Raw genomic sequence first — 57671 nt, 5'->3', positions numbered from 1 at the left:
ACATTTAGGACAACATTTTATACTAAATAAGACAATATATATATAGGAAACAAGCATCACTTTTATTATTCAGAATACCCTAAAAAATGGACCATAAATTTTAAAATTGATAAAAAAGGTAACTATAATTTAATTTTTTACTTTAATAGGCTGAAGTGATCCTAATTGAGAATCATCGATACCTTGAATTGGAATGTTTTCTTTTTCATCGGCTGGAGAAAACTTAATAGCTAAGGCTACAATTCCTGTAAGAATCACAACAAAACCAATAACCATATACCCTTGTGAGACTGCCATCGATGCTGCTGCAGATTGCGCTGCTTTTAAAGCTTCTTCTCCCATACCTTGATTTTCTAGAATGGCTGTTTTTTCTGCTAAAGCCGATTTGGATTTTAATAAGAATGCCGCTAAAAAGGCCCCTACATTTCCGCCTGCGCCTACAATACCCGACACCGAGCCTATAGCTTTTTTATTGATAAAAGGTACCACTGAAAATGTAGCGCCTTCCGCCATTTGGACACTTAAACTAAATAGGATTAAAAAGATGAATCCTACAACCAAACTCGTGGTTAAAGAAAACGTAACCAGCATAACACCTTGTAGTGTTAATATAAACGATAAGAATAACACACGACCTCTAAGCCCTTTTAATTTACCGAATCTATCACCAAAAAAGCCTCCTAAAGTTCTCGCAAATAGGTTCATTAATGCAAATGATAAAACAATGTTACCCGCAGTAAGTCTTTCTAATTGAAACGTATTTTGAAGGTAATCGTCCATAGTACCATATACGGTTAACTCAATACCGAAACTAGCGGCATACACTATAAACAAAATCCAAATTCTATAATCTTTAAGAACTGCTAGAAAACCCACTTCATCTTTTTTCTTTTCAATAGCAACGCCAGATGCTTTTAAATCTTTAAAATTACCTTCTGGTGTATCTTGAGTAAAAAAGTAATACACTATACCCATTAAAAAACAAGCCATTCCTACAATAACCATAGAGTATCTCCAAGCTTCGGCTTCTGCAACGCCAAAAGCCACAACGGTTGCGGCTATTAATGGCATCCCTAAACGGTTTGCACCACCACCAAGATTTCCCCAACCAGCTGAAGTTGCGTTTGCAGTACCAACAATATTTGGCGCAAACATTAAAGAAGTGTGTACTTGTGTAATAACGAAAGAAGCTCCAATAAACCCAATAAATAATCTACATACCAAAAACTGAGTTGGTGTTTGTACCAGTCCGCTTAGAATAACCGGAATAGCGCCTAACATTAATAACCATGTGTAGCATAATCGCGGTCCATATTTATCGCATAATTTACCTATAAGTAAACGCGCAAAAACAGTTCCTGAAACCGCTAAAATAATAGAGTTCCATTTTTGGTCTGGTGTTAAACCCAAATCTCTTACAACATCTGGCATAAACGGCACGATACCAAACCATGCGAAGAAGCACATAAAGAATGATATAGAGCTTATCCAAAACGTACGAATTGGCACTGATTTTAAATTCAATAAGTTAAGTTTTGTTGCTTTTAAAGATTGAAGATTATCCATAATTACGTATTTTGTTTATATAAAACTAAGTATTTATACTTAATTTAATATCAATAATTACGTAATTCAAAAATTTATATAAGATTGATAAATATGATATATGGATTTTGAGGATTTGGTAAAAATGATGGAAAATAATAAAAGTTATTTATTAGAATTAATCAAAGCTCCAATATGTCTCATTGATTTTAACATAAAGAATCTATTAGATTTGTAAGTATTTAACTATATTTGTGATTAAATATAAAAGGGATAAACACACTGGTGTGTTTATCTAGTTGTTGCCATTCATTACGGAACTCACTCGGAAACGGAAAATCGGAATTTAAAAAAACTGCTTTTTACCGAGTATAAGGCTGAATGAATTGCGCTGATTTCTCACTCAAATGCGGAATACAAATCACAGCGGATTTTTTAGCAAGTTTGCGGAATCAAAATCTGAATTGAAAACCAAAAACCGAACTGTATGCGGAATTTAGCAAGTTGCGGAATTTCTTACTCGAACGTGGAATTAAAACCAAATCGGGTTTATTTACTTAATCCCAAGTATTTTATTAAAGGTTTTTAATTCACATTGATAAAATTGAATAAGTTTTTGTTTCAAGGATTTTAAAAAATTGCGCATATAGTAAAGTATTTAACGTTTAATTATAAGACGGAAAAGCATTGAATTTGTTACAAATCTTATAAAGATTAAATCATATTATCTGAATTATAATCAAAACTAAACTGAAGGCAGAATTTAGCTAGTTGCGAAATTGCTAACTCAAACGGAATTGAAAAATATAGCGGAATATAACGCTGACGGAATTCACTCAAACGTGGATAAACGGAAAACGGAATTTAACTGCATAATTTGAACTCTGAAAAAATAACGAAATGGCAACATTTATAAATAATGCTTAATTTAGTGCTTAATCAAAGTGTAGTGCGTTTTTGTTACGTCTGATTTTCCTGTGGATAATCCTCGCACACAAAACCGCACTATTCATACACAAGCACGTTGTAAAACAATATGAGAAAAACTCTAATATTATTAATAATAGTTCTGACTTCAAATTTAGTTGAAGCACAGTTTATAAAGGAAAAATCAATAAATGCTCTAATAGGATATGGAATTAGTGTCCCATTTAACAGCGTTGACGAAATAGCTGATAGTGGTTTTTTTGCTCAAGGAGAGCTAGTGTTAAAAGTTGCTTCTTGGGTTGAATTTAGACCTTATGTAGGTTTTGTTTTGACAAGTTCAAATGGAAAAGACCTAAATGACAATCCAACCAATGAGAAAGCTGAATCAAAAGCTTTTTTATTAGGAGGAAAAGCAAGAGTTAGAGCACCAATACCTTGGGTAGCGCCATATGTAGAAATTGGAATAGGAACTTCCATTGGAAAATTTGAAACATTTACAGCTTTTGACAATATAGATAAAAGTGGAATGATTTATCATATACCTTTCTCTCTAGGATTAGAATTAGGACGAAATAATAATGTTGACATAGGGTTCACTTATTTCTTTCAACCTTCTGTTGAACAGTTCGTTGGTGCATTTGCGATTGGATTGACATTTCCTTTGAATGATAAATAACGTGTTACAACAAATATCTAAGTAAAAACCACCCCTAAACCAACCCAAACTCCTTAGCCTTATTATTCAGTTCCATAAGGTTTTTAACATCCAGTTTTTTCATCAAATTAAAACGATGCACTTCGGCTGTACGTTTACTGATTTCTAATTCTTCAGCAATGTCTTTGTTATTTTTTAACTGTAAAACCAAACTAAGTATTTGTTTTTCGCGTTTGGTTAGTTTAAACGGTGTTTCAACAGGGGTTTGCTTTCCAGTTACAGCAGTTGTTGTGCCGTTTACAAAATTCTTCATAATAATTGCAGACACATCACCTGTAAAATATTTACCTCCAGAAGCGACTTTATTCAAAGCTTTTATAAATTCTTCTTTACTGGCTCCTTTCAATAAATAGCCATCGGCTCCTGCTTGAATAGCTTGCACTACGTATTCTTCGGAATCGTGCATAGAAAGCACTAAGGTCTTTACATCCATCTGACTTGTATTGATTTGACGAACCACCTCAATACCGTTCATTTCTGGCATACGGATATCAACAATTAGTATATCTGGTTTATTACGACTTATAACCTCAAGAGCTTCTTTACCGTTTGACGCTTCATCAATTACGATAATACCGCCTTGATCTTCTAAAAGTGCCTTAATTCCATCTCTTACTAAAACATGGTCATCTGCAAGAACTACGTTAATCATATTTGATATCTAAAGTTATTGGTACAAAAGTAATAAAATTAAGTAATACTACGTATTTCAACTCTTTAATGCTGTCACTTGAATTTCAATCTTCATGTTATCATCGGCAAGTCCAGCAGAAATCATGGTAGCAGCAGGTTTAACCTTACCGAAGTATTTTTTTAGTACAGGCCAGCATTTTTCGAATGCTTTAGCATCCGTAAGAATATAAGTTACACAAACAACATCTGATAAACTTGCCTCAGCTTTTTCTAATGTATTTTTGATATTGATAAAACATTGTTCAGTTTGTTCAACAATATCATCACTAATGGTCATGTTATCATAATCATATCCAGTTGTACCAGAAACAAATACCCAATCGCCTTGAACTACAGCTCTTGAATAGCCTATACTTTCTTCAAAGGTGGAACCTGAACTTATCAATTTTCTTTTCATAGTTTTATATATTAACTCAAAGGAATATTTAAAGTAACACGTGTACCAACTCCTAGTTCAGAATTTAAAAATAGTCTTCCATCAATGTATTTTATCCGCTCTCGCATGAAAGTCATTCCCATACCGCCATCGGCATTCTTAACGGTTTTTATTTTTTCAGGTTCAAAACCTTTACCGTCATCATCAATCACAATACTTAGTATGTTTTCACTATGCGATAAAGACACCAAGATATGTGTAGAATCTGCATATTTAATCGCATTATTAATTGCTTCTTGCGTAATTCTATAAATATTAATTTCAGTAAGCGAATCCAAACGAAGACTAAAATCGGTTTTATTAAAAAAGACAATATTTTTTCCTGTAAGTCTTGCTAATTCTTGCGTAAGCTTTGTAATTGCGGGCACTATACCATGGTCTGCTAACTCAGGCGGAGTAAGGTTAAAAGTGGCCGTTCTTACGCCTTTAATAATATCAGTCGTTAATTTTTTAAGGTGTTCAATTTTAGCAGTCGCTTTTTTTACATCTTTAGTATCAATACTCTCTAAATTATACTTTAAACCTGTAAGCATCTGCCCAATACCATCGTGTACATCCTTTGCTATACGGTTTTGCTCTTTTTCCTGATTCTCAATAATCTTACTTGAGATGATTTTTTGTTGATTCATCTTCTCCTCAAAACTTTGCGCAGTCAACCTATGAATTTCTAATTGACCCGTTTTTCGTTCCGTAATTTCAGATGCGATTATTAACAATTCAGACTTTTCATCTGTAGGGCTATATGGAATAATCGCCATTTCTAACCAAATATCCTTATTATCTTTTGTAGTGGCTTTTACTTCGCCTTGCCAACCCGTTTTTTTGAATTTTGAAATGAGGCTTTCTAGAGCTAATTGCTCGCTTTCTACACTCGAGAGGATATTCCAAAACATCCCAGATTCGTTAAATTTTGGAACCTTGAATAAACGTGAAAACTTACTGCCTATATGCACCACATTACCACTTGGCAAAATACGCGCAAACAAAAGTGTATCATCCAAAGCGCGACTTAAAGCACGCAATTCTTTAATAGATTTTTCTTTGGAATTGCTCAATTCATCGGCATCAAATGCCATTTTTTTGGCTTGTTTCTCTGCTAGCAATAAATTAGTTAAAGTAGATTTTACAGATTTTGCAGCTGGCCAAAATATAAACAAAAATTCTCCTAATAAAATAAGTAAAGTGAGTGCTGTTAACCACAATTCTAACTGACCTAACCATTCAACTTTTTCATCAGCTTCTATATCATATTCATTTACAATATCATCCATCATAACCAAAAAATCATTTTCATTGGTTTTTACCTTTTCTATATCAGACGCATATAAAGTTATAGGTAAAAGAGGTGTGTTTTCAATCTTATCAATAATAGATTTTGATGCAGTATTTATGGTATCAAAAACAGGATTTAACAATTTAAATTTTGCAATAACTTTTGGGCTATTTTTTTTTGGCAACCCCAAACTATCATTTCCATTTTGTAAGGCATAATGCGACAATTCCCAAAGATGAAGGGTTGCTTTTATTTTATCTTTTAGAAGTCTTTTGTTTTCTAAGTTAGTTTCAGAAGCTAACGAAACAATATCCTTAGTTAGTTTCTGACTCAACATACGCTGCCTTCCAGCAACGTTAATTACTGTAGAATCGCTTTCTTGTCCGCTAAGATGAATACGAATTAAAATCTGACTAACTATTACCGAAACCGCAATAGTACCTAAAGCAATAATATATAAACGGCGTAATTTATCAAACGTTCTTTGGTCTAATGAATTACTTGGTTTAGTCATCAGTTTATATTTAAGAAATAGCCTGTTTAACTAAGGCCAGACTCTTCTCAGAAAAAGGTAATTTTAAAGCGGTCTCATGCCCTTTATCAGACATTTTTACCCAGGTTTTCTTAAGAATATCAATAATCTTTTCGTCACTATGCTTTGCTGCAAATTCCTCAAAATAATAATCTAAAAACACCAAGCAAATAGTGTCTTCTAAAGTTTGAGATTCTTCGTTTTTCTTTATGAGTTTTTTAATAATTATGGCTTTAACCCTATCAGCAAATTGGTCATCATAACCAACTTGTTTTAAAATATCAGCAGTTAAATCACCATGCATTTTCTTTAAGGTTTCGCGCCATTTTAAATAGCCCACGCGATCCATTGGATACTCATCTCTAGCAATTTTCCAACGGCAAATATGTTGTGCACGCGCCGCTATTTGAAGCGCTTTTGATGCATTAGGCTCAAACTGTAACAACTTCCTGGTCATACGTTGTGAGTACAGTAATTCTTTAGAGTAGTCTATACCAGCAACCTCGAAAGTATTTATGTCTTCAGAGTTGGCTTTATCAATTAATGCAATAGCAGTTTCAAAACGTGTTGGCTTCATTTTCGTAAGGTATTAATCCGTAAAGCCAATATACACATTTCCGTTTTCAATTTTAACAGGATAGGTTGCAATTTTTAAATCTTCACCAGCTAAATTACTACCATCTTCTAAAGAAAAATTCTTTTTGTGCATTGGGCAAGCCACCTTCGGAATATCTTCCTTATTACCTATCATACCCAAAGACAATACCATTTCCATTTTATGTGGACACAAATTCTGAGTTGCATACCACTTACCAGTTCGTGTAAAATTATACACCGCAATTTGTTTGGTTTTGTATTTTATGCATGCCCCACTATTTTCAGGAAAATTTGTAGTTGCTCCTACATCAAACCAAGTAGAAACCTCATTTTCGACAACCGATTTATACTGCTCTAATATATTTTCCATCCTTTAAAAGTATTATTTAAAATCAATTTATTTTGTCATTTCGAGTGATTCCGAAACTTTCTCGGAATTATATCGAGAAGTTGGGCGTTACCACAAGGGTCGGGCTTTACATTCCAAGTCCTCGCTCGTCCCGATAGCTATCGGGACTCGCTGTGGGCTTTCCACTGCAATCCCTAACGCGGGCTAGTCCGCAGTAGTCAGTATTTAGTAAGCAGTCCATACTTTATCCACAAACTTTAAAACTTCAAGCTTCCAACTTCCATCTTCAAACTTATCAACTAACTCCAAGCCTTTGGCATTTTTTGTTCACGCATGGGTACAAATTCTAAATTATCATCTGTATCATCAGAATTTACAAAATGTTTAAAACGCTTCATTATTTCAGGACTTTCAATAGCTTGTTTCCACTCACATTCATATTTGTTAATCAAGCCTTTCATCTCCTGTTCTAATTCTTCAGCAATCCCTAAAGAATCTTCAATTACTACTTGCTTTAAGTAATCAATACCTCCATCAAGTTTATCCAACCAAGGTGCTGTTCTTACCAAAGGTCCCGCAGTTCTGATGTAGTACATCAAGAATCTGTCTAAGTATTTCACAACCGTGTCATCATCCAATTGTTCAGCAAGTAATACCGCATGTTTTGGTGTAGCGCCACCGTTTCCACAAACGTATAAGTTCCATCCACCCTCAACAGCAATCAATCCAAAATCCTTTCCTCGTGCTTCCGCACATTCCCTAATACATCCTGAAACGCCACCTTTTAATTTATGAGGCGAACGTAAACCTCTATATCTGTTTTCAATATCAATCGCAAAGGTTACACTTTCATGCATCCCGTATCGACACCAGGTAGAACCAACACAACTTTTTACAGTTCTTAATGACTTTCCGTAAGCATGACCACTTTCAAAACCAGCATCAATTAATTCTTTCCAAATAAGTGGCAACTCATGAATTTGAGCCCCGAATAAATCAATCCGTTGTCCACCAGTAATCTTGGTGTATAAATCGTATTTTTTTGCTACTTGACCAATCACAATCAGTTGGTCTGGTGTTATTTCGCCGCCCGCAACTCTTGGCACCACAGAATATGTCCCGTTACGCTGAATATTTGCTAAAAATCTGTCATTTGTATCTTGAATAACAGGTTGACGATTTGGTGTCTCCATAGTTATAGTAGCAAAGATAGATCCTAATAAAGGTTTACAAACCTCGCAACCATGACCTTCACCAAACAAATTAAGCGCTTCTTCGTAATCAGCTATTTTATTAATTTTTATCAAATCATAAAGTTCCTGTCTACTAAAATCAAAGTGTTCACAAATGGTTTCTTTAACTTCTTTACCTAACGATTTCAGTGTTTCATTTACCAAATCGGTCACCATAGGCTTACAACCACCACAACCCGAAGTAGCTTTCGTTTTTGTAACCACGTCACCAAAATTAGAGCAATCACCTTCCGTAATAGAACAACAAATATCTCCTTTAGTTACGCTTTCACAAGAACAAACTTGCGCCGCATCCGGAATATCTAAAACACTTCCAAAAGATGAACTACCTCCTCCTCTACTTCCTAAAATTAATTCTTCGGCATCCTCAGGAATTGGCAATCCGTTTAAATAGATTTGATGAAACATATTATAATCAGAAGCATCTCCTACCAAAATACCCCCTAATAAGCTTTTACCATCATGACTCACATTAACACGTTTATATAAGTTTTTTGTTTTATTTTCATAAATAATAGAGTATCCTTTTTCTACAGGCATAAATGGTTCACCATAGCTCGCAACATCTACTCCAATGAGTTTTAATTTAGTAGACATATCTATATCTTCAGCCATCAAAACATCTCGATTACCTAGAATTTGGTTAACCGCTACATCGGCCATATCATAACCTGGAGCAACCAAGCCGTAAATCATTTGGTTGTAAAGCGCCACTTCTCCAATAGCATAAATTTCTGGATCGGAAGTTTGCATTCTGTTGTTAACAACAATACCACCTCGTGTTCCCATTTCTAGGTTACAGGTCTTAGCCAATTCATCTCTGGGTCTTATACCCGCTGAAACAACTAACATTTCAACGTCTATCTTATCATATTCGCCAAACTCCATTCCCGTAATAGCGGCTTCCCCTAAAATTTTATTAGTGGCTTTAGATAAATGCACATTAATTCCAATGGATTCTATTTTTTCTTGTAAAACCTTACTCGCTCTAGTATCTAGTTGCCTAGGCATCAACTTAGGAGCAAACTCAACAACATGTGGCTCTAAACCCATGTCCATAATAGCCTTTGCCGCTTCTAAGCCTAAAAGTCCGCCACCAAGCACAGCTGCTTTTACTGTTTCTGTTCTATTTGCTTGTATTTTATGGGCATAGGCAAGCATAGCTTCCAAGTCTTCAATAGTCCTATAAACAAAAACCCCTTTCTTTTCAATACCCTTAATATTTGGAACAAAAGGCGAAGAACCTGTTGCCAAAACCAAATAATCGTATTTATAATGTAAGTCTTTGGTGGTTGTTATTTTTTTTGAAGCACGATGAATATTGGTAATACGCTCATCCGAAATTAATTCTATACCATTTTCTTCATACCAGTCTCTAGGTGCCATTTCTAAAGCTTTAGCATCTTGATTCTCGAAGAATTCACTTAAATGCACCCTATCATAAGCAGGTCTTGATTCTTCACCAAATACAGTGATTTTAAAATGCTTGCCATCTTCTTGTTCTACAAATTTTTCACAAAATTTGTAACCTACCATCCCATTTCCAACAACAATAATATGTTTCATCTGTATACTTTTAATTTGTTAAATCGGTCAGATGCAATTCGCAATGTCAAGTCCATTTATAATTTGGACTTAAACGTATGCTCATTTCATAATTACGTATTTAAATACAAAACTAAGTATTTATACGTATTTTAAAATGTTCTTATTTAAGAAATTTACGTAGAACACTCATTATTGTCAATTTCTCAAATTGCAATAAGAATAATTGATTATTAGGAAAATAAAGGGTTTAGATTTTATTGAAATCCTAAAGATTCTCAATAGTAATTTTAACGCTTTTAGAAGCTGGTGTTTTAGCTGTATGCGCAAAACTATCTAATGGTACTAACACATTCGTTTCTGGAAAATACGTAGCACAACAATTTTTAGGAATATCATAACCAACAACTTTAAATTTGTTAGCTTCTCGAATGACACCATTATACTCTGATTTCAAATTAACGACTTGTTGTTCTTGTAAATTCCGTGTTTTCATATCTTCACGATTCATAAAAATGATTCGTCTTTCATTAAAAACACCTCTATACCTATCGTCTAGCCCGTAAATGGTGGTGTTAAATTGGTCATGACTTCGAATGGTCATCATGATTAGTTCATCGCTTTTTAATTCCCATTCAGGCAGTTTATTGATTGAAAAATTAGCTTTACCTGTTTTAGTTTTAAACTGTCTAATTCTGGCGCCGTTGGGTAAATAAAAACCTGCAGGTTGTTTTAATCGCTTGTTAAAATCATCAAATCCCTCAACAACCTCAGCAATATCATCACGTACCAGTTTGTAGTCATCTTTATACGCTAACCAATTGATTTTTGAACGCGCTTTTAATGTGGCATTTGCAATGCCACAAACCACGGCAACTTCACTCAACAAATCCTTAGAACAAGGTTCTAAAATACCTTTTGTGGAAGATACTATGCCCATTGAATTTTCAACACTTTGCACTTGAACTCCTGTTTTCTGATAGTCTTTCTCCGTACGTCCTAAACATGGTAAAATCAATGCTTCCTTCCCCGTAACCAAGTGCGAACGATTCAGTTTTGTACTAACATGAACTGTTAGTGAACAATTTGCTAAAGCTTTTGCAGAATATGAAGTATCAGGTACTGCAGAGATAAAATTTCCACCCAATCCAAAAAACACTTTAGCCTTTTTGTCATGCATGGCTTTAATAGCATCTATAACTGAATAGCCATGTTTTGTTGTTGGTTTAAAGCCGTATTTGTCTTCTATTTTATCAAGAAATGCTTGTGGAGCAGATTCCCAAATACCAACCGTTCTATCGCCTTGTACGTTGGAATGTCCACGAACAGGACAAGTGCCTGCGCCTTCTTTTCCTATGCTTCCTTTTAGCAATAATAAGTTAACTAATTCTCTGATATTATCAACGGCATTCTCATGTTGTGTTAAGCCCATGGCCCAACAAATAATAATTTTATTGTTATTAAGAATGAGGTCAAAAACATGATTAAAGATATCTAAAGATACCCCAGAAGCTTTCAAACATTCATTAAAATTATAGCGTTTTAAATCTGAAATAAAAGCATCATAACCCTGCATAAATTCATTGATAAATGCTTTATCAAAAACATCACCTTGAGCCTCATCTTTCTCCAACAATTTTAGAAGTATCGCTTTAAAAAATGCAACATCACCATTAATAGTAATCGGAACAAACACATCTGCTATTTGGGTGCCTCCTGTTAGTAGTTTTAAAGGGTTTTGTGGATTGGTAAACTTTATCAATCCTGCCTCAGGAAGTGGATTAACAGCAATTATTTTACCGCCATTGTTTTTACACTTTTCTAAAGCAGTCAACATTCTAGGGTGATTTGTTCCTGGGTTTTGCCCAACAACCATAACCACCTCAGCTTTATATAAATCGTCTAGAGTTACCGAGCCTTTTCCGATACCCAAAGTTTCAGACAAAGCACTACCACTTGCTTCATGACACATGTTTGAGCAATCTGGAAGATTAGCTGTCCCAAATTCCCTTACGAATAATTGATATAAAAATGCTGCTTCGTTTGTCGTTCTACCAGAAGTATAAAATACCGCTTCATCAGGATGGTTTAAATCATTTAAATGCTGACCAACTTTTTTAAAAGCATCTTCCCAAGACATGGGTTGATAATGTGTAGCACCTTCAGAAAGAAACATAGGTTCTGCTAAACGTCCAGATTTTCCAATTTCAAAATCAGACCAACCCGCTAATTCATCAACAGAATACTTATCAAAAAAATCAGTTCCAATGGTTTTATTTTGCGCTTCTTCAGCAATGGCTTTGATTCCATTTTCACAAAATTCTCCAAGAGAAGAACGTTCATCATCAGGATCTGGCCATGCACAACCAGGACAATCAAAACCATCTTTTTGATTCATTTTTACTGCTAACTTAAACGCATCAACAGGATTCATATACTTAGAAACCTGACCAATAGCTTTTTTTATAGAAGTGAACCCAACACTATTTTTTTGTGGTTCTTGGGTTTTTAAATTTGTAAAATGCTCTGGTGTTTTTGCTTTGTCTTCAGCTTTCAAACTCATCCTTATTCAAAATTCTCATTATATAATCTTACATAATCTTCTTTAAAATCTAAATCTACATTTTTTACAGGAGGTATTAAAGCTTTCACAAAAATTTCGTTTTTCTTCAAAATATATTTTGCGCCAAAATCGTCTTTCAAATGGCATAAAGAGTATAAAAAATAGTTATCGAAAAGTGCTGGAACACCAAATTTTCTATTTTGATATGATGATGCAACGATTTGGTTTTTTTGAGGTGAAAAACTTGAAACTATTTTATTTAAATAATCACTAGTAATAAAGGGTTGATCTGCCAATATAAAAAGTACCGCATCAATTTTTAACTTTTGGTTTAGAATATGTTTTGAAGCACAAGCAATGGATGTCCCTAAACCTTGTTCCCAATTTTCATTATTCAAAATAGTAATAGGAAAATGATTTATTGTTTTTTCAATTAATTGAAAATTAGCACCTAAAACAACATAAAATTCATGAGTGTTTAACTTCAATGCTGTTTGTATGGTATGGGTGATTAAAGTTTCATTGCCCCATTTAAGCAACTGTTTTGGCTTTCCCATGCGCTTTGAAGATCCCGCAGCTAAAACAACAACAGCAATTTTATTTGACATGAATACGCCCTGTTTTACTACTCAACGAAACAGAGTTTTGTTTCCTTGAGAATGCTAAAATTTCGGCCATTATAGAAATAGCAATTTCTTGAGGTGTTTCTGAACCAATATTTAAACCAGCTGGACCATGAATACCATCTAAAAATTCTAAGTTAATATCTGGACAATATTCCATAAACTGGGATAATAAATCTTCTCTTCGTTTTGTAGGACCCAAAAGTCCAATATAAGTTGGATTTGTATCTTTCAGCGCCACTAAATAGCGCAAATCGTTTGCGAAATTATGCGTCATTAAAACTATCGCTGTTTGGTTATCAATTAATGAAGTATCCTTAGCTTCAGCAGTTGTTGACGTAAACGCATTAGCTCCTGGAAAATTTTTAATAGATTTTGATTCGGATACTCCAGCCACAATAGTCACTTCCCAACCAGTAAACGATGCATATTTACATAATTGTACCGCATCATGTTCTGCACCGATAATTATCAACTTAAAACATGGTGACATGTCCTGTTTAAATACAGAAAGATTTGAAGGTTTTTTTTGCGCGTCCGTATTTGAAAGCGAAAAAAGGTTATTATCAATACTCACAAAAGTTCCTAATCCGGTAAGTTCTCCTTCTTCCTTTCTAAAATGGGAATGAATTTCAAAAGAACTTCTATTTCTCAAACATTCAAAAAAAGAATCTATAAACGAATTTGAAAGCTCCAAAACTTCCAAAAGAATATATAATATGCCTTCACAACCTAAACGGTATCTCCCATCATAAGTTATTATTTTAGAGACACCAGTATTAAAAACAGTTTCAGACTGTAATAAAATTTCCTTTTCAACACATCCGCCACTAACAGCACCTATCATTATTTTATTTTCCAAAATGAGCATTCTCACCCCTGGTCTGCGATATGATGAGCCATCTAATGCTACGACTGAAGCCAAAACTGTTTTTAAACCTTTTTGTTCAGCTAAAACAGCTTCTTCAATTATTTTTTTAAATTCGTGTGTCATTCATAAAAAATTCTAAACCATTTTATTAATAATGTTCTGAACCAAAGTATATATAAAAAAGTAAACGATTACGCCGTTTAACCTATAATGGGTTGACTTAAAGCAAAAGGTTGATGATAATAACGTTGTCCTTTTAACTGATATAATGCATTTGCTAAGGCTCCAACAGCTGGAGGAAGTCCTGGTTCTCCTAATCCCGTTGGTGCAATTTCATTTTCAACAAAGAAAACCTCTATATTTTCAGGTGCTTGTGAATGACGAATCATTTGGTATGTATCAAAATTCCTTTCATTAGACCCTCCATTGTCAAACGTTAATTGGCTATACATGGCATGTCCAATTCCATCTATAACACCTCCTTCAATCTGATGTTTAGCACCATCAGGATTTACTACAATTCCACAATCAACCGCACACCATACATTTTTAATTTTTGGCTGTCCGTTTTCCAAAATCATATCAACAACTTCTGCAACGTAACTAGAATGACAAAAATATGCTGCCACTCCACGATAAACACCCGATTTTGTTTCACCCCAATTAGATTTTTCTTTAACTAATTTCAATACGCCTGCGTAGCGATCAGCTTCATATTCGTGCTTTTCACCTACTGGATTTTTAATGGCACGTTCAAACAATTCTAGTCGAAAATCTATCGGATCTTTCCCTGCTAATTCCGCAACCTCATCAAGAAATGCTTGTTCCGCCCCTGCTGTAAAGTGAGACATTGGTGCTCTCCAAGCTCCTGTAGTAATATTTGTTTCACCTGATATTTGTTCAGCAGCATAATTCTCTACTGTACCCGCTGGAAAACGATTTGGAAATACAGGCCCTTCTGGTAATCCAGCACCTTTAACAGTAAAAGCTATAAGATTATTATTTTCATCTAAACCAGCCTTATATCTTGACCTATATGCTGGTCGATAAGTTCCTTGGGTCATATCATCCTCTCTCGAATAAATAAGTTTAACTGGAGCTCCAATTTTCTTTGAAATGGCAGCGGCTTCAACTCCAAAATGCACATAGAGTCTACGTCCAAACCCTCCGCCCATACGAGTCATATTTACAGTCACATTCTCTAAATCAAGATTTAGCAATTTAGAAACAGATTTTTCAAGAGCTTCTGGAGTTTGTGTAGGCCCAATGAGTTCTGCAGAGGAATCGGTAACATTAGCAAAGAAATTCATAGGCTCCATAGTATTATGAGCCATAAAAGGAGCACTATAGGTGCGTTCGATAACTTTCGCCGCTTTTTTAAATGCCGCTTCAGGGTTACCATCTCTTCTACTTTGTCCAACTTTCCCAGACAGTAGTGCTTCTTCCAAACTCGCTAAATGAGATTCTGTACTTTCTAATGGTCTTATAGTTTCCCAATTCGCTTTAATTGCTTTTTTAGCCTTCATTAATTGCCATGTTGTATCACCAACAATTGCTATGAGTTGAAGAAACCCTTTTTCATCAGCCCAAGATGGATCTTTAATCGTAGTGTCAATAATGAAAGCATCATTTACTCCCGGCATACTTTTAATCTCTTCTGCATTAAAATCTTTTACTTTCATTCCAAAAGCAGGCGGATGTTGAATCATAGCAAGTTTCATCCCTTCTCTTTTGAAATCTAATCCAAATAAAGATTTTCCAGTAACAATTTTTTTACCATCAACATTTTTGATGCTTGTGCCTATTAATTTAAAATCTGAAATTTCTTTTAGTTCAACTTCTTCAGGGATTTCAATACCAGCAGCTTTTGAAGCTATTTCTCCATAAGTAATGGATCGCTCTCCATTTTTCTCCTTAATTACGCCTTGGGAAACTGATAAATCTGAAACCGCCAACTGCCATTCTTTTGCAGCAGCCTCTAATAACATTCTTCTTCCAGTAGCCCCTGCCATTCTTAGCGCATTCCAACTTAACTTAATAGATAGACTCCCACCTGCAAATTGATTTTGATAAAAGCCTGTATTTAAAGGTGCTTGCTCAACAACAACATGCTTCCAATCTACATCCAATTCATCAGCAACAATCATTGGCATAGAGGTTTTTATATTCTGACCAATTTCTGGATTTGGAGAATAAATAGTAACCATACCCGTATCGCCAATTTTTATGTAACCATTAAAATCAAACCATTCATTAGGAACAGCTAATTGTTCAATTTTTTTATCTGAAGTACAGCCTGTTAACCAACTAAACCCGATAAGCATACCTCCACCAGCTGCAGCAGATACCTTCAAAAATGACCGACGATTATATTGTGTTTTTATTTTTGTCATGATTTCTGGATTTATAGCTGAGCTGCTGTTTTGATTGCCTTTTTAATTCTAGTGTATGTTCCACATCTGCAAATATTACCTTGCATCGCTGCATCTATTTCCTTGTCTGAGGGATTAGAATTGTTTTCTAATAATGCGGCTGCGGTCATTATTTGTCCAGCTTGACAATAACCACATTGCGGTACATCATGCTCCAACCATGCTTTTTGAACTGCGTGATCGCCATCTTTGGAAAGACCTTCGATAGTTGTAATATTCATTCCTTCAGCCTGCGATACCTGAAGTAAACAACTACGCATTGCTTTACCGTTTACATGCACTGTACAGGCACCGCATTGCCCAATCCCACAACCATATTTAGTTCCGACTAAATTTACATGATCTCTTAAAATCCATAATAATGGCGTGTCCATATCTGCCTCAACAGTATGTTTTTCGTTGTTAATTTTTAATTTGAAAGTTGGCATAATGTTAGAAGTGAATTATTTATGTTGTTATTAAAAATACAAAAAATAAAAGCTACTTTTAAAGAATATTATTGTTTTTAATTTAAAATTAGAAAGTAGAATTAAAATTTTTGAAAATAATTTGATGATAAATTCAAAACGAATTGGTTTATTTCTAGGCCCTTTATTATATATTTTAATTCGACTTTTCTTTAGTCCAGAAGGTTTATCAGATGAAGCGAATGGTGTTTTAGCATCTACTGCTTGGATTGCCATTTGGTGGATTACTGAAGCTATTCCAATTGCTGCTACTGCTTTGCTTCCCATTGTATTATTTCCGCTTACAGGAAGTTTAGATATTGGGGCAACAACCGCATCCTTTGGGCATAAGTTTGTGTTTTTATATTTAGGCGGATTTATTATTGCCATAGCGATTGAAAAGTGGAATTTACACAAACGTATTGCTCTCAACATTATTAACATTATTGGATCTGACGTTAAGAAAATCATATTAGGTTTTATGGTGGCCACAGCGTTTCTATCGATGTGGATTTCTAATACAGCCACTTCTGTGATGATGCTTCCTATTGGCATCGCCATCATTAAACAATTAAAAGACAACCCAAAAACAGATAAAGATGAAAATTTAATTTTCGGAAAAGCTCTAATGCTTGCCATAGCATATAGTGCATCCATTGGTGGTATTGCCACTTTAATTGGAACACCTCCAAATTTGGTATTGGCAGGTGTGGTATCAGAAACTTATGGTTATGAAATTACGTTTTCACAATGGTTCATTTTTGGATTTCCTATTTCGGTTATTCTACTAATTATATGTTGGAAATATTTAACAGCATTCGCGTTTTCATTTAAACAAAAAGAATTTCCAGGAGGAAAGCAAGAAATAAAACGCTTATTGAAATCTCTAGGAAAAATGGCTTATGAAGAAAAAGCGGTAGCTTTTGTTTTTGCCGCTACTGCATTTTGTTGGATTACGCGTTCTTTTCTGCTTAAAAAAATATTGCCGCACATTGATGATACGATTATTGCTATTGTATTTGCTTTAGTGCTGTTTTTAATTCCTTCCAAAACCAAGCATAAAAAATTAATATCATGGAAAGACACTAAGAATTTACCTTGGGGAATCATATTATTATTTGGTGGCGGTATGGCTTTAGCAAAAGGTTTTGAAACTAGTGGACTAGCGTTATGGATAGGAAACCAAATGACGACTCTAATTGGGGTAAGCACTATTATATTAATTTTATTTTTAATAGCAGCAGTCAATTTTCTAACTGAAATTACGTCGAACCTTGCTACTACAGCAATGCTTCTACCTGTATTGGCACCAATGGCCTTAGTGATAGATATTCACCCATTTGTTTTGATGGTTGGAGCCGCAGTAGCTGCTTCATGTGCTTTTATGCTTCCTGTTGCTACACCTCCAAATGCAGTGGTTTTTGGATCTGGTTATTTACGGATTCCTGATATGGTAAGTAAAGGCATTGTAATGAATATCATTTCAATTATTATCCTGACACTATTTGTATATTTTGTGCTTCCCGAATTATGGGATATTGTTATAGAAGGATTTCCTGATGGTCTCAAAAATTAGCATTTATAAACTCCAAAGCGCGTTTTTCATTATAATACACATTTTTTTTGTCAACAAATCCAGCATGACCACCATAATTTGGCATTTCTAGATACAAATTTGGGTTACGTTTTGCTTCTTTTACTGGATAACATTCAGATGATAAAAACGAATCATTTAATGCATTAATTATCAATGTTGGTGTTTTTATATTATGGAGAAATTGGAGGCTGCTAGATTTTTTATAATAATCTAATGCATCCCTAAAACCATGGGCTTTGGAGGTATAAATAGTATCGAATTCTATTAATGTTTTTATAGTATTTATCAATTCTATACTCAATTCTTCAGGAAATAGTTTTTGTTTTTCTTTTAGATGTTTTACTAAATCTCTCAAAAACCTATCATGAAACAATTTATTCTTTAACTTATGCAGTTCCTTACAGGAACCATATAAATCACAAGGTATGGAAACTGCAATACTAGCCTTTACTTGATCGGGAATAGCATGGTGTTCTCCTAAATATTTTAAAATAATATTACCTCCCAAACTAAAACCTTTTAAATAAATTTCAGAATAGTTTTTTGACAAAATAGCATGTTGAATAACAGCATGTAAATCTTCCGTTTCACCAGAATGGTAGCTATAATATTTTAAATTATTCTCGCCACGGCAACCTCTAAAATTAATACAAACCGCATCTAAACCATTATTATTGAAATGATTTGCAGTCCCTGTCATGTAAGGTCGTTGGCCGTTTCCTTCTAGTCCATGTAATAATATAATAAGTTTATTTGATTTTGAGTTAGAAAAACTCCAATCCAAATCTAGAAAATCACCATCTTTTAAAGTGATACGTTCACGTTCTTGCTTTAAAGACACACGTCTTACTAAGCCAGAATAAACTGTTGAAATAAATCCGTTTTTAAAGTAAAATGATGGTTTGTAAGTTGACTCTATTATTGGCATGTTTTTCAGTTTTCAGTCGCAGTACTCAGTCTTCAGTCGTAGTCGTGGTTTTCAGTTGTTTACGTTTATATTAATATTCTTTACTCCTTTTTCACTTGCGTCTTAGCGCCTTTGCGAGATAAAATAAGTTGACAGTCTCAGTCTCAGTTTTCGTTTGTTTTCGTTTAAGATTATAGTTCTCTATTTACTATTTAGCATGCGACTTTGCGCAAAAAAAAAATCGTAATTTTAATTAAATTCTAGTGGCACAAATTTAAAATCAGTTCCATTAAACAAGCCTTTATCGCTCAACTTAAGCGATGGTATAACCAATAGTGCCATAAAAGATAACGTCATGTAAGGCGCATTCAAATTACTACCTAAACGCTTAGCCATTTTATCTAAATCAGCATATTGTTTTCCTATGGTTTCACCATCTTTATCGCTCATAATTCCTGCAACTGGAAGTGATACTATTTTTTCTTCGTCCAGATAGTTATCAGGATTGGAAACTGCACAAATTCCTCCTGTATTTTCAACAATTAAATTCACTGCTTTACAAATAGCTTCATCAGAAACACCTACAGCAATAATGTTATGAGAATCATGACCAACCGAACTTGCAATGGCGCCTTCTTTTAAACCAAAATTTTTAATGAACGCTATAGCTGGTTTTTGATCCCGATAGCTATCGGGATGGTAACGATTCACGACTACTATTTTTAATATATCCTTTTCTGTATTTGAAACTAAATTTCCGTTTTCAATTAAAGCATCTTCTACTATTTCATTAGTTACTAATTGCCCTTCCAAAGCTTCAATAACTCTAATTTGTTTTGCAGAAGATTCTATTCTAAAATCTGAAACTTCTTTTTTGCTACAGTTGAAATTATTTAAATTTTCAAAAGCTATTTGCTTTATAAAAGATTGTCCTTGATTGAACACTAAATCTCCATTAATATACGTTTGAAGTGTTTTAAAACTCGTTAAATTTTCAACAACAATAAAATCAGCGTCATCACCAACTTTTAATAAACCAACATCCAAATTATAGTGCTTAACAGGATTAATACAAGCTGCTTTCAGTACTTTAAAAACATCAATTCCTTTAGTCACAGCTCTAGCACAAAGCTGATTTATGTGTCCGACTATTAAATCATCCGGATGTTTATCATCACTACAAAACATCATGTTTTCAAAATGTTCTGGTAGCAAGTCAATTAGAGCTTCAAAGTTCTTTGCAGCACTTCCTTCACGAATTAAAATCTTCATCCCTTTTTGGAGTTTCTCCAAAGCTTCATCATAAGTAAAACATTCATGATCTGTTGAGATTCCTGCGCTTATATATTTTAGAACATCTTTTCCTCTTAGTCCTGGTGCATGACCGTCTACAGGTTTGTTATAATGTTTTGCCCATGCTATTTTTTTCATGACTTCTTCATCATCAAAAAGAACGCCTGGATAATTCATCATTTCTGCTAAATACTTAATATCTGGGTTTTCAAGTAATGTTTTAATACCATCTGAATCTATCTCTGCTCCGGCTGATTCAAAATTGGTTGCTGGCACACAAGATGGCGCACCGAAATTAAATTTAAAAGGTACTTGTTTTCCGTTTTTAATCATAAATTCCACACCTTCTACCCCGAGAACATTTGCTATTTCGTGCGGGTCTGAAACGGTAGAAACTGTGCCATGTTTTACTGCCAATTTAGCAAACTCACTGGGTACCAACATAGAGCTTTCAATATGAATATGGGCATCCACAAAACCAGGCATGATATATTTATTCACATCATGGTCTTTTTCTTCAACACTTACAATTTTGCCATTTTCAACGGATATTTCGCCTTTAAAAATTCGTCTGTTTGGTATGTCTACTATTTGTCCTTGTAATTTCAAATTTTAAGTATATAAGATGCTTCAACTGCGCTCAGCATGACAGCCTATTGCAATTCTATTTTTAAAATACGTTTTGTGTTTTCGGTTACTCTAAATCGGTTATCGGCTCTTCTATTAATAACCCAAACAATATCGTCTCCAGAGCACAACAACCATGTATTCTCTTTATCTAAAAGTGATAATTTTTCGTCTTTAAAGTATTTACTAACTTTCTTTTTACCTGTCATTCCTAAGGGATGAAAAACATCGCCTGCTTTATATTTTCTTATGGTTAACGGAAAATTCAAGGCATCCTTATCAGCAAATATAATATTGGTACGCTCACCAAAAATAGCCTCTGCTTCATCGAAGAATAAAATTCCAAATGGTGTTTCAACCTGACTTACGTTGTCTGAAATAGAAATAGATATGCTTTCTTCTAAATTAATTTCACTTAAAAGTAAATACTCTCTGTTCTTTATTAAACGATGAGTTGGCGAAAACACTTGCTTTCCCGTTTCAGCATCCAATAAACCTACAACGTCGTTCCATTCGTTAAACCCAAATTCTTTTAATGATTCAAACAAATATGGTTTTGGATTATTTAATTTTTTAAACTCAGAAATTTTAAATCTAACTTCCTTATCACCAATACTTTCAATAGCCTTTTTCAGAAAAACATCAATGCTTTCTTCTACTATCTCAGAAGACTCATTTAAATTATTTAAAGTAGTCTGAAAGCTTTGTAATAAACCAGGATTAATCTCCTTTAAAATTGGGACAACTTCATGTCGTAGTTTATTCCTTAAATATTTAACTGATTTATTGCTACTATCATCTCGCCATTTAATATTATTCGTTCTAGCGTAGGTTTCAATAACCTTACTTGAGAAAGATAACAATGGTCTAACAAACTTATCATTAACCTCTGGAATCCCTGTTAAGCCTTCCAACCCTGTACCTCTAGTGAAATTGATTAAAAAAGTCTCTAAGTTATCATCAGCATGATGTGCGGTTAGAATAAAATCGAATTTTAATTGTTCAGCGAGTTCTGAAAACCAACTATAACGTAATTCACGTGCCGCCATTTGAATGGAGCGCTTATTATCTTTTGCATACAACTCCGTATCAAAACGTTGCACAAATACTTCTAATTCTAAATTTTCTGCTAGTTCCAGAACAAAACCCTCATCAGCATCACTCTCCTTTCCTCTTAAATTAAAATTGCAATGTGCTAATGAAATATTGAGCCCTAATTTGTGGCATAAATGCGTTAAAACAACACTGTCTATTCCTCCAGAAATGGCAATAAGGAGTTTACTTTGATTTAAAAAACCAAGCCTCTTTTCAATATGTGTTTTAAGATGATTAAGCATGACTTCAAAGATACAACTTTGCTAATGATATAATCATTTTTCACAAATTTTCAAATGACATATATCATGTGATTGAACTAAAATTTTTGTAACTTTAAAAAACTAATTTAATACCATAAGCTATGTGCTCGACAGATAAATTAAACGATAAAACCACCCAAACTGAATTCAACAAAAAAGTAGTTTCAGCAACGCAACATCTGCAAGCATACGTTAAACATCGTTTGTATATTGCGGAATCTACACGGATTATACCAAAAAATATGTATAAATCTAATGATATTATTGATGAAGGCATTGCAAAGTTTTACGAAGCTGGCTATAACATTGATGATGATGCAGCAACCATAAAAATTAAGCTTTTCAAAATAGTTGATTCTGATTTGGATGACTTGTTTAAAAAAGAAAAATTTCATCAAAATACGATGAGTACCAATTCAATTTTAGAAGACGAACTTGATGGGCTAGATGAAACATTTACTGTTGATGGCGGTTTTGATTTTATAATGAAAGATGATTTAAACGATATTTCTTACAAACAAAATAATGACGCAAAACATGTCTTTCTCTATGATGATAATAACTCTATTATTAAAAATGCTTTAGAAATCTCTGATATATCCTTAAAACGCAATAAACATTTATTAGGAAAACTTTATACTTGGTTACCTCTAAGAGTCTCTGATATTGTAGATTTATTTGTATTTGGCAAATTAACTTTTGAAGAAATAGCAATAGTTAAAGCTATTGAAACCAAACGTGTAGAGCGTGTTTTGAAATTGGCTATTGAGGATTTTAAAGACCATTTGGATTAGAGACTGTTTTAAAAAATGTCTCTTAGTTTTCCAAAACCTCTCGCATGGCTTTGGCTTTAACTAAACATTCCTCGTATTCTTTTAAAGGAACACTTTTAGAAGTAATGGCGCCACCTACAGAGTAAGACACATACTTTTTTGTAGTATTATATAAAATACTACGTATCACCACATTAAAATCAAAATCGCCCTTGGGAGAAAAATAACCTATGGCTCCAGAATACACGCCACGTTTAGTTTCCTCTAAATGTTCAATAATTTTCATTGCTGAAATTTTAGGTGCTCCAGTCATACTACCCATAGGAAATGTACTTTTAATAATATCGACAGGATGAGTTTCTTTGGCTACTTTTGAAGTCACTGTTGAAATCATTTGATGCACTTGATCAAACGTATAAATCTTGCATAACTCTTCAACTTTCACACTACCTTTTAAAGCTGTTTTAGATAAATCGTTACGCACCAAATCAACAATCATTATGTTTTCACTACGTTCTTTTTCATCCTTCAATAAATCGGTTTTTAACTGATTATCTTCTACTACAATTTCTGAGCGTTTTGCAGTACCTTTTATGGGTTGAGAGATAATCATATCATCTTCCTTTTTTATATAGCGTTCTGGAGATGCACACAACGCATATTTATCTTGTAATTTAACAAAAGAGGCAAATGGTGGTTTAGATATGGTGTTCAATTTTTTGTAAGTTTCAAGAGGGTTTATACTCGTATTTTCGGCAAAAAACTCTTGACAAAAATTAGCTTCATAAATATCGCCACGATGAATATGTTCGAGCATTGTATTAACTTTCTCAAAGTATTCGTCTTTATGAATTCGGAGTTTGATCTTAATTTCATTTGACAGATTGCCACGTCCTTCGTCCTCGCAATGACGAATACCTTTTAAATCTGCTTCTAATTCATCATCAACATAATTTAAGTACTGCACCTCTACTTGATTGCCTTTTAATAGAAATAACTTTTTAGGTTGAAAAAAATATAAATCAGGAAAACCTAAAGCATCATGATTTTCAGATTTTAAGTCTTCAACATCATTTTTTAAATCGTAAGTGAGATAGCCAAAAATCCAATCATTTGTAGAGGTATAATACTCTTTAAGTTTTGCAAAACCTTGAAAGTAATCGGTTTGAATACCTGTAAATGCATCAACCGCTAAAATGGCATCATAGCTAGAGTAATTCTGTTCATAATTATTTGAGTCTAACCAAACCACATCATCAAATTGTTGTGCCCAGATTAGTAACTGATTCTTAAAGTTTTCGATGTCCTCGAAAGTATGAATGTGTTTTGTCCTCAATTAAAAATATTATAAAGCAAAGTTACTTAGAATACTTTAGAGCCTGTTTAAGAATTTATCAATTATTTTTTTATGTCTATTTTACGCATTATTTCAATAAAATTTTGAACCATAGCTAAGGCTGTCTTTAAAAATTTCAACTCATACTGTATCAAAAATTGTTTATTAGTACATGACAAAAATTGATAGAATTTTGTATGTCAGTCTGAGCGCAGTCGAAGACATTGAGAGTATCGTTTTTAATAGCATTTCGACTGCGCTCAATGTGACACCTTTTAATTTTTATCATGTACTCAAAAATTTTTTATAAAAATTCTAATCACAAATTCTTAAATAGACTCGTAAAAATTAAGACTTTTGCATATTAGTTTAAACACCAAAGCGCATGTATACGTTAATAAACGACAAACTTGAAATAAGTGTAAAAAAAACAGGAGCCGAACTCTGTAAAATTACTTCCATAAAAAATAAAACAGATTTTATGTGGCATGCAGATCCTGATGTTTGGGGAGGTTATGCACCAAATTTATTTCCTGTTATTGGAGCGCTTAAAGCCAATACCTATTATTTTGAAGATAAAAAATATGAGCTTCCAAAACATGGCTTTGTTAGGCATAATGAAGATGTAATGCTACATGAACAAACCGAAAACAGCTTAACTTTTAAATTAATTTCCAACGCCCTTTTGTTAAAAAAATATCCTTTTAAATTTGAATTCTATATAACCTATACCTTAACAAACAATAGTATTACCGTTAACCATACCATTAAAAACATAGACACTAAAACCATGTATTTCTCCGTTGGTGGGCATCCTGCTTTTAAATGTCCTGTATATGAAAACGAAAATTATGAGGATTATTTTTTAGAGTTTGAATCTGTAGAAAATTCTAAACGACATATGATAAATATGGAAAACGGGCTCATTAGCACAGAAACAGAACCCGTTTTTAATAACTCAAACAAGATTCACTTAACACATGATTTATTTCATGAAGATGCCCTTGTTTTTAAAGATTTGAAATCTAGAACCGTGACTTTAAAAAGCAGTAAAAACGGCCCTATTCTTTCTGTAAATTATACCGGTTTCCCATACTTGGGCATTTGGGCAAAACCTAATGGTAATTATGTTTGTATTGAACCTTGGTTGGGTATTGCAGATAGCGTAACTACCAACCAAAACCTCAAAGAGAAAGAAGGGATTTTAAGTTTAGCCGCTAATAAAACATTTAAGGCCGCTTATAATATTGAAATACACAACAGCCATTTAGTTTAAAGCCAAGAATAAGTTTAACTTTGCCAACAAAATAGCAACATTTTGACGTTTCAAGATTTAAACATAAACAATCAACTTTTTAATGCCTTAGACGATTTAGGCTTCACAACACCTACACCAATACAGGAGCAAGCCTTTAATGTGGTGTCTTCAGGAAAAGATGTGGTAGGTATTGCGCAAACCGGTACAGGAAAAACCTTTGCCTATATGTTGCCTATTCTTAAAGATTTGAAGTTTTCAGAGCAAGAAAATCCTCGTGTTTTGGTTTTAGTGCCTACGCGCGAATTGGTTGTTCAAGTGGTTGATGAAATTGAAAAGCTTTCAAAATACATTAATAATCGTGTTTTAGGAGTATATGGTGGCACAAATATTAACACACAAAAGCAGGCTATTGCTGCAGGTATTGATATTTTAGTAGCAACACCTGGGCGTTTATATGATTTGGCTTTAAGTCGTGTTTTACAACTTAAATCGATTCAGAAATTAGTGATTGATGAAGTAGATGTGATGCTAGATTTAGGTTTCAGACACCAACTGATAAACATTTTTGACATTTTACCAAAACGTCGACAAAACATTATGTTTTCGGCAACCATGACGCAAGATGTTAATTTGCTGCTTAACGATTTCTTTAAAAGTCCAGAGCGTGTTTCTATTGCCGTTTCTGGAACACCTCTTGAAAACATATCACAGCATCGTTATAATGTGCCTAACTTTTACACCAAAGTTAATTTGTTAACGCATCTTTTAAAAAACACCGAAACCTATAACAAGGTGCTGGTTTTTGTAGCTTATAAAAGAATGGCAGATCGTTTGTTCGATAATTTAGATGAACGCTTTCATGATGAATTATGTGTGATTCACTCCAACAAAACACAAAATTACAGACTGCGTAGTATCGAGCAATTCAGAAATGGTGATAACCGTATTTTAGTGGCTACCGATGTTATGGCGCGCGGACTGGATATTGATAATGTGTCTCATGTCATCAATTTTGACACACCCGATTTTCCAGAAAACTACATGCACCGTATTGGTAGAACAGGACGTGCAGAACGCGAAGGTCAAGCTTTAGTTTTTTCTACGGAAAAGGAACAAGAATCTATTGAAAACATTGAGTTGTTAATGAAAATGACCATTCCGGTTATAGACATTCCAGACACCGTTGAAATTTCTACCGACCTTATCGAAGAGGAACGTCCGCAAATAAAAGAACATAACAACCCTTTTAAACGTAAAGACGAAGATGCTCCAGGACCAGCCTTTCATGATAAATCTGAAAAGAACTCTAAAGAAAATCTAGGAGGCTCTTATAAATTCAAAATTGCTGCGAAGTACAAAAAGCCTAAAACCAAAGGCGACAAGAATTATCACAGGCGGAATAAGAATTTTAAAAAGTAGTTTTTATTGGGTGTTACCCTTCCCGATAGCTATCGGGAAGGGTCGGGCTTTACGTTCCAAGTCCTCGCTCCCCAATAAAAATTGGGTCGCTGTGGGCTTTCCTATTCAATCCCTAGCGCACTCATCCGCCAACAAAAAACATAACACAAAGCTTCACTGAGTTTCCGCAGAGTTACACAGAGAATTTATAATTATAGTTTTCAGAGCTCGTTTTTTCTCTGTGCTCCTTTGTGAAAACTCCGTGTATCTCTGCGTAACTTATCTGTAAAAATCCGTGAAATCCGTGTCCCCTTTAAATCTTAATCAAAATCCCCTTTTGCAATAGTTTGACTTCTACTTTTTTATCATCATATAAATTCCGATTTTTACACCAAATATTATTAAGTTGAGTACTAAAAAAATTGTGATTACTGGAGGCCCTGGCACAGGAAAATCTACACTAGTAAATGAACTTATTAGAAGAGGTTATACCTGTCTTGAAGAAATTTCGAGACAAGTAACTTTAGATGCAAAAAAACAAGGTATAGACCAACTATTTTTAACCCAACCGCTACTATTTAGCGAACTCCTTTTAAAAGGCAGGCAAAAGCAATTTATTGACGCTGATATTCATAAAGATGAAACCGTTTTTTTTGACAGAGGGCTTCCTGATGTTCTAGCTTATATGGACTATATTGAGGATACGTATCCTGAAAAATTCATAGAAGCCTGTAAAAACTCAGCTTACGATCTCGTTTTTATTTTAAAACCTTGGGAAGCTATATACACCAGTGACAATGAACGTTATGAAAACTTCGACCAAGCTCTAAAAATTCATGACCATTTGATGAACAGCTACCAATCATTCAATTATAATTTAATTGATGTGCCTTTTGATACCGTTGAAAACCGAACAGATTTTATTCTAAAAACGTTAAATATGTAACATGGAGCACCCAATTAACATATTAGAACGTTATTGGAAATTCACAAGTTTCAGGCCAGAACAAGAAGCCATTATAAATGCGGTTATTGATGGTGAAGATACTTTTGTTTTGCTACCAACAGGTGGCGGAAAATCGCTTTGTTTCCAAATACCTGCTTTAGCAAAAGATGGCATTTGTATTGTTATTTCTCCGTTAATTGCACTTATGAAAGATCAAGTACAGGCGTTGAATAATAAAGGCATCAAAGCCATGTCTATTACAAGTGGTATAAGCTATAAGGAATTAGACACCTTATTAGATAATTGTATTTACGGAAACTATAAGTTTTTATACCTCTCGCCAGAACGCTTGCAACAAGAATTAGTACAAAGTCGCATACAGCAAATGCATGTAAACCTTATTGCCGTTGACGAAGCCCATTGTATTTCGCAATGGGGAAGTGATTTCAGACCCGCTTACAAAAACATAACATTGTTAAGACAATTACAACCTAGTGTCAATGTGGTAGCACTCACCGCTTCTGCGAAACCAGATGTGGTTCAAGATATTATAAATGAACTCGATTTTATAAACCCAAAAATATTCAAGCAATCTTTTTTAAGACCTAATTTAGCCTACATGGTATTTCATGAAAACGATAAATATTATCGTCTTGAAACTATTTTGAAAAAACACACCGCTTCTTCTATCATATATGTAAGAAACAGAAAACTAACACTAGAACTGAGTTCCTTTTTAAATTCAAAAAAAATTACGGCTACCCATTACCACGGTGGGCTTTCAAATGTTGAAAAAGATAAAAACATGACCGCTTGGTTACACAATCAAAAACAAGTTATGGTAGCTACAAATGCATTTGGTATGGGTATTGATAAACCTGATGTAAAAACGGTTATTCATTTAAATTTACCTGAAAGTATTGAGAGCTATTTTCAAGAAGCAGGACGAGTTGGAAGAAATGGTGAAAAAGCGTTTGCCATTATATTAAAAAATGACAGTGACGAAGCTTTAGTAAAAAATCAGTTTTTAAGTGTTTTACCAACTGTAGATTTAGTAAAACAAGTGTATAGAAAGTTATGCAGCTATTTCCAAATTTCTTATGGCGAAGGCGTTTATCAAACTTTTGATTTTGATTTTAACACCTTCTGTAAAACCTATAAATTTGGTTCAATTTTATGCTATAACTCCCTTTTGTTATTAGATAGAAACAGTATTATCACCTTATCAAAACAATTTAAAAACAAAGTAACAGTTCAATTTATAATATCAAACCAATCGCTTTTCAATTACCTTGAAACACACAATAACTATAGTATCATTGTCAAATCCATCTTGCGTCTTTATGGTGGTGTTTTCGATCATACTACTAAAATTGATTTAGTTAAAATCCAAGAAAAAGCATCCGTTTCAGAACCCGTTTTAATACATACACTCCAACAGTTAGAAAATGATGAAATCATTACTTTAAATTTGGCAAAAACAGATGCACAAATCACTTTTATTGAACCCAGGGAAGATGATAAAACTATTAATAGAATCGCATTAATAATAGAACAACAAAATAAACTAAAGCAACAACAGGTAAAAGCGATGCTTGATTATGTTGAAAATGAATCGGTTTGCAAAAGCATGCAACTCCTCACCTATTTTGGAGAAAAGAACACCAAACCTTGCGGTATTTGCTCGGTTTGTATAAATTCTAAAAAACATAAAAAACCACGGAATATAAAAAGCATTAAAAAACGAATTATAGAATTGTTAGAAAATGGAGAGCAATCTTCCAGAGCTTTACTATCTCATTTGGGTTGCGAAGAAAAAGACATGAAAACCGTTTTAAAATTATTATTAGAACATCAAATTATTACCATTACACCAACGAACACATATAAATTAAGTCATTTATGAAATAGAATTATTGAACTCATCTTGACTTTTTCTGTTTCCTAAAAAACGGCTAAAACTCGACCATATTTCGTCTATTTTATAATCCGTAGCGATGCTATGAATTTCAAAAATAGTCTCATCTGAACAAATTTTATCTCATTTTCGGTTAAAAACAAAAAGTCAAGATGAGTTCATTATAACTAAAAATATTTATGTAAATATGCACTAAATATAGGTTAGGTTACTAGAATTAGAATATTAGTGCGTTACTTGACTTTGTAAAAAATTTCCGCTAAGTCGTTTAACGTCGGATATAAAACACATGTACTGAACTTGTTTCAGTATTAAAACGATTTCATATCCTTAAAAACATTGGGTGTAATTTGAAAATCGAGATAAATTTGGAGCTTTTACCAAAAATTGGTAAATTTGAATAAATTTATTCAATATGAAAAATACATCAATATCACTCGGAAATTATTTTGATCAATTTGTGAGTTCACAAGTTTCTGTTGGAAGATACAAAAATGTGAGTGAAGTAATTCGTGCTGGACTTCGACTTCTAGAAAATGAGGAAAGTAAAGTAATTGCTTTAAGAAATGCAATCCAAGAAGGACTGAACAGCCCAATAGTTGAAAACTTTGACTTCGAAGAAAATCTGAAAAAACTAAAATCTGAAAAACGAAAGAATGGTTAAAATTTCTTTCAGACAAAAAGCTAACGATGACCTGAATAACATCTGGGATTATACTTATGAAAACTGGTCTGAAACTCAAGCGGACAAATATTATGCGACAATTAAATTTGCTTGTAAAGGAATCGGGGGAAATCCTGACATCGGAAAAGAATATACTGGAATAAGTAGGAACTTGCTCGGACTCAAGTCTGGAAAACATATAATATTTTACCATCTGATTTCGGAAAATGAAATTGAAGTAATAAGAATATTACACGAGAGAATGGATTTGAAAAATAGGTTGACCGAATAAAAAAACGACACCCAATAACCGTGTATAAAACATAGCTAATAAAGGCTAAGTCGAGAGGTTTGCGTGTATTTACAAAGTCGACAAATTTTTAAATTTGGCTTTTAAAATTGATAAGTTAAAAACAAAATATAAAAATTCGACTCGTGTTTAATCCCCGCTACCGCTAAGTTGTACTTAGTGGCGTTCCGAGTAAGAAACAAAATTCTATAATTAAGAAGAAATAAAACCTCTACTTAGTTTCCTGTGTTTATGTTTTTTGTCATTCCGAAGTAGGAGGAATCTCGCCCTGAATTTAAAAGCTTATTATGTGATTTCTCCTTTGTCGAAATGACAAACTGATTTCAGATAAGAACTGTACTTAGCGGATAAGTGCGTTAGGGATTGAACGGTCTGTTTGAGCTCCCCGACGTAGGAGGGAGCGAGTAGTGAAAGCCCGACCTAGGTCCTGAACTAAATTCAGGATATAGGTAACGCCCAAAATTTAATATAAAAAAAAGATGAAAAAATTAAGAATCGTTTTTATGGGCACACCAGATTTTGCTGTTGCCACCTTAAAAACATTAGTAGAAAACAATTATAATATTGTTGGTGTGATTACAGCACCAGACAAACCAGCTGGACGTGGAAGAAAACTTAATGAAAGTGCCGTAAAAAAATATGCTAAATCTCAAGAGTTAACAGTCCTTCAGCCAACAAATTTAAAAAATGAAAATTTCCTTGAAGAACTAAAGGGGCTTCATGCGAATCTTCAAATTGTAGTAGCATTTAGGATGCTCCCAAAAGTGGTTTGGCAAATGCCTGAATATGGCACGTTTAATTTGCATGCTTCATTGCTTCCAAACTATCGTGGTGCTGCGCCAATAAATTGGGCTATAATTAATGGTGAAACAAAAACAGGGGTTTCTACTTTTTTTATTGATGATAAAATAGATACTGGAGACATGATTCTTCAAGAAACTATAGAGATAGACTCTAATGAAAATGCAGGAAACCTTCATGATAAATTAATGAGTAGTGGCAGCCAATTAGTTTTAAAGACGGTGAAATCAATTGAAAAAGATAAGGTAAAGACTAATCCGCAGAAAGAACCGAAAGCTATTAAAACAGCTTACAAACTAAACAGAGATAATTGTAAAATCAATTGGAACGACTCTATAGAGAACATATACAATCGTATCCGTGGGCTATCACCTTATCCAGCTGCTTGGTGCACATTAATTAACGGTGACGATGAATTAGATATTAAAATATATAAGGTTGAAAAAGAATTTGATAGTCATTCTTTAGAACCTGGAACTATAATAGCTTCAAAAAAAGAATTAAAGGTAGCAGTAACAAATGGTTACATAATTATAGAAGAAATTAAACTTCCTGGAAAGCGCGCTATGGATGTAAAATCACTTTTAAATGGCTATGCTTTTCATGAAAATGCTAAAATGCTCTAAACCCTTATTACCACTGATATTAGTAAAATATCGACGAAAAGCACTGCCTTTATTAACAAATGCCCTAAGTTATCAACAAAACAGGGTTTTTCCCTTGCTGTTACTTGCGTGGTTGCATAATCCGTATAAATTTGTAAAGGATTTAACAAAAATGTTTAACCGAATTATTAATAATTAAATTTTATATTATGAACAAAACAGATTTAATCGACGCAATGGCAGAACATGCTGGAATTACTAAAGCAGCATCAAAGAAAGCATTAGAATGTGCTTTAATTGAAATTGAAGGTGCTTTACAAAAAGGCAACAGAGTTTCTTTAGTAGGATTTGGTTCTTGGTCAGTTTCTAAAAGAGCTGCAAGAGATGGAAGAAATCCTCAAACAGGTGCTACTATCAAAATCAAAGCAAAAAACGTAGTAAAGTTTAAAGCTGGATCTGATTTATCAAGTGCAGTAAACTAATCATTTACTTCTTTTTATTATAAAAAAAGCTTTCATAATTATGGAGGTTTTTTTTTTATATCTCTCTTTAATACTAATTATAATTCAAAATAAGCTATATAATTCGTTTCTATCTCGTCCATATTTCAATATAAAATAAAACCGTAACTACGGCTATTCTTTGATTTTCTATTTTATCTGAACAAGGTATAACTCAAATTATTTATAGTTCATTTTAAACCATAATTAGTATAAGAGTTGCTTTTTTAATAAATAAATATTAGATTTAGTTATTAATTGCTCAAAACATGGTTACAACAAAACCCAAAAAAGGAGATTTATTAATTGCTGAACCTGCAATTATTGGCGACGTATCTTTTAACCGCTCTATAGTGTTGCTTGCTGATCACTCAGAAGACGGCTCAATAGGTTTTATTCTAAATAAACCACTTGACTATAGTATTAAGGATTTAATCCCTGAGGTTGAAGTTAAGTTTAAAGTTTACAACGGCGGGCCTGTAGAACAAGACAACCTTTACTTTATACATAAGATCCCGCAATTGATTCCTAATAGCATTGAAATTTCTTTAGGCATTTATTGGGGTGGCGATTTTAATAAAGTTGCAGAGCTTATAAAAGACAATACCATAAAAGAAAATGATATCAAGTTTTTCTTAGGTTATTCTGGATGGGAGCCTAATCAATTAGAGCATGAACTTAAAGCTAATTCTTGGGTTGTAACTGAAAATATTTATAAAAAGAATATCATAGAAAAAGACTATGAAACGTTTTGGAAAGAAAAAATGTTAGAATTTGGTGGCGAGTATAGTATTTGGTCCAATGCACCAGAGAATCCAAGTTACAATTAAGTCTATCGCATTTTTAAGTCAATCTTATTTTTACATTCAATTTTTGAAGTAATAGTTTCGAAACGTCATTACCAAACACTTTTTTTCTATACTTACTAACGGGTTGTATTCCAGTAATCACATTGGTAATAAACATTTCGTCTGCTTTTTGAATTTCAAATGGAGATATAGAATCTTCCACCAATTCATACTCTGGTAATACTTTAATTATGTTAATCAGTTGCGTACGCATCACTCCTTTTAAACAACCATCACTTAAAGGCGACGTTTTAATAGTATTGCCTTTAACCAAAAACACATTACCATTAAGCGCTTCAACAACTTGTTTATTCGTATTAAGCAACAAGCAATTATTTAAATTATTCTCTTTGGCATAGATGCTTCCAACGACGTTCAAAGCTTTATTATTCGTTTTTAAAGTTGACAGTAAACTAGGAGAAACATAATAGTCTTTAAACAAATCAACTTCATAGAAAGTTTCATTTAATAAATAAAAATCTTCAGAAGTAGGGTTTACAGAAATCACATAACTAATGTCGTTTGTACTTGGCGTATATAGTCCACCTTCGTTTCTATGCACCTGTAATTTCACTCGTGAAGATACATTGACTAATGTATTAGCATGTAACGTTTGCTGAATTTGGGCTTCCAAAAATTCCATGGTAAAGTTCATTGGGATTTCCATACGCATAATACGCATGGAAGCCATTAATCTAAAATAATGATCTTCCCAAAACAATATGTTACCACTCACCACTTTTATACTTTCAAAAAGGGCATCACCGTAGGTATATCCTCTATTTTGCGTTGATAAAATAGTATTGTTTTCTAAAAGTGTTCCGTTGCAATTTATCATAAAAAATCCCGCTTTACATTAATTTGAAAAGCGGGACAAATATAATTTAAAATATGCTATTGATAATTAAGCAGACCCTAATACTTGTTTAAGACTAGAAATTTGATTGGTCCATAACATTTTTGATTCTTCAACTTCATCTTCTTCGGCAAAATCTGTGACCATTAAAGATACATCTTTGGTAATTTCATCAACTTGAATTCTAATTTCAAAATAACAAGACAACCCCTCTTCTTCATCCTCAAGCCATCTAAATTTGATGCGTTCTCCGTTTTTTTTATTTAACAACTTTGCTACTTCCTCACTATCATCCCAAATAAAAGTAAACAATTCACCACGCGAGTTTACATTATCTGAAAACCATTCAGATAAACCCGATGGGGTCGATATATATTGATATAACAACTGAGGAGAGGCGTGTATAGGAAATTCAATATCAAATTTAACTTTATCGTCCATAAATACTTATCAAAATTATTTTTCTCAATATATACATTAATTGATAAGTATAACAACAATTTTTAATAATATTTTCCGCTACTTCTGTTTGCTTACAATAATATTGTTTTTATATTTGCAGCCTTAAATTATGGCGAGGTAGCTCAGCTGGTTAGAGCGTCGGATTCATAACTCGGAGGTCGGGGGATCGTGCCCCCCTCTCGCTACAATTAAAAATTACTTTTAAAAAACGGTTTAGTTCATTCTAAACCGTTTTTTTATGACCGGAATTAATCAATGTCCCTATATTTTTATAGAATAGTGAGTGAGACATAAAAATTAATCAATTATTAAATATGTCCCTTTAAAACTTTGATTAAGTACCATAACTTCTAAGGGTTGGTCTTTAGAATGTCTTTTTACTTCTATTGATGCTTTTCCATTTGCCATTTCAATAACTTCACTTCCAGTTGGAGTACCTTGACTAATAATAGCTTCACCTCCATTTAAAGCTTGAAAATACACGCGATTTTCATAATCTAAACAACGTAATCCTTTTTTGTCAACCGCAATAGCTGTAATTAAATAATTACCAGTGTCAAGTACCTTATACGTTAGTTTTAAACCTGTTGCTTTTTCATTTTTTTTAAACCTGTAGTTTATGCTTAACTCATCTTTTACTTCTTTACCATCTTTTGTTTTCCCAACTGAAACTAATTTATTTTTGCCTGCTTTAAAATTAAGTGTCCAGTTTAAACCTGCCGCTGGAAATGACTTTGTATCGCGTTGCTTCACCCCTAAACTTTTGCCATTTAGAAAAAGTTCGACTTCTGGACAGTTGCTGTACACACTTACATCTCTGGTTTGTCCTTTTGGTCCTTGTCGTTCTGTCCAAGTATGAGATTCTATATATGTAAAAGGATCATTACTCCAATAGCTTTTAAATACATAAAATGCATCTTTCGGGTTTCCTGCTCTATCAACTAATCCTTTTTGATTCATATAAGGAATGGCGTTTTCTGGTCTTAAAGGAGTTCCAAAATCTTTAAACGCCCATTGTACATTTCCAACAAAAGTAGAATCGTTTTCAGAAATTCTTAAATGCCAATCGAATAAATCGACGATATAATTCTCACTCCAATCCCCTATTTGAGCAATATTAGCTACATCAGTTTGAACAATTGCTTCTTCCCAACCATCAGATTGAATTTTCCCTTCTCCTGTTATCGGGTTTTCAGTATGACGGCCTAAGTGACTTGAACCACCATATTCAGCATGTAAAAAATGAGGATACTCAGCCTTATATTGGTCCATTGCTTTTTGATAACTTTTATAGCTCCCTGAATACCAACCGGACCAAATTGATGGCGAAAACACATCAACAATATCGGCCCCTTCATAATATTTTCTAATGGCTGTTTTTCGCGTAGGATCTAATTCGTGTGCATAATCATTTAATTCTTTTAAATAGAGATTAATATTTTCTCTATTATCTCCATCTTCAAAGTCTGGCAACCAGTAAATTTCGTTTCCTAAAGACCATAAAATAACACTAGGATGATTATAATTTTGCTCAATAATTTCTTTGAGAATTTTCTTAGTATTCAATTTCCAGGCATCGTTCCCAAGACCTCCGCGACACCATGGCAATTCATCCCACACTAATAGCCCCAATTCATCACATGCTTTATAAACTTCTGGGTCTTGAGGGTAATGCGCTAAACGCACAAAGTTGGTTCCCATGTCTTTAATAAGTTCCATATCTGCTCTGTGTTGCTCATTACTCATTGCTGCACCAACGCCAGCATGTTCTTCATGCCTATGTGTACCTCTTAGTAATAAACGTTTTCCGTTTAGGTAAAAAGCACCATAATCTTTAAACTCAAACCATCTAAAGCCAACCTTTTCTGAAAATTCATCATTTACTTCATTATTATTTAACAGTTGAATATTTAAAGTATATAGATTAGGATTATCAGTATCCCATAGCTTTAGATTTTTAATTTCTTTAAAATTTATTTCTGCGGAATTATTTACTACATTAAATTCTGAAGATTTTATTTCTTTTCCTTCAGCATCAATTAAAGCCGCTTTAACTTTTGTATCGGCATCAGAATTTATTACTGCTACCGTCGCATTTAAATCTGCACTTGTATTTGAAACATTAGGCGTTGTAATTTTTAAATTCGAAAAATGTTGTGCTGGAAGTGTTTCTAACCAAACATCTCTTGTAATACCTCCAAAAATAAAGAAGTCACTTTTTTGCGATGGAATAACTTCTGGATTATATGTATTATCGGCACGAACCAAAACTTCGTTATTTCCTGCTGAAATAACATCTGTGATATCAACTGAAAAACCAATATATCCGCCAATATGTTCACCAACTTTTTTACCGTTTACATAAACTTCACTTTCAATATTTACACCTTCAAAATAAAGTTGATAGAATTGCCCTGAAACAATATTAGAAATATTTAAGTCTTTTTTATACCAACTTGCGCTACGTCTGTATCCGGGAGCGACATCGGTGACATCTAATGCATTCCAACTATGGGGCAGGTTAATTTGTTCCCAATTATTTTGACTTAATGCATTATCAATATCTGTTGTATTATTTTCTAAATACAGCCATTCGATATTAATATTTACTTTACTACGCTGTGCTTTTTCAGTAGATAATTTATCACATGACAAAAAATAAGCAAAAATGGATAAGAAAATGATAATTCTTAAAGTTGCTGTTTTACTAAGCATATAGCATCGATTTAAAGTTAATCTCATTAAAAAATAATGATTTTTATAAATAAGTATCCTAAGTTTATAAATCAAATAATCTAGGTAGAAACATAGAAATTTCAGGTATATAAGTTATTAAGAGCAATACAATAACCATGATAAGCAAAAATGGCAATAATGGCTTAACAACTTGTGAAACCGACACATTAGCAATGCCGCTACCTACAAAAAGTACGGTACCAACTGGCGGTGTACAAAGCCCTATACATAAATTAAGTACCAATACAATTCCAAAATGAACAGGGTCCATTCCTAAAGCAACAACTACTGGTAAAAAAATGGGTGTAAATATCAATACAGCAGGTGTCATATCCATAAAAGTTCCTATAACCAATAACACTAAATTAATGACTAGAAATATGACTATTTTATTACTGAACTGTTCTAATAAAAAGCTACTTATAAGTTCTGGAATACCTTCAAAAGAAAACAACCATGACATAGCCATAGACGTAGAAATTAAGAACATCACTACGGCAGTCGTTTTTGCACTAGTTAATAAAATGTCTGGAAAATTTTTAACTTTCACATCACCATAAATTAAAGCCAAAACTGCGGCATACAAAACAGCAATAGCAGAAGCTTCAGTTGCTGTAAAAATTCCTGCAACAATACCGCCTACTACAATGACCAACAATAATAAGCTAAAAAATGCCTTTCTGAAATAGGTCCAAATTAAAGATAACGGCACACGACTTCCTTTTGCGAATTTTCGACTTATCGCTACAAAAGCGATGTAGGCCATAATAGCTAATCCTAACAAAATACCTGGCAAATAACCAGCTATAAATAAAGCAGCTACAGATGCTGTACCTCCACTTGCCAAAGCATAAACGATTAATATATTACTTGGCGGAATTAACAATCCTGTGGTTGATGATGTAATATTTACTGAAGCACTAAATTCTCTAGGGTAACCTTCTTCTTCCATTCTATCAGTCATGATACTTCCAATCGCTGATGTTGCTGCGATAGCTGAACCAGAAATAGCGCCAAATAACATAGATGCTAAAACATTTACATAAGCTAATCCCCCTGGTAAGCTTGCCACCAATGATTTAGCAAAATTAATTAGTCTGTTTGCTATACCACCACGTTTCATAATTTCGCCAGCCAAAACAAAAAACGGAATAGCTAACAAAGCAAAACTATCTATTCCTGTTGTCATGCGTTGTGCAATGGTAGTTATCCCAGGCAAACTGTTAATATTAAGTAACAAACTTATAGTTGTAGAAATACCAATGCTGTATGCTACTGGCACTTTTAACATTAACAACGTAAAAAAACTTGCAAATAAAAGGATGATACTTATTACTTCTATACTCATGTTTAGTCGATTATTTCGTTAGCATTAATTTTAATAGTATGATACACAGAAAACAACATAATAAGTAACCCACTTACTGGTAAAATAGCATAGATATACCCCAAAGGAATTCTTAAAGTTCCTGATAATTGACCTAAGTGTAAGGTCGTGTACACCAAATTAAAACCACCAATTACCATCACAATTAGAGCAAATAAAAAGATACATAACTCTATAAAAAGTAATATCTTTTTTTTAGTGCTTCCAGAAAATTTTTGGTAGAGAAAATCCATCGATAAATGCTCTCTTTTTCCATTAAGATAGGCTGCACCTAAAACAGACAACCATATTAATGAGAAACGTGCTAATTCTTCGGTAAATGCAAATGAAGTATTTAATATGTACCTTGAAAACACTTGCCCTAAAACATCTATTACTAACAATCCAAATATGGAAACTAATATAATCTCCATTATTCTATATACTTTATTGAAAAGAACATCTGCTTTTTTCATAATTATTGGTTTTTAATTTTATTAATAATATCACTCATTTCTGGATACTCTTTTATAAAAGTCTCTAAAACAGATTTTGACTGTTCTTGAAATAATGATTTTTCAGGAATAATAATTTCTACGCCAGCTTTTTTGGCTATAGCCATAGATTCTTCTACTGATTCATTCCAAAATTGTTTTTGTGCTTGGGCAGATTCGTCGGCAGCTTCTTGAACCCAAACTTTTTCTTGTTCTGATAATTTATTCCAATATTTTGTACCAATTAATAATACATCAGGTACCGAAGAGTGCTGGTCTAACGTATAGTATTTACTAACTTCATAATGATTTGAAGACACAAATGACGGTGGGTTATTTTCAGCGCCATCAACAACACCTTGTTGAATAGCCGTGTATAATTCTCCATAAGACATTGGTGTTGCAGAACCTCCTAAGGCGTTAACCATGTTTATCGCCATTTGGTTATTCATCACACGTATTTTAAGCCCTTTTAAATCATCAGGTGTTCTTATGGCTTTGTTCGATGTATAAAAACTTCGACTCCCAGCATCGTAATAACTTAACCCTCTTAACCAAAATTTTTCGCCTTTTGCTAAAATAGATTTTCCTACTTCACCTTCTAAAACATCAAATTGATGCTGCTTATCTCTAAATAGATAAGGAATTCCTAAAACATGGTATTCTGGTACAAAGTTGGATAATGTAGCTGCACTCACTTTTGTAACTGCTACACTACCTATTTGAAGTAATTCTAATACTTCACGCTCGGAACCTAATTGTCCATCAGGAAATATTTTAATATCCATTTTACCACCAGACTTTTCATTTAAAGCTTTTTTAAACTCTAAAATCCCTTTATGAACAGGATGTGTTTGTGGTAATGTATGTGCTAAATACATGACTTTTACATTATCCTTCTTTTTACATCCAAGAACAACAACTACTATTAAAAGTATAGCACCGATTATTCTATTCATCATAATTTTGTGAAATATTAATTTAGTTTTCAAAATTGAAATAGTTAAGCGCATTATAATAACATATATCTTGTATCATTTTCCCAAGGAATTCTATATCGTTAGGCACGATTCCGTTTTTAACATCTTCCGCTATCAAATTACATAAAATGCGTCTGAAATATTCATGCCTAGGGAATGACAAGAAACTTCTACTGTCGGTTAACATGCCTACAAAACGACTTAACAGGCCCATATTTGAAAGCGTATTAAGTTGTTTCTCCATGCCATCCTTTTGGTCTAAAAACCACCAGCTTGAACCCCATTGCATTTTTCCTGGTATGTCTGAATTTTGAAAATTCCCCATCATGGTTGCGAACACTTCGTTCTGTGATGGATTTAGATTATATGTAATTGTTTTAGCTAGTTGATTGGTTGAATTAAGTGTATTGAACAACTTAGACATAAATTCAGCCATAGGGAAATCACCTATAGAATCAACGCCTGCGTCTAAACCAACTTGTTCGACTAATAGCGAATTATTATTACGAATAGGCCCTAAGTGATATTGTTGCACCCAATTGTATTCGTGATATTTCTTTCCTAAATAAACAAATAGGAACGACCTGTATTTATCAACTTCGTTGGTTGAAAGCTCTTTTCCTTTTAATTTTTTATCAAAAATCTTTGCAATATCTTCTTCAGTAAAACCAACAATATTTAAAGCTTCTCCAACACCAAAATCTGATATTCGACAGCCATTTTCATGGAAAAACTTAATACGCCCGTCAACAGCTTTTAAAAAATCATTCAGTGTATTTATTTCAAAATTAACGCCGTTTGATAATTTCTGAATGTAATTTAAGAACTTCTCCTTATTGATAAAAAATAACTCGTCTGCTCTAAAAGTTGGTAGCACTTTGGTATAAAAATTACCATCTTCAGCAATTTGTATGTGATATTTTAAATCATCAGTCGGGTCATCGGTAGTGCAAATCACCTCAACCTTCATATCTTCTAATAATTGCGCAGGTGCTTTTTGTTGTAAAACGACATTTGCTTTTTGGTAAATAACTTCAGCAGTTGATGGTTGTAGAATCTCATCGATATCAAAATAGCGTTTCAACTCTAAATGTGTCCAATGAAACAACGGGTTTTTTAAAGTATAAGGCACCGTTTCTGCCCATTTTAAAAACTTTTCTTTATGTGATGATACCGATCCTGTTATATAAATTTCTTCAATACCATTGGCACGCATACCACGCCATTTATAGTGGTCTTCTTTTAACCAAGCTTCCGTAATATTTTTAACAGGTTCATTCTCTGCTATTTTTTTGGCAGATAAATGATTGTGGTAATCTATGATTGGTAAATCTTTGGCAAACTTGTGATAAAGCGTTTCAGCTATTTCAGTTTGCAACAAAAAATTATCTGTTATGAAATGTGTGGAATTCATAAATAAATCTTAGTTCAATATAATTGTTAATGGGTTGTTCACTTTTAAAGCAAAATCATTCAAGTAATTTTCCCAAGCTTCTTTGGTTTCAAATTGTTTAGATTCCTTCCATCCAAAACCTGCGTAATACGTCCCAGTTTGGTTAATAACCTTAATTTGTGCGAATAAATTACTTTGGTCTTTTAATGTTGTTACATATAATTCGGAAGACATCATGTTATCATTAGGAACAACTATGGCAGTACCCAATTCTGAATCTTCATGAGGTTCCCAATAGGAAATCCAACCTGCTTCTTCATTTTGATTTGGCTCACCATCATTTTCGTGTAAGGTTAAACCTGAATAAAAATTATCAGTTCCTGAGATTTCAATCTCAAATTTAGATAGATTGCTTCCATAGTCTAAAGAAATATGTTTCTTTTCGGTAATGGTTTGACCGTTAGCATCCCAATTTGCGTATTCTAAAATAAAACTTGTTCTAATAGGCCCCGTGGTAATGGTTTTCCAGTTTGTAAAGTTTTTTGACACATAATAGGTAGTATCTTTTTTTACAGCAATGCCTCCTACACCTCTACTTACACCAACATGAAAATTATCTAAACCTTCTCCTGTATCTTCATGATATGAGCCTTTTCCAGTGGTCGTTTTTTTATACCACTTATTTATTATTGGATAATCTACTTTTTTCAACCAAGCATCTATTCCACTTGATAGTGTTCCTCCTTTTATTGATTCTTCCATCATTTTTTGAGCTGTTGGCCCATAGGTTCTAAATGCTACCTTATCATTTTCCCAAGCATAATCATCCGTTCTTTCTGGAACAAATCTGGAATAACAATATTCGATTGTTTCTGACTTAGTCTCTTGATCTAAAACAACCAATTCAAATTGTTTTTGTGATTTTGCGTCAATCTCTGGTTGAAATAATAACACATCTGCTTGACCATCTTGGTCTTCATCAACAAATTGAGAAACTAAGATGGCTTTTGTATCCATATCCTGAACCGCAAATTTTGAAAAATCATCATCATCTTTTAAAGCTAAATCGGATTTATAAATTTCTACTGTTTCAAATACACGTGACATATCAAGCGTGTTTTTAATTGTTACTGTAGGAACCGATTTTTGTTCACAACCTAGTGTTAGAATAAAAACTGCTAGAACCGTAAGTAAAATTATGTGTTTCATATTAATCTTCGTTAGATGGTTTACCAATAGTTGCCAATATGCCTCCATCAACATAAAGAATATGACCATTAACAAAATCGCTAGCATTTGATGATAAAAATATGGCCGCTCCGGCTAAATCATTAGGATCTCCCCATTTAGCCGCAGGGGTTCTATTTATTATAAAATCATTAAAAGGATGACCATCAACACGAATCGCTGCCGTTTGCGACGTTGCAAAATATCCAGGACCTATCCCATTTACTTGAATGTTATATTTTGCCCACTCTGTTGCCATATTCTGGGTTAACATCTTTAATCCGCCTTTAGCCGCAGCATAAGCACCAACGCTATTTCTACCCAATTCACTCATCATAGAGCAAATATTAATAACCTTGCCTTCTTTTCTAGAAATCATTCGTTTTACAACGTGTTTAGAAACAATAAAAGGGCTAACCAAATCAATATCTATCACTTCTTTAAAATCGGCCACTTCCATGTCAATTAGAGGAGTCCGTTTTATGATTCCTGCATTATTAATCAGAATGTCTATCTGCCCAACTTCAACTTCAATTTTAGCAACTGCTGCTATTACATCAGCTTCATTTGCAACGTTAAATTTATATCCTACTGCGTTTATGCCTTCCTTTTTATATTCAGCAACGGCATTATCAATTTTTTCTTGAGAAGAATTTCCGTTAACTATAATGGTTGCTCCAGCAAGCCCTAAGCCCCTAGCCATTGCCATTCCAAGTCCATGCGTGCTTCCTGTTATTAACGCATTTTTTCCTTTGATATCAAATAATGATGCGCTCATAGCTTATCTTAATTCTGTTATTTTAGCAACATCCATATCACCATAATCTAAATTCTCACCTGCCATACCCCAAATAAAAGTATAATTTGACGTTCCTGACCCTGAATGAATAGACCAAGGTGGAGAAATCACAGCTTGATGGTCTTGCATCCAAATATGTCTTGTTTCTTGTGGTTGTCCCATAAAATGACACACGGCTTGGTCTTGTGGAATATCTAAGTAATAATATATTTCCATTCTACGATCATGAACGTGTGCAGGCATGGTATTCCAAACACTACCTGTTTTTAGTTCGGTCATACCCATTTGAAGCTGACATGTATCAACGATACCTCCAATTATCATTTGGTTAACCGTACGGTGATTCGCAGTTTCCAATGACCCTAATTCTATTTTATTAGCTTCAGATTTACTTACTTTTTTTGTTGGATAAGTTTTATGTGCTGGTGCTGAATTTAAATAAAACTTTGCTGGATTATTTTTATCATCACTTTTAAAGATTACTTCTTTTTTTCCACTACCAATATATAAGGCATCTTTCAGAGTTAAATGATATATTTCACCATCTACTTCAACAGAACCATCTCCTCCAACATTGATGACACCTATTTCTCTTCTTTCTAAAAAATAACTTGATTTTAAAGGATCAATAGTTTCTAGTTTTATAGGAGATAAAGGCACCGCAGAACCTGCCATATATCTATCATAATGCGTATAAACTAAAATCAACTGGTCTTCTTGCATTAAATTTTCAATTAAAAATTCTTCTCTCAATTGAGTGGTGTCATAAGCTTTTACAGCTTTAGGGCTCGACGCATAACGGGTTTCATATTGTGTTTTCATACTTAAAGAATGTTTTGTTTTTTATATACTTTGTTTGATACCATGTTCTAATCCTCTTAATTCTGCCAACCCACGTAATCTGCCAATTCCTGAATACCCTGGATTCGTTTTTTTATGTAAATCATCAAGCATTTGATGCCCATGATCTGGTCTTACTGGAATGGTGAAATCTGAAAGTCCTTCAGCTTTACGTCTTTTTTCTTCTTCCAAAATTGCTTTTACAACACCGTACATATCTACATCGCCTTCAAGATGATTGGCTTCATAGAAATTACCTTGTTCATCACGCTTCGTACTTCTTAAGTGAAGGAAATGAGCGCGGTCTGCAAAACGTTTAAAAATTTGCACTAAATCATTGTCTTCTCTTACTCCTAATGATCCTGTGCAAAAAGTAATTCCGTTTGCTCTATCGGGTACATTGTCAAATAAATAAGCGTAATCCGCTTCAGTACTTACCACTCTTGGTAATCCTAAAATAGGATAAGGAGGATCGTCTGGATGAATACACATAAGAACCTCATTTTTAGAAGCTATAGGTATAATTTCTTTTAAGAATAACACTAAATTTTCTCTTAAAACAGAGGCATCAATAGCTGCATAAGTATCTAAAATGGTTTGAAACTGCTCTAAAGTATAGCCTTCCTCAGCTCCTGGTAATCCAGCAATTATATTATTAATTAATTGTTTTTTGTTTTCTTCTGAAAGCGCCTCTACATAAGTTTTCGCTGCTTTTTGGTGAGCTTCAGAATAATCATTTTCAGCGCCTGGTCTTTTTAATAAAAAAAGCTCAAATGCCGCAAAAGCAATCACATCAAAACGAAGTGCTTTAGACCCATCTTCTACTTGAAAACCTAAGTCTGTGCGCGTCCAATCAAGAACAGGCATAAAATTATAACATACGATATTGACACCGCATTTGGCCAAATTCTCAATACTTTGTTTGTATATCTCTATGTGATTTTTAAAATTTCCAGAGCGCGTTTTTATGCTTTCATGTACCGGAATACTTTCTACTACACTCCATGTTAATCCTGAGCTTTCAATAGTGTTTTTTCTTTTTTGTATTTCATCCACAGTCCATACTTGACCGTTAGGAATATGATGCAAAGCTGAAACAACACCTGTTGCTCCTGCTTGTTTTATATCTGATAGAGTTACGGGATCTTTTGGTCCGTACCATCTCCATGTTTGTTCCATTTTGTTCTTTATTTAATCTTTAGAAAATTCTTCTATAACTGAAATTACCAGCTCTCCATCTTCAACAGGACATGGATTATCTCTTTTTCCTAAGAAATAATTAACCGTTTGTTGAATTAGTGGTTGCTGAATATTTTCTGGGTTTTTATAATTGAATATTTTATTTTCAGTTTTTGTATTTAACTTGAGTTCGTCTTCATAAAAAGAAAACGCGATAGTACCTTCCTCACCATAAATAGTACACTTGTCCTCTTGTAAATATTTTGGAATTGAAAAAGACCAAATACCTCGAAATTGGATGTTATTTTTGAAACTAATAATTCCATTAACCATATCGTCTACATTATTAATTTTTGATTGATTAACAGAAAGTCCTTTTGCAAATTTATACTCACCAAAAAAATGGTACATCAAATCTAATTGATGCGGGGCTAGATCATGAAAATAACCTCCGCCTGAAACAGATGCATTAAGTCTCCATCCTGGTTTTGAATTAAAGTCGAATGGCTGTAAAAACCTCAAATCAACAAAACTAACAGTTCCAATAGCATTGGTTTCAATAAGTGCTTTTACTTTTAAATACATAGGTAAAAACCTCCTATAATGAGCTACAACAAGTTTTTGACTACTGTTTGCAGTCGCTTTAGATAATTGCTGCCCTTCCTCTTTTGAAAGCACCATTGGCTTTTCTAAATACACATTTTTCCCTGCTTTAATAGCTTTCAAACTATATTCCAAATGTGTTGAGGGTGGTGTAGCAATATATACGGCATTAATTTCTGGGTTAGCCAAAAGATTATCAGCATCATTATACCATAAAGGCACATTATGTCGTTTAGCAAAATCTTTTGCCAACGCCGCATCTCTTCTCATTACAGCTAATAATTTTGAGTTATCACATTTTTGAAATGCTGGCCCACTTTTAACCTCAGCAACGTCTCCGCATCCTATTATTCCCCAAACAATTGTATTATCAATCATTAATACTTATTTAATCATTATTGTCCGATAAAAGAACCAAGACCGCTTCGCTGATAGAATATAGAATCAAGACTTGATTTTAACTCATTGATAATCAATTTACAATAGATTTTTCATTTCAGAAAGCCTTTGATTTTTTACTTGTTGTAAAAGTAAGGGGCATAGCTTTAAAAAATCTTTTAGCCTATGCACAATATATCGTTCAGACTATCTTACAAATTTTAATCGCATACTATTGTTATTTAATATCTTAAATACTATACGCCACTATAAGCAGCAAATCCACCATCTATTGGTATAACCACTCCTGTTACAAATGATGCGCCTTCACTGCACAACCATAAAGTTGTTCCCACTAAGTCTTCAGGTTCACCAAATTTACCCATTGGCGTTTGATCTATAATTTGATTACCTCTTGATGTTAAACTACCATCACTTTGAGTCAGTAAGCTTCTGTTTTGGTCGGTCAAGAAAAATCCTGGAGCTAATGCGTTAACACGAATCCCTACTTTTGAAAAATGTACAGCTAACCATTGCGTAAAATTAGAAACAGCAGCTTTAGCACCACTATAAGCTGGTATTTTTGTTAATGGTGTAAATGCATTCATAGATGAAATATTTAAAATACTACATCCTGCTTTCCCAACCATATCCTTTGCAAATACTTGAGTTGGAAGTAACGTACCAATAAAATTCAAATCGAACACGAACTTAATTCCTGTGGGATCCAAATCAAAAAATGTTTTAAAACCTTCTGTTGTATTATCAAGATCATCTGCAAGTAGATGTGTGTTAGTGGTTGTTCCTAACGGATGATTCCCTCCTGCTCCATTAATTAGAATATCACACAAGCCAAATTTATTATGCACTTCCATTTTAGCCAAATCCAAAGACTCTCTTTCTAAAACATTTGCTGCAACACCAATAGCTTCACCTCCTGTAGCAATGATTTCATTAGCAATATTATCTGCAGCATCTTTTCTTAAATCCAATACTGCTATTTTGTGCCCTTCTTTTGCAAGTGCTTTTGCCAATGCTCCGCATAAAACTCCTCCTGCACCTGTTAAAACTATTACTTTACTCATTTTTAAGTTTCTTATTCTGTTAAAATTAACTCGTATGCATTACGTTTTCGTGTACGCACACACAAATATAGAAAAAAAATAGTGTACGCACACAAAATGACAAATTTTTATTAAATTGCGTAAAATTATTTCAACTGATTCTTACATTCTTGAGTATTTAATGAACATAAAGAGATTAATAAAAATATATGATTACAATTAAGGATATCGCTAAAGAAGCCAATGTTTCCGAAGGCACCATTGATAGAGTTATACACGACCGTGGTGGTGTATCAAAAAAAACGGAAGCGAAGGTTAAAAAAATTCTTGAGTATCATAAATTTAGTGTAAACCCAGTAGCTAGTGCTCTTGCAATGAAGAATAAGCATTTTATTGCCACATTAATACCAGAGCATAATGACTCCGATTTATTTTGGAAGTCTCCATATTTAGGTATTTTAAAAGGCGCTAATGACGTTAAGAGTTTTGGTGTACAAGTCAATAATTTTACTTTCAATCAATATGACCCAGATTCATATTTAAAGACATTTAAGGCATTATTGGAAACCAAGCCAACTGCCGTAATTATTGTGCCTAATTTTTCAAAAGAAACAAAGCAAATTGTTAGAAAATTAGAAACTCTTAATATCCCCTATCTGTTTTTAAATATTGATATTGATGGCTTTAATAACAAAGCATTTGTTGGTCAAGATTCGTATATGGCCGGATATATTGCAGGTAAGCTTATGAATTTAAGTATTCCAAAGCCATCAACATTTTTAATTATTCAGGCAAGGCATAACATCACTAAAAACAATGCGGTATCTAATAGAATAAAAGGTTTTAATAATTATTTCTTGAAGAATGAGATAAATTCTAAAACCCAAACATTAAAAATAGAAAGCTTAAACAGCTCTTTTGAGACCAAAGAAAAAATAAACTCATACTTAAAACAACACCCCGAAGTTGAAGGCATATTTGTGCCATCAAGTAGAATTTATATGGTTGTTGATTGTTTAGAAACTGCTTATTTAAAAAACCTTGAGCTGATTGGATTTGACAATACACCTCAAAATATTGAATGCTTAAAAAATGATACTGTGTCATTTTTAATATCACAAAAACCTTTTGAACAAGGCTATGAATCAGTTCGATTAATGACAGACTTTTTAACAATTAAAAAGAGCATACCAAATAATAAAGTACATCTTCCTATTGATATTTTGACAAAAGAAAATGTAGATTATAACGAAAGAAATGAATTCGCTTTTGAAAATGAGAACGTATAAAATAATGCTTAAAGCTTACAAATTAGTTGACTAATATTTTAATAATTAGAAATTACAAGAATATTGATTTGAATTCTTATTTAATTGAGTTAAGTCTTAATAACGTCTGCAAATAATAGTAATCACCATATACAATTGGCTCATCCATTTCAGCCCTTTTGGACCAGTCTCCAAAACTATGATCTAGGATGAAAGGCGCTTCAAAGTTTGCTGGAAGAACATAATTTGATGTTTCTAGAGTTTTGATTACTTTTTTGCTATAATTTAAATACCCTTCATTATTTGTATATTCATAAAGCTCTACTAATCCAGAAGCCACAACCGCTGCTGCTGAAACATCTCTAGACACATTTGGTATTGAAGGATCATTAAAATCCCAATACGGAATACCATCTTCTGGTAAATTTTTATGATTTAGATAAAACTCAGCGGTAGCTTTTGCGCGCTCTAAATACTTCGGATTTTTTGTATAACGATATACCATAGTATAACCATTTATGGCCCAACCTTGACCTCGTGCCCAAGCAGAATTATCACTAATACCTTGATGGGTTACTTTCAATCTTGGTTGATATGTAATAGTATCATAATCCAAAACATGCCATGTACTACCATCTGGTCTGAAATGATTTTTTAAAGTGGTATTTGCGTGTTTTATGGCTAATTTATGATACGTACTATCACCTGAAATTTTAGTGGCTTCAAATAATAATTCCAAATTCATCATATTATCAATAATCACAGGAAATTGCCAAATGTCTTTATTAAAATCCCATGAACGAATACTTCCTATATTTTCATTAAAACGCGTGCTTAATGTCTGTGCACTTTCAACTATAATATCTTTATAAGCTTGATTATCTTCTTGTCTTAAACCGTTTCCGAAGCTGCTAAACACCTTAAAACCCATATCGTGGGTTCTGTTGTTATACTTTTCTTTTTCAATGAAGGCTGTCCATTCTTTCGCTTTCTTTTTAAAGTCCTCATTCCCTGTCAACTCATAAATTTGCCACAGGTTTCCTGCAAAAAAACCACTGGTCCAATCTTTTGAAGGGACTTTCTTAATTTGTTGTTTTTCATGCGAATAACTTCTTGGAAAAGCCATAGAATCTAAAGGGTATTCTAGGAGTTTGTTATAACGTTGTTTTAAAAGGTTATCAACACCAATTGAACTTTCTGCTTTAGTTTTATTATTAGATTTGCACCCATATAGAAATAGTGCAAACACAAAAATTAAACAACATGCTTTAATCATAAAAAAATTTCTAATTAGTAACATAAATTATAAGGATTTAAGTTAAGATTAGCATGTAATTCATCATTCAAAGGACAAAAATAATCTTAATAAACAATAAAGAATTTTAAACTCAAAAAGAAGGCTGATTAGTTATTGCTTCTGTCGTTTTTTTAATTGATATCTATACAAAGACGGCACACTCTTTATGGATACATTTACAAATTCAATATGAGCCTTGGGCTCGTAAGCTACTTCAAATTGATGGTTTCCTGAAATGCCTACAATTCTAACAAAAGGACCATCATTCATACCATTTAACAAAACAGGGTTTTTAGAATCTAAGCCGTCTAAAATATTTACTTCAATATTCCAGAATGTGCTAAATGCTCCATGAGAAGGTTTCCAATATCCTGCTCCACCTCCTGCAAATAAAGGATAACTATTGTCATCATTTGGAGATACATGCACTTTAATTCCATCAAACAAATTTTGATGATTTGCACCAGAATGTTGGTCCAAAATTGGGTCTACAAAAACCTCGCAATCTAAATAAACACTTTTGCTAGCAAACGTGTTAAAACTTAATGGATGTACGGCCTTATTATACACTTTTATCCCTTGAGCTAAAACATTATAAGTGCCTTGCATCATCACAGTATAATGTGCGAAATTTTCGCCCTTAGTCGTAACATCTTTTATGGTAACATTAGCAATTTCCTCGCTTAAAACACCACTATCGGCATTTTCAATAACTACATTATTCACCCAACTATTAAACACTCTGGTTAAATAAATAGCATTAAATCCAGGTTCCACATGATGAGCTACTCTAGGATATTTAGGAAATGTAACTTTTAAATGTTCAATCCCAACTTCTTCAAGGTGTTTCCAAACTACTAATTGTGCTTTATAGTTTGATTTAATATCCATAGTCAAAGGCGTATTAATGGTCACCCTATTATTTGAGATATTTTTTACAACTACTTGCTGTCTTACTAAAGGCAAATCTGGAAAATCCCAATGATGCGACCCTATTTCAACATCTTGATTTTTATATAAATCCTTTATAATCTCACCATTTTTACCATCTTTATTAAACAATTGTAATTCTAGAATATCTCCAACATTTAGGTGTTTTACTTCGGATACTTTAAAACTAAACTCACCTCGTTTTCCTGTCGCAACCTTAGCAACAACATCATAGGGTTGCTCATATTTTTGAAGATAGGATTTTACACGAACACCTGGCACTTTAGTCCAAATAAAACCTCCAGCCCATGCATATTGAGAAAATGGCAAATCGACGTTATTTTCCTTTTCTCTTTGTCGCTTATCAAACTTTAATAAATATTCTCGAAGTTCTTTTAATACCTCAGGGTCATCAGCATACAATAAAGGTCTAGGACAATATATTTCTGTACCATTCTCTCCTGTTCCAGCGCCACGCAAAACAAAGTAGCTCCGTTCTAGATATAAAATATCACTTAAAATTAATTGTCCTGCCGGTAATTGCAATGTGACCTTACCTTCTATTTTTGAAGCTTCCTCTATCGCTTTTTTTAAAGCTTTAGAATCGTCTAAACCGTCATTAGGAATCACACCATAATCTACGGCATTAACTACTTTACCAACGGTTTTTGGAATAATAACTTCGCCATTGTGATAGCCTGCAAAACTAAAGTCTGGAAGATAATTTGAATCGTCTATGTTCTGTGATTTTAGTATTTCTGGTATTTCTTGAGCCATACTTGCTGATCCAAAACTAAAAAAAAGAGTAATTATTGATAGCAAGAACGGAGATTTCAACTGAGTCATTAACATAATTAATGTTTTGTAAATATATTTTCTACAGACTAATTTATAACCTGTATTTGGTTGAACAATTCTTCATGTTCATTCAGATTAGGAAGCTTTATGAAAAAAATATTTTATACTCTAAATATACTAATTTCAGGTAAAAGAGAGGTGCATCATTTATTGATTATCATTATTGTCAGATAAAAGAATCAAGACCGCTGTGCTAATAGAATATAGAATCAAGACTTGATTTTAACGCATTGATAATCAATTTACAATAGATTTGTCATTTCAGAAAGGTTTTGATTTTTTACTTGTTATAAAAGTAATGGGCATATCTCAAAAAAATCTTTTAGCCTATAACCAATCTATCGTCCGGACTATCTTACAAATTTTAATCGGACACTATTGATTGATTATATTAAATGCTATTAAAATAATTTGAAACCAGTTTATAAGTTGATTAAATTATTTTCAATTATCGTGTGTTAATTTCAAAACCAAGTCTAAAACTCCATTCAGTAAAGGGTTTCTATTAGTTTTGTTCCAAACTAAAGATAAATCTGTTCTCTGCGGAATACCATCAAGTTCAATAAATTTAACACCTTTAGGATTATTTGATGTTAAAGATTTTGGTACAATTGAAACACCAAAATTATTTTCAACTAATTTATAAATAGAACTAGCGTGTATGGTAAGATGCGACACCAAAGGCGTAAAACCACTATCTTGGAAAATCTGCAATACTTTATCGTAATAAAATTTGCTGTATTCTGGATCAAAAAGGATAAACGACTCATCTTTAAGTTGCGACAAGTTTTTAAAATTGGATACGTCAATTTGATGTTTTTTAGGCAGAACTATACAAAATGAATCACTCACGATACGTTTTATTTCAATAGTTTTCGGGACTTGCTCTAATCTTACAAATCCCATATCAATATTAAAATTTAGTAATTCTTCTATCTGTTTTTGATTATCCATTTCTTTCAAACTAAAAACAATATCCGGATTTTCTGTTCTGTAATTTATTAATAGCTCAGGAATTATTTTCTGTATCGCAGACCCAACATATCCTAACTTTAATTGTCCTTTTTTGCCATCATGAAGTAATTTAGCATGATTTATTATGTCGTCTAACTGTCTTAAATTTCTAGTGAGTTCATTTTTAAGGTAGTCTCCTGCTTCAGTCAATTCTACTTTTCTATTATGACGTTCAAACAGTTTCATGCCTAAATCATCCTCCATTTGTTTAATCTGTCTGCTTAATCCAGGTTGTGAAATATAAAGGCGTTCAGCTGCTTTTCGAAAATGTAAATCTTCTGCAACTGCCAAAAAATATTTTAAATGACGAAATTCTAATTGATTACCCATAGTTATCAATAGTGGACTTAAATAGTCTTTCTAAACATCAAAAATAAGAATAACTTTGTGATAATCAAGTAATACTCCAAAAATGATATTCAAATACGGTATAGACACATTAACATTAGATAAGGTAATTGGTATTTCTGAAGGCACCGTCGAAGGCATACTAACTTCAGAAGCAAAAGATAAAGTTAATGCCTGTAGAAAAAAAGTTGAAGTGATGGCAAGTTCCAATAAGGCTATCTATGGTATTAATACTGGCTTTGGTCCGTTATGTGATATTCAAATCACGACAGAGCAAACTAATAAGCTACAAGAAAACTTACTAATAACACATGCTGTAGGTGTTGGTAATCCTATTGATAAAAACTTGTCTAAACTCATGATGATTTGTAAAGTCCATGCATTGTGTCAAGGCTATTCAGGTATTCGATTAAAAGTAATAGAACGGATTTTATTTTTTATTAAAAACAACCTTCTACCTGTAGTTCCAGAGCAAGGTTCTGTAGGCGCATCAGGAGATTTAGCGCCCTTATCTCATTTATTTTTACCGCTTATTGGTGAAGGTGAATTTTGGGTAGATGATAAAATTGTTACTGCAAAAAAAGTATTAAAAGGTTATGAATTAAAACCGATTCAATTAAAAGCAAAAGAAGGATTAGCTTTAATTAATGGAACACAGTTTATTTTAGCGCATGCCATAACGGGCTTGAAAAAGATGGAATACCTATTAGATTTAGCTGATGTATCGGGTGCTATGAGTATAGAAGGCTATCAAGGTAGTTCTGCTCCTTTTAGAGATGAATTGCATAAACTTCGCCCTTTTAAAGGTAATATAGCAGTTGCTGAACGCATGTTCATGCTGCTTTATAAGTCACAAAATGTTGATTCTCACGAAAATTGTGAACGCGTACAAGATCCATACTCCATGCGATGCATTCCTCAAGTACATGGAGCTTCGAGAAATGCCTTTTATCATTTGAAAAAATTGACAAAAATAGAAATGAATTCAGTAACCGACAATCCTATTATTTTAAGTGAAACTGAAGCTATTTCTGGAGGAAATTTTCACGGACAACCCATAGCAATGGCTTTAGATTATTGTTCGATTGCAGCATCAGAATTAGGAAACATTGCAGACCGGAGATGTTATTTATTATTAGAAGGTAAATATGGACTACCTCGCTTATTAACAACTGGTGGGGGCTTAAATTCAGGTTTTATGATCCCTCAATATACCACAGCGGCATTGGTTACCGAAAACAAATCATTATGTTTTCCACCATCAGCAGATAGTATACCTACATCATTAGGACAAGAAGATCATGTGTCTATGGGAAGTATTTCTGGGCGACAATTCAATCAGATATTAGGAAACTTGGAAAAAATATTGGCTATAGAACTCATGTATGCTGCCCAAGCTTTGGAATTTAGAAGGCCTAATACCTTTTCAGATATTATTGAAGAAAATTTTAGTATTATAAGAGAAAAAGTTGCAAAACTTGAAGATGACCGCCTCCTAAAAGATGATATAAATGCTATGATTAATTTAGTGGTGAATCAAACTTTTATTTTAAAGTAAAATTAAGTATGACATTTAAAGAACAGATATTACAGGGATTACCGACCACTTTACCTCCAAAAAAGGAATATCCAATTGGATTTAACAGAGCGCCAAAGCGAAAGGATGTACTTTCAAAAGAAGAAAAGCAATTAGCCATTAGAAACGCCTTACGCTATTTTCCAAAACAATGGCAAAATGATTTAGCTACTGAATTTGCTGAAGAGTTAAAAGAATACGGACGGATATATATGTACAGGTTTAAACCAAACTATGCTATATTCGCAAGAGCAATTTCTGAATATCCTGCTAAATCTAAACAAGCTGCAGCTATAATGTTGATGATTCAGAATAATTTAGATCCAGCTGTGGCACAACATCCGGAAGAACTTATTACTTATGGAGGCAACGGAGCAGTATTTCAAAATTGGGTACAGTATCTTTTGACTATGCAATATTTAGCAACCATGACCAATGAACAGACCTTACATATGTATTCTGGACATCCCATGGGATTATTTCCTTCTTCAAAGGAAGCGCCTAGAGTTGTTGTTACTAATGGCATGATGATTCCTAATTATTCCAAACCTGATGATTGGGAGAAATACAATGCATTAGGTGTTACACAATATGGACAGATGACTGCTGGATCTTACATGTATATTGGTCCGCAAGGAATTGTTCATGGTACAACCATAACCGTAATGAATGCTTTTAGAAAAATTTTATCTAAAGAAGAAACACTAGCAGGGAAAGTATTTTTGACTTCAGGATTAGGAGGCATGAGTGGTGCGCAACCTAAAGCAGGAAATATTGCAGGTTGTATTACGGTTTGTGCTGAAGTAAATCCGAAGGCCGCAAAAAAGAGACATGAACAAGGTTGGGTGGATGTTTTATTTGATGACATTGATGCACTTACAAAACGCGTAAGGAAAGCACAACAGCATAATGAAGTAATCTCGATAGCATATATCGGAAATGTTGTGGAAGTATGGGAACATTTTTATAATGAAAATATTTTTATTCATTTAGGATCAGATCAAACTTCCTTACATATTCCATGGACTGGTGGTTATTACCCAGTAGGATTGAGTTTTGAAGAATCAAATATTCTTATTAGAAAACATCCGAAACTTTTTAAAGAAAAAGTACAAGATTCTTTAAAGCGTCATGCCAACGCCATAAATAAACATACTAAAAAAGGGACTTATTTTTTTGATTACGGCAATGCCTTTTTGTTAGAAGCATCAAGAGCCGGAGCAGATGTTATGGCTGAAAATAATATAGACTTTAAATATCCGTCTTATGTACAAGATATTTTAGGGCCTTTGTGTTTTGATTATGGTTTTGGTCCTTTTAGATGGGTTTGTGCTTCAGGAAAACCTGCAGATTTAGACAAAACAGATCAAATTGCTGCAGAGGTTCTAGACAACTTAATGAACCATGCCCCAGAAGAAATTCAACTACAAATGCAAGACAATATCACTTGGATTAAAAATGCAAAGCAAAATAATATGGTTGTAGGTTCGCAGGCTCGTATTTTATATGCGGATGCCGAAGGACGTTCAAAAATAGCTATCGCATTTAATAATGCCATTTCTAAAGGAGAAATTGGCTCTGTGGTATTAGGTAGAGATCACCATGATGTAAGTGGTACAGATTCGCCATACAGAGAAACTTCAAATATTTATGATGGTAGTAGATTTACTGCAGATATGGCCATTCACAATGTTATTGGCGATAGTTTTAGAGGCGCTACTTGGGTGTCCATTCACAATGGTGGCGGTGTTGGCTGGGGAGAAGTTATAAATGGTGGTTTTGGCATGTTTTTAGATGGCACAGCTGAAGCTGAAGCACGTATAAAAAATATGCTTTTTTACGATGTAAACAATGGTATTTCTAGACGGAGTTGGGCACGCAACGAAGGTGCTATTTTTGCCATAAAACGAGAAATGGCACGTACACCAAATTTAAGGGTTACTGTTCCTAATTTAGTTGATGATGCCTTGTTAAAGCATCTTTTTTAGGTGTATTATTATAAACCTAAGTTAGGGCTTGCTGATTTTCATAGTACTTTTAATTTATGATTTTGATACTTATAAA

At 33.4% G+C, this 57671-nt stretch carries 48 protein-coding genes and 1 tRNA gene (1 of these 49 running past the window's edge); 16 read left to right on the top strand and 33 right to left on the bottom strand.

Features of this window, described 5'->3' with window-relative positions; translation table 11 throughout:
- On the bottom strand, nucleotides 1–4 hold the start of the coding sequence (locus AAC024_RS02935; protein WP_339893687.1) for a molybdopterin-dependent oxidoreductase. 3518 nt of this gene lie to the left of the window's left edge; 4 of the gene's 3522 nt are visible here — the first part of the coding sequence; the start codon lies at nucleotides 2–4; the stop codon falls past the left edge of the window.
- 125 nt (nucleotides 5–129) lie between these two features.
- Complete coding sequence (locus tag AAC024_RS02930; RefSeq protein ID WP_339893686.1) at nucleotides 130–1566, bottom strand: MFS transporter; 1437 nt, start codon at nucleotides 1564–1566, stop codon at nucleotides 130–132.
- Nucleotides 1567–2581: 1015 nt separating this feature from the next.
- Between AAC024_RS02930 and AAC024_RS02925 the strand changes: the two genes are divergently transcribed.
- Nucleotides 2582–3148 (top strand): hypothetical protein, encoded by a 567-nt coding sequence (locus AAC024_RS02925; RefSeq protein ID WP_339893685.1) that lies wholly within the window; start codon nucleotides 2582–2584, stop codon nucleotides 3146–3148.
- Between the two features lie 34 nt (nucleotides 3149–3182).
- On the opposite strand, the gene AAC024_RS02920 is transcribed toward AAC024_RS02925, so the two are convergent.
- The 11 genes from AAC024_RS02920 to AAC024_RS02870 form a co-directional block, all read right to left on the bottom strand.
- Nucleotides 3183–3839: a response regulator transcription factor gene (locus AAC024_RS02920; RefSeq protein ID WP_339893684.1), complete on the bottom strand. Its 657-nt coding sequence runs from the start codon at nucleotides 3837–3839 to the stop codon at nucleotides 3183–3185.
- Between the two features lie 57 nt (nucleotides 3840–3896).
- Nucleotides 3897–4265 carry a RidA family protein gene (locus tag AAC024_RS02915; RefSeq protein WP_339893683.1) on the bottom strand — a complete coding sequence of 123 codons (369 nt, stop codon included), beginning with the start codon at nucleotides 4263–4265 and terminating at the stop codon, nucleotides 3897–3899.
- A gap of 23 nt (nucleotides 4266–4288) precedes the next feature.
- Nucleotides 4289–6103, bottom strand: coding sequence for an ATP-binding protein (locus AAC024_RS02910; RefSeq protein WP_339893682.1), 1815 nt, complete (start codon nucleotides 6101–6103; stop codon nucleotides 4289–4291).
- A 10-nt stretch (nucleotides 6104–6113) separates the two neighbouring features.
- Nucleotides 6114–6698, bottom strand: coding sequence for a DUF4202 domain-containing protein (locus AAC024_RS02905; protein ID WP_339893681.1), 585 nt, complete (start codon nucleotides 6696–6698; stop codon nucleotides 6114–6116).
- Nucleotides 6699–6710: 12 nt separating this feature from the next.
- Nucleotides 6711–7088, bottom strand: a complete 378-nt coding sequence (gene nirD / locus AAC024_RS02900; protein WP_339893680.1) for a nitrite reductase small subunit NirD — start codon at nucleotides 7086–7088, stop codon at nucleotides 6711–6713.
- Between the two features lie 278 nt (nucleotides 7089–7366).
- The gene (nirB, locus tag AAC024_RS02895; RefSeq protein WP_339893679.1) at nucleotides 7367–9886 is read right to left on the bottom strand and encodes a nitrite reductase large subunit NirB; all 2520 of its coding nucleotides are present in this window, start codon (nucleotides 9884–9886) and stop codon (nucleotides 7367–7369) included.
- Nucleotides 9887–10133: 247 nt separating this feature from the next.
- Nucleotides 10134–12428 (bottom strand): FdhF/YdeP family oxidoreductase, encoded by a 2295-nt coding sequence (locus AAC024_RS02890; RefSeq protein WP_339893678.1) that lies wholly within the window; start codon nucleotides 12426–12428, stop codon nucleotides 10134–10136.
- Nucleotides 12429–12430: 2 nt separating this feature from the next.
- The gene (locus AAC024_RS02885; protein ID WP_339893677.1) at nucleotides 12431–13036 is read right to left on the bottom strand and encodes a nucleotidyltransferase family protein; all 606 of its coding nucleotides are present in this window, start codon (nucleotides 13034–13036) and stop codon (nucleotides 12431–12433) included.
- Nucleotides 13026–14045 carry an XdhC family protein gene (locus AAC024_RS02880; protein ID WP_339893676.1) on the bottom strand — a complete coding sequence of 340 codons (1020 nt, stop codon included), beginning with the start codon at nucleotides 14043–14045 and terminating at the stop codon, nucleotides 13026–13028. The genes AAC024_RS02885 and AAC024_RS02880 overlap by 11 nt, the downstream gene beginning before the upstream one ends.
- A gap of 77 nt (nucleotides 14046–14122) precedes the next feature.
- Nucleotides 14123–16315, bottom strand: a complete 2193-nt coding sequence (locus AAC024_RS02875) for a molybdopterin cofactor-binding domain-containing protein (protein WP_339893675.1) — start codon at nucleotides 16313–16315, stop codon at nucleotides 14123–14125.
- Between the two features lie 11 nt (nucleotides 16316–16326).
- The gene (locus tag AAC024_RS02870; RefSeq protein WP_339893674.1) at nucleotides 16327–16782 is read right to left on the bottom strand and encodes a (2Fe-2S)-binding protein; all 456 of its coding nucleotides are present in this window, start codon (nucleotides 16780–16782) and stop codon (nucleotides 16327–16329) included.
- 124 nt (nucleotides 16783–16906) lie between these two features.
- Here AAC024_RS02870 and AAC024_RS02865 point away from each other — a divergent pair, with 124 nt between their 5' ends.
- Complete coding sequence (locus AAC024_RS02865; protein ID WP_339893673.1) at nucleotides 16907–18376, top strand: SLC13 family permease; 1470 nt, start codon at nucleotides 16907–16909, stop codon at nucleotides 18374–18376.
- Here AAC024_RS02865 and AAC024_RS02860 read toward each other — a convergent pair.
- The 3 genes from AAC024_RS02860 to tilS form a co-directional block, all read right to left on the bottom strand.
- The gene (locus AAC024_RS02860; RefSeq protein WP_339893672.1) at nucleotides 18366–19325 is read right to left on the bottom strand and encodes an alpha/beta fold hydrolase; all 960 of its coding nucleotides are present in this window, start codon (nucleotides 19323–19325) and stop codon (nucleotides 18366–18368) included. The two genes, AAC024_RS02865 and AAC024_RS02860, sit on opposite strands and share 11 nt — an antisense overlap.
- Nucleotides 19326–19553: 228 nt before the next feature.
- The gene (ade, locus tag AAC024_RS02855) at nucleotides 19554–21206 is read right to left on the bottom strand and encodes an adenine deaminase (RefSeq protein ID WP_339893671.1); all 1653 of its coding nucleotides are present in this window, start codon (nucleotides 21204–21206) and stop codon (nucleotides 19554–19556) included.
- A 44-nt stretch (nucleotides 21207–21250) separates the two neighbouring features.
- Complete coding sequence (tilS, locus tag AAC024_RS02850; protein WP_339893670.1) at nucleotides 21251–22561, bottom strand: tRNA lysidine(34) synthetase TilS; 1311 nt, start codon at nucleotides 22559–22561, stop codon at nucleotides 21251–21253.
- A gap of 122 nt (nucleotides 22562–22683) precedes the next feature.
- On the opposite strand from tilS, the gene AAC024_RS02845 reads away from it, so the two are divergent.
- Nucleotides 22684–23376 (top strand): hypothetical protein, encoded by a 693-nt coding sequence (locus AAC024_RS02845; RefSeq protein WP_339893669.1) that lies wholly within the window; start codon nucleotides 22684–22686, stop codon nucleotides 23374–23376.
- 22 nt (nucleotides 23377–23398) lie between these two features.
- Here the strand turns inward: AAC024_RS02845 and AAC024_RS02840 are convergent, their stop codons facing one another.
- Nucleotides 23399–24691: an anthranilate synthase component I family protein gene (locus AAC024_RS02840; protein ID WP_339893668.1), complete on the bottom strand. Its 1293-nt coding sequence runs from the start codon at nucleotides 24689–24691 to the stop codon at nucleotides 23399–23401.
- A 385-nt stretch (nucleotides 24692–25076) separates the two neighbouring features.
- On the opposite strand from AAC024_RS02840, the gene AAC024_RS02835 reads away from it, so the two are divergent.
- The 9 genes from AAC024_RS02835 to AAC024_RS02795 all read left to right on the top strand — a co-directional run bounded on the left by AAC024_RS02835 (nucleotide 25077) and on the right by AAC024_RS02795 (nucleotide 33921).
- Nucleotides 25077–25967 (top strand): aldose 1-epimerase family protein, encoded by an 891-nt coding sequence (locus AAC024_RS02835; RefSeq protein ID WP_339893667.1) that lies wholly within the window; start codon nucleotides 25077–25079, stop codon nucleotides 25965–25967.
- Nucleotides 25968–26009: 42 nt separating this feature from the next.
- Nucleotides 26010–27368, top strand: coding sequence for a DEAD/DEAH box helicase (locus AAC024_RS02830; RefSeq protein WP_339893666.1), 1359 nt, complete (start codon nucleotides 26010–26012; stop codon nucleotides 27366–27368).
- 385 nt (nucleotides 27369–27753) lie between these two features.
- Nucleotides 27754–28293, top strand: coding sequence for an ATP-binding protein (locus AAC024_RS02825; RefSeq protein WP_339893665.1), 540 nt, complete (start codon nucleotides 27754–27756; stop codon nucleotides 28291–28293).
- Between the two features lies 1 nt (nucleotide 28294).
- Complete coding sequence (locus AAC024_RS02820) at nucleotides 28295–30199, top strand: RecQ family ATP-dependent DNA helicase (RefSeq protein WP_339893664.1); 1905 nt, start codon at nucleotides 28295–28297, stop codon at nucleotides 30197–30199.
- A 427-nt stretch (nucleotides 30200–30626) separates the two neighbouring features.
- Nucleotides 30627–30875 carry a type II toxin-antitoxin system ParD family antitoxin gene (locus tag AAC024_RS02815; RefSeq protein ID WP_339893663.1) on the top strand — a complete coding sequence of 83 codons (249 nt, stop codon included), beginning with the start codon at nucleotides 30627–30629 and terminating at the stop codon, nucleotides 30873–30875.
- On the top strand, nucleotides 30868–31167 hold the full coding sequence (locus AAC024_RS02810; protein WP_339893662.1) for a type II toxin-antitoxin system RelE/ParE family toxin: 300 nt from the start codon (nucleotides 30868–30870) through the stop codon (nucleotides 31165–31167). Before AAC024_RS02815 ends, AAC024_RS02810 begins: the two co-directional genes overlap by 8 nt.
- A gap of 497 nt (nucleotides 31168–31664) precedes the next feature.
- A complete protein-coding gene (gene fmt / locus AAC024_RS02805) occupies nucleotides 31665–32612 on the top strand; it encodes a methionyl-tRNA formyltransferase (RefSeq protein ID WP_339893661.1) in 948 nt (315 codons plus the stop codon).
- 188 nt (nucleotides 32613–32800) lie between these two features.
- Nucleotides 32801–33073: an HU family DNA-binding protein gene (locus tag AAC024_RS02800; RefSeq protein WP_055442264.1), complete on the top strand. Its 273-nt coding sequence runs from the start codon at nucleotides 32801–32803 to the stop codon at nucleotides 33071–33073.
- A gap of 287 nt (nucleotides 33074–33360) precedes the next feature.
- Nucleotides 33361–33921, top strand: coding sequence for a YqgE/AlgH family protein (locus AAC024_RS02795; RefSeq protein WP_339893660.1), 561 nt, complete (start codon nucleotides 33361–33363; stop codon nucleotides 33919–33921).
- 13 nt (nucleotides 33922–33934) lie between these two features.
- Here the strand turns inward: AAC024_RS02795 and AAC024_RS02790 are convergent, their stop codons facing one another.
- Complete coding sequence (locus AAC024_RS02790; protein WP_339893659.1) at nucleotides 33935–34777, bottom strand: aminotransferase class IV; 843 nt, start codon at nucleotides 34775–34777, stop codon at nucleotides 33935–33937.
- A gap of 66 nt (nucleotides 34778–34843) precedes the next feature.
- Complete coding sequence (locus tag AAC024_RS02785; protein WP_339893658.1) at nucleotides 34844–35236, bottom strand: START-like domain-containing protein; 393 nt, start codon at nucleotides 35234–35236, stop codon at nucleotides 34844–34846.
- A 132-nt stretch (nucleotides 35237–35368) separates the two neighbouring features.
- Between AAC024_RS02785 and AAC024_RS02780 the strand changes: the two genes are divergently transcribed.
- Nucleotides 35369–35442: transfer RNA gene (locus AAC024_RS02780), tRNA-Met, on the top strand.
- Nucleotides 35443–35554: 112 nt separating this feature from the next.
- Here the strand turns inward: AAC024_RS02780 and AAC024_RS02775 are convergent.
- The 11 genes from AAC024_RS02775 to AAC024_RS02725 form a co-directional block, all read right to left on the bottom strand.
- Nucleotides 35555–37972 carry a glycoside hydrolase family 2 TIM barrel-domain containing protein gene (locus AAC024_RS02775; protein ID WP_339893657.1) on the bottom strand — a complete coding sequence of 806 codons (2418 nt, stop codon included), beginning with the start codon at nucleotides 37970–37972 and terminating at the stop codon, nucleotides 35555–35557.
- A gap of 64 nt (nucleotides 37973–38036) precedes the next feature.
- Nucleotides 38037–39341, bottom strand: a complete 1305-nt coding sequence (locus AAC024_RS02770; RefSeq protein ID WP_339893656.1) for a TRAP transporter large permease — start codon at nucleotides 39339–39341, stop codon at nucleotides 38037–38039.
- A 2-nt stretch (nucleotides 39342–39343) separates the two neighbouring features.
- Nucleotides 39344–39835, bottom strand: coding sequence for a TRAP transporter small permease (locus AAC024_RS02765; RefSeq protein ID WP_339893655.1), 492 nt, complete (start codon nucleotides 39833–39835; stop codon nucleotides 39344–39346).
- 2 nt (nucleotides 39836–39837) lie between these two features.
- Nucleotides 39838–40815 (bottom strand): TRAP transporter substrate-binding protein, encoded by a 978-nt coding sequence (locus AAC024_RS02760; RefSeq protein WP_339893654.1) that lies wholly within the window; start codon nucleotides 40813–40815, stop codon nucleotides 39838–39840.
- Between the two features lie 19 nt (nucleotides 40816–40834).
- Nucleotides 40835–42247 (bottom strand): glucuronate isomerase, encoded by a 1413-nt coding sequence (gene uxaC / locus AAC024_RS02755; protein WP_339893653.1) that lies wholly within the window; start codon nucleotides 42245–42247, stop codon nucleotides 40835–40837.
- 9 nt (nucleotides 42248–42256) lie between these two features.
- Nucleotides 42257–43435: a DUF4861 family protein gene (locus AAC024_RS02750; protein WP_339893652.1), complete on the bottom strand. Its 1179-nt coding sequence runs from the start codon at nucleotides 43433–43435 to the stop codon at nucleotides 42257–42259.
- Between the two features lies 1 nt (nucleotide 43436).
- Nucleotides 43437–44231 carry a gluconate 5-dehydrogenase gene (locus AAC024_RS02745; protein WP_339893651.1) on the bottom strand — a complete coding sequence of 265 codons (795 nt, stop codon included), beginning with the start codon at nucleotides 44229–44231 and terminating at the stop codon, nucleotides 43437–43439.
- 3 nt (nucleotides 44232–44234) lie between these two features.
- Nucleotides 44235–45074 (bottom strand): 5-dehydro-4-deoxy-D-glucuronate isomerase, encoded by an 840-nt coding sequence (gene kduI, locus AAC024_RS02740; RefSeq protein ID WP_339893650.1) that lies wholly within the window; start codon nucleotides 45072–45074, stop codon nucleotides 44235–44237.
- 21 nt (nucleotides 45075–45095) lie between these two features.
- The gene (uxuA, locus tag AAC024_RS02735) at nucleotides 45096–46271 is read right to left on the bottom strand and encodes a mannonate dehydratase (RefSeq protein WP_339893649.1); all 1176 of its coding nucleotides are present in this window, start codon (nucleotides 46269–46271) and stop codon (nucleotides 45096–45098) included.
- Nucleotides 46272–46283: 12 nt separating this feature from the next.
- Nucleotides 46284–47252 carry a Gfo/Idh/MocA family oxidoreductase gene (locus AAC024_RS02730; RefSeq protein ID WP_339893648.1) on the bottom strand — a complete coding sequence of 323 codons (969 nt, stop codon included), beginning with the start codon at nucleotides 47250–47252 and terminating at the stop codon, nucleotides 46284–46286.
- Between the two features lie 257 nt (nucleotides 47253–47509).
- Nucleotides 47510–48337 (bottom strand): SDR family oxidoreductase, encoded by an 828-nt coding sequence (locus tag AAC024_RS02725; protein WP_339893647.1) that lies wholly within the window; start codon nucleotides 48335–48337, stop codon nucleotides 47510–47512.
- Nucleotides 48338–48525: 188 nt separating this feature from the next.
- Here AAC024_RS02725 and AAC024_RS02720 point away from each other — a divergent pair, with 188 nt between their 5' ends.
- Entirely contained in the window at nucleotides 48526–49605 is a 1080-nt protein-coding gene (locus tag AAC024_RS02720; protein WP_339893646.1) for a substrate-binding domain-containing protein, read from the top strand.
- A 76-nt stretch (nucleotides 49606–49681) separates the two neighbouring features.
- Here AAC024_RS02720 and AAC024_RS02715 read toward each other — a convergent pair whose 3' ends face one another.
- The 3 genes from AAC024_RS02715 to AAC024_RS02705 form a co-directional block, all read right to left on the bottom strand.
- Nucleotides 49682–50860, bottom strand: coding sequence for a glycoside hydrolase family 88 protein (locus AAC024_RS02715; protein ID WP_339893645.1), 1179 nt, complete (start codon nucleotides 50858–50860; stop codon nucleotides 49682–49684).
- A 132-nt stretch (nucleotides 50861–50992) separates the two neighbouring features.
- Nucleotides 50993–52633: a hypothetical protein gene (locus AAC024_RS02710; protein WP_339893644.1), complete on the bottom strand. Its 1641-nt coding sequence runs from the start codon at nucleotides 52631–52633 to the stop codon at nucleotides 50993–50995.
- A 480-nt stretch (nucleotides 52634–53113) separates the two neighbouring features.
- A complete protein-coding gene (locus tag AAC024_RS02705; protein WP_339893643.1) occupies nucleotides 53114–54013 on the bottom strand; it encodes a LysR family transcriptional regulator in 900 nt (299 codons plus the stop codon).
- Nucleotides 54014–54095: 82 nt separating this feature from the next.
- On the opposite strand from AAC024_RS02705, the gene hutH reads away from it, so the two are divergent.
- Both hutH and AAC024_RS02695 read left to right on the top strand, forming a co-directional pair.
- Nucleotides 54096–55589, top strand: a complete 1494-nt coding sequence (gene hutH / locus AAC024_RS02700) for a histidine ammonia-lyase (RefSeq protein ID WP_339893642.1) — start codon at nucleotides 54096–54098, stop codon at nucleotides 55587–55589.
- A gap of 8 nt (nucleotides 55590–55597) precedes the next feature.
- A complete protein-coding gene (locus tag AAC024_RS02695) occupies nucleotides 55598–57595 on the top strand; it encodes a urocanate hydratase (RefSeq protein WP_339893641.1) in 1998 nt (665 codons plus the stop codon).
- Nucleotides 57596–57671 lie beyond the last annotated feature (76 nt).

The sequence above is a fragment of the uncultured Algibacter sp. genome (genome assembly GCF_963976535.1).
Lineage (GTDB): Bacteria > Bacteroidota > Bacteroidia > Flavobacteriales > Flavobacteriaceae > Algibacter_B.
This window is presented reverse-complemented; position numbering and strand designations above follow the sequence as displayed.

Coding starts and splice junctions, on each gene's coding strand:
- AAC024_RS02930 (WP_339893686.1), bottom strand. CDS start 1,566: ATGGATAATCTTCAATCTTTAAAAGCAACAAAACTTAACTTATTGAAT.
- AAC024_RS02925 (WP_339893685.1), top strand. CDS start 2,582: ATGAGAAAAACTCTAATATTATTAATAATAGTTCTGACTTCAAATTTA.
- AAC024_RS02920 (WP_339893684.1), bottom strand. CDS start 3,839: ATGATTAACGTAGTTCTTGCAGATGACCATGTTTTAGTAAGAGATGGA.
- AAC024_RS02910 (WP_339893682.1), bottom strand. CDS start 6,103: ATGACTAAACCAAGTAATTCATTAGACCAAAGAACGTTTGATAAATTA.
- AAC024_RS02905 (WP_339893681.1), bottom strand. CDS start 6,698: ATGAAGCCAACACGTTTTGAAACTGCTATTGCATTAATTGATAAAGCC.
- nirD (WP_339893680.1), bottom strand. CDS start 7,088: ATGGAAAATATATTAGAGCAGTATAAATCGGTTGTCGAAAATGAGGTT.
- nirB (WP_339893679.1), bottom strand. CDS start 9,886: ATGAAACATATTATTGTTGTTGGAAATGGGATGGTAGGTTACAAATTT.
- AAC024_RS02890 (WP_339893678.1), bottom strand. CDS start 12,428: ATGAGTTTGAAAGCTGAAGACAAAGCAAAAACACCAGAGCATTTTACA.
- AAC024_RS02885 (WP_339893677.1), bottom strand. CDS start 13,036: ATGTCAAATAAAATTGCTGTTGTTGTTTTAGCTGCGGGATCTTCAAAG.
- AAC024_RS02880 (WP_339893676.1), bottom strand. CDS start 14,045: ATGACACACGAATTTAAAAAAATAATTGAAGAAGCTGTTTTAGCTGAA.
- AAC024_RS02875 (WP_339893675.1), bottom strand. CDS start 16,315: ATGACAAAAATAAAAACACAATATAATCGTCGGTCATTTTTGAAGGTA.
- AAC024_RS02870 (WP_339893674.1), bottom strand. CDS start 16,782: ATGCCAACTTTCAAATTAAAAATTAACAACGAAAAACATACTGTTGAG.
- AAC024_RS02865 (WP_339893673.1), top strand. CDS start 16,907: ATGATAAATTCAAAACGAATTGGTTTATTTCTAGGCCCTTTATTATAT.
- AAC024_RS02860 (WP_339893672.1), bottom strand. CDS start 19,325: ATGCCAATAATAGAGTCAACTTACAAACCATCATTTTACTTTAAAAAC.
- tilS (WP_339893670.1), bottom strand. CDS start 22,561: ATGCTTAATCATCTTAAAACACATATTGAAAAGAGGCTTGGTTTTTTA.
- AAC024_RS02845 (WP_339893669.1), top strand. CDS start 22,684: ATGTGCTCGACAGATAAATTAAACGATAAAACCACCCAAACTGAATTC.
- AAC024_RS02835 (WP_339893667.1), top strand. CDS start 25,077: ATGTATACGTTAATAAACGACAAACTTGAAATAAGTGTAAAAAAAACA.
- AAC024_RS02820 (WP_339893664.1), top strand. CDS start 28,295: ATGGAGCACCCAATTAACATATTAGAACGTTATTGGAAATTCACAAGT.
- AAC024_RS02815 (WP_339893663.1), top strand. CDS start 30,627: ATGAAAAATACATCAATATCACTCGGAAATTATTTTGATCAATTTGTG.
- AAC024_RS02810 (WP_339893662.1), top strand. CDS start 30,868: ATGGTTAAAATTTCTTTCAGACAAAAAGCTAACGATGACCTGAATAAC.
- fmt (WP_339893661.1), top strand. CDS start 31,665: ATGAAAAAATTAAGAATCGTTTTTATGGGCACACCAGATTTTGCTGTT.
- AAC024_RS02800 (WP_055442264.1), top strand. CDS start 32,801: ATGAACAAAACAGATTTAATCGACGCAATGGCAGAACATGCTGGAATT.
- AAC024_RS02795 (WP_339893660.1), top strand. CDS start 33,361: ATGGTTACAACAAAACCCAAAAAAGGAGATTTATTAATTGCTGAACCT.
- AAC024_RS02790 (WP_339893659.1), bottom strand. CDS start 34,777: ATGATAAATTGCAACGGAACACTTTTAGAAAACAATACTATTTTATCA.
- AAC024_RS02785 (WP_339893658.1), bottom strand. CDS start 35,236: ATGGACGATAAAGTTAAATTTGATATTGAATTTCCTATACACGCCTCT.
- AAC024_RS02775 (WP_339893657.1), bottom strand. CDS start 37,972: ATGCTTAGTAAAACAGCAACTTTAAGAATTATCATTTTCTTATCCATT.
- AAC024_RS02770 (WP_339893656.1), bottom strand. CDS start 39,341: ATGAGTATAGAAGTAATAAGTATCATCCTTTTATTTGCAAGTTTTTTT.
- AAC024_RS02765 (WP_339893655.1), bottom strand. CDS start 39,835: ATGAAAAAAGCAGATGTTCTTTTCAATAAAGTATATAGAATAATGGAG.
- AAC024_RS02760 (WP_339893654.1), bottom strand. CDS start 40,815: ATGATGAATAGAATAATCGGTGCTATACTTTTAATAGTAGTTGTTGTT.
- uxaC (WP_339893653.1), bottom strand. CDS start 42,247: ATGAATTCCACACATTTCATAACAGATAATTTTTTGTTGCAAACTGAA.
- AAC024_RS02750 (WP_339893652.1), bottom strand. CDS start 43,435: ATGAAACACATAATTTTACTTACGGTTCTAGCAGTTTTTATTCTAACA.
- AAC024_RS02745 (WP_339893651.1), bottom strand. CDS start 44,231: ATGAGCGCATCATTATTTGATATCAAAGGAAAAAATGCGTTAATAACA.
- kduI (WP_339893650.1), bottom strand. CDS start 45,074: ATGAAAACACAATATGAAACCCGTTATGCGTCGAGCCCTAAAGCTGTA.
- uxuA (WP_339893649.1), bottom strand. CDS start 46,271: ATGGAACAAACATGGAGATGGTACGGACCAAAAGATCCCGTAACTCTA.
- AAC024_RS02730 (WP_339893648.1), bottom strand. CDS start 47,252: ATGATTGATAATACAATTGTTTGGGGAATAATAGGATGCGGAGACGTT.
- AAC024_RS02725 (WP_339893647.1), bottom strand. CDS start 48,337: ATGAGTAAAGTAATAGTTTTAACAGGTGCAGGAGGAGTTTTATGCGGA.
- AAC024_RS02720 (WP_339893646.1), top strand. CDS start 48,526: ATGATTACAATTAAGGATATCGCTAAAGAAGCCAATGTTTCCGAAGGC.
- AAC024_RS02715 (WP_339893645.1), bottom strand. CDS start 50,860: ATGATTAAAGCATGTTGTTTAATTTTTGTGTTTGCACTATTTCTATAT.
- AAC024_RS02705 (WP_339893643.1), bottom strand. CDS start 54,013: ATGGGTAATCAATTAGAATTTCGTCATTTAAAATATTTTTTGGCAGTT.
- hutH (WP_339893642.1), top strand. CDS start 54,096: ATGATATTCAAATACGGTATAGACACATTAACATTAGATAAGGTAATT.
- AAC024_RS02695 (WP_339893641.1), top strand. CDS start 55,598: ATGACATTTAAAGAACAGATATTACAGGGATTACCGACCACTTTACCT.